This is a genomic window from Stappia sediminis (genome assembly GCF_009826895.1).
GTDB classification, from domain to species: Bacteria; Pseudomonadota; Alphaproteobacteria; order Rhizobiales; family Stappiaceae; genus Hongsoonwoonella; species Hongsoonwoonella sediminis.
The window spans coordinates 568,866-626,536 of record NZ_WUMV01000002.1; the positions used below are offsets into that span (position 1 = coordinate 568,866).

The following is a 57,671-nucleotide window of genomic DNA, read 5'->3' on the forward strand; positions in this document are numbered from 1 at the left end:
TTTCGGCCTCAGTGATGAGGCGGGTGCGTTCCTCATCAGCGGCGAGCACGGTATCGATCAGGCTCACTTCCGTGCCCGGCGCTTCCTGCGCCACCTGACCGATGCGCAGGCCCTTCGGCATCAGGATATCGCCGGATTCGGCATGTGCCTCGCCGGTGATCAGCCGAAAGAGCGTGGATTTGCCGGCCCCATTGCGGCCGACAAGCCCGGCTTTGGAGCTTGCGGGCAAGGTGACGCTTGCCTTGTCGATGAGCGTTCGTCCGGCGATCCGGTATGTGAGTTCGTTGATCTGCAGCATGGCGCGGATCAATGGCAGGAGCGCGAGCTCAGTTCAAGGGGCATTGGCGCTCGGACGCCGGGTGTCGGTGCCTTATCCCTTTTGCGGCCGCTTTCCATCGAAGACGCGCCATGCGCGCTTGATGTTTTCCGCCCGGAAGCCGTGGCCGCTCGGATAAAGACAGACCTCCAGCCGCTTGCCGGTATCGTTCTTCTTGCGCGCGCATTCCATGTCGGAAAGTTCTTCGTGACCCGAGGGCTTGTAGTCGCCGATACGCGTCATCATGCCCAGCGCGTCGAAGACATTGCCCTGCTTGGCCTCGCGGATGCGCCGCCCGTCAAGCGGCACCACCTTGTCCTTCGTGCCATGATAGTGGATGAGGTTCACAGGTCCCGTGGGGCATTCCCGTGGCACCGGTTCCCAGAAGGTGCCGGACATCGGCGCGAAGCCCATGAATTCGTCGCCCCGGTAGCAGGCGAGGTACCACGTCACCATGCCGCCGGCGGAAAATCCGGTCATCATGATGTGGTCCTGCGCGATCCCGAAACGGTTATGCAGATCGGCTTTCAGGGCGTCGAAATAGGCAAGTTCGTCCTGCCTCAGAAACTGGCTTGAGCCGGGGCGATGCGGCAGATTCCAGTGCCCGTTGACGCCGTTCGCCGCCACGAATGCGACGCCAAGTTCCTCGGCAAGTGCCGTCAGCGCCTTGTTGTGGATCGTCTTGCCGGCGGATCCCTTGTGGCCGTGGGCATAGACGATGGCGCCGAGGTCTTCCATCTTTTCGTACCCTTCCGGCAGCACGACCCTGTAGCTGCGCTCGCCGACCATGCAGTCGCTGTCCCGGCCGCAGGCGTTTGCCGGGGAAGCAGCTGCATACACAAGCATCGCCACAGCGAAAAATGCCGCTGCGCAAACTCCTTTGCCGATAGGCTTCATGGGCAAACGCTCCGTCGGTTAAATCCGAAGCTTAAGTATAGTCCCTTATCCAGCATTTGACCGCCCCCTAACGTCAATTTGAGCGCGGGGCCCGTCGCCGCCGGCGGTGTCATACATCGGGCGTATTAGCGCACCATTTTAGAAAATAAAGGAGAGTGCGATGCCCTACTATCATGCGGTGACCACCACGACGGAATTCGAACAGGCTGTTGAGGCTGTAAAGGCGGCGCTTTCCCGACACGGCTTCGGCGTGCTGAGCGAGATAGATGTAGCCGATACGCTTCACAAGAAGATCGGCGAGACGATCCCGCCCTACAGGATCCTGGGAGCCTGCAATCCGAAGATGGCGCATAAGGCGCTGACGTCGGAGCCGCACATCGGCGTCATGCTTCCCTGCAATGTGATTGTCCGGCGCACGGATAACGGCGAGACCGAAATTGCCGCCGTCGATCCGGTCGCGTCCATGCGTGCGGTCCAGAACCCGGCTCTCGCATCCGTTGCAGAGGAAGTGCGGGCGTCACTCAATCAGGCTATCGACGAATTGGTGAAATAAACCTTTTCAAAAATTGCCGGCCCGGCCGGGCTTGCCCGGCCGGAGCCCGGAAGTGCTTTCCACTCAGGTGATGACCACCTGAGCGAAAAGAATTCGCTCCGGACCCTATCCGGCTTGCGCCTGAATGGCCTTCACGTCCTCGGCTGTAAGAGCCTTGCCGCCGATGCCCCATTCGCCGCTTGCAACTTCCTGGACGCGTACCCAGGTGACGCCGCGCATGGCCTCTCCTTCGATGCCGACCATCGCGTCGGTAACCTTTTCGATCATTTCGCGTTTCTGTTCGGCGTTGAAGACGCCTTCGATCAGTTGAATGTCTACGAGCGGCATGGCCGTTCTCCTCTTGTGTCTTGTGGTTTCCATTCAGCTTGCCGGTGTTCGCCGGAGCCAGGTGGAAGGTGCCACGAGGTGAGGCGGCCTACGTAGTTCAGGAAATGAATCTGCCCCGGTACAGAAACTGAACTGGCCGGTTTTCTGCCGTTGAGTTAGCCTTTACCCGCCTCACTGGAGACGGTGCGAGAGGAGGGCTCGATGACGGAAGGAAGCTACAAGCAGTTCTGCCCGGTCGCGATGGCGGCCGAAACGCTGTGCACCCGCTGGACGGTGGTGCTCCTGCGCGAACTCGTTGCCGGGTCCACGCGTTTCAACGAGCTGCGGCGCGGCGTGCCGCGCATGTCGCCGGCGCTTCTTTCCAAGCGGCTGAAGGATCTGGAGGCAGCCGGCATCCTCGAGCGCACGCCGGTTTCCGGGGAGCCGGATACCTATGAATACAAGCTTACCGAAGCTGGCCGTGACCTGAGGCCGGTGATCGAGGCGATCGGCCACTGGGGCCAGCGCTGGGTGGAGACCGAGCCTTCGCTCGACAATCTCGATGTCGAACTTCTCATGTGGGACATGCACCGCAACCTCGATACGACGCCCATGCCGCAAAAGCGCTCGACCATCCAGTTCATCTATACCGACCTGCCGTCGGCGCGGAAGAACTGGTGGCTTTTGGTCATGCCCGAAAAGCCTGTCGATCTTTGTTCCGTCGATCCGGGGTTCGATGTGGACCTTTTCGTCACCGTGGATCTTCGCACGATGACGGAGATCTGGATGGGCCTGCGGACCGTGGATGCCGCGCGCCGCGACGAGCGGCTGATTGCGACCGGAGACCGGTCGCTGGAAACGGCCATGCAAATGTGGCTCGGCCTCAGCCCCTTTGCCGGCGTGAAAAAGGTCGCCGCCTGACCTGACAGCGGCGATTGGCTATAGTTCTGCCGCCCTATACACCGGGAGCGAGAGGCCGGCATGGCGCTTATCGACGATGGCAATCGCCGCTGGTGGGTTCTGCTCTCATCCGCCTTTACCTTCGGTCTGATGGTGCTCGACGAGACGATCGTCGGTGTCGCGCTCGTCACGATCCGCTCCGAGCTCGGCCTCTCCGTCGTTGTTTCGCACTGGGTGGTGAACGTTTATCTGCTGACCTTCACAAGCTTCGTCGCCGTTGGTGGAAAGCTTGTCGACGAGCTTGGTCAGACGCGAATGCTGACGGTTGGCCTTGCCATTTTCGGCCTGTCGTCGCTTGCGGCGGGGTTCTCGGAAAGCGGCGGCATACTGATCGCAGCGCGAGGGTTGCAGGGCGTAGGCGCAGGGATAATCGTGCCGGCGTCGATGGCGATTGGAACCGCGCTCTTTTCCTCCGGGGATCGAGGGCTTGCGCTCGGCGTTCAGGTGACGATCGCCGCGGTCTTCATGTCGTCGGGGCCGCTGCTCGGCGGGTATTTCTCGGAAGTGGTCTCCTGGAGGTGGATTTTCTGGGTCAACCTGCCGGTGATCGCCGTTATTATCGCCGTCATCCATTCGGCCTGGGTGCCGCCCAAGCCCGCTCACGGCGGCGATGAGGCCGAAGCGCGGTTTATTCTCGACATGCGCGGCTTTGTTCTTCTGGTCGCCGGGTTGGGCGCCTTCGTCGGCGGTGTCATGCAAGGTGCCGACTGGGGCTGGTCGTCGCCGGCGACCCTTGGCCTGGTCCTCTCAGGGCTCGTCCTGCTTTCGGCGTTCACCTTCGCGGAACTGAAGACCAACGCACCGCTTGTCGATCTTGAGCTTCTGCGTATCACAGCGTTCTCGGCAAGTTGTTCCGCTTTTTTCATGTTTCAGTTCGGCAAGATGGTCGTTTTCGTCTTCCTGGCGCTCTACCTGCAGCAAGTCCTTGGGCTTTCCCCGCTCAATGCGGGCCTTGTCATCGTGCTTGCCGTTTTGCCTTCGCTGGGCGTTTCCTATATTGCCGGCAAATGCGCTGACAGGTTCGGTTCGCGTCCACCGCTCCTGATCGCCATGCTGGCAAGCGGCTTTGCGCTCGCCGGTATCGGCATTTCTACCTGGATGGATCGGCTGGCGCCAATCGTCGTGTTTCTTCTTATCTGGGGGGCTTCGATGCCGTTTTACGCTATCGCAGGGCGCAGGACGGTGCTGAATGCCGTGCCGCTAGAGGGCAGGGGCAAGGCAACGGGCGTAAATTTCACCATTCAGTTGCTAGGCGGCACGATCGGCGTCGCCATCGCCAGCGCAATCCACAGCGAGACGGGCGGCTTCACCATGATGTTCCTGGTAACCTCGGGCCTGACGCTTGCCGCCCTTTTCCCGGTCGCGGCCTGTGTGAAGGCGGAAAAACACGCGCCGCAGGCTGCCGCGTAGGCCTGATGACCGGTCTGTCGACTTTTGCTTTGCAATAATATTCCGTAACGTCATACGCTTTCCCGGCAATAAAACATTCAACACAGGGGGGAACGCTTCATGTGCGTACCAGGGTGCCAGGAAACGGTCATGCGCCGCCTGAGCCGGCGCGGGTTTTTCAAGGGGCTGGGAGCTGCGGGCGCGGGGGCCGCGGTTTTCACGGCTTTTCCGCCGCCGCGCCCCGCAATCGCGCAAGGCGCATCCTTTTCCAGGGTGGTGGATCTCACGCATGCGCTAGGGCCGGATTTCCCGACGTTCTTCGGCAAACCTCAGCTTTCGATGGAGCGCAATGCCGCCTTCGACAAGGACGGCTACAACATGTTCACCTGGACGATCGTGGAGCACACGGGCACCCATCTCGACGCACCGATACATTTTTCCGCGGATGGGGTCGATGCATCGTCGATAGGCGCCGATCAGCTTGTCGTTCCGCTTGCCGTCGTCGACATCAAGGAAAAGGCGGCGTCCGATACCGATTACCAGCTTACCCCCGACGATCTGAAAACCTGGGAAGCGGCAAACGGCGACCTGCCCAACGGCGGATGCGTGGCCATGAATTCGGGCTGGGCGCGATATGTCACGGGCGAAAAGTTCCGCAATACCGACCCGGAGGGCCGGATGCATTTTCCGGGCTTTCACGTCGAAGCGGCGATGTACATGATGGAAAAAGGCGTGGTCGGGATGGCGGTCGACACGCTTTCGCTCGACTTCGGAGCGTCAGAGGATTTCGCGACGCATTATGCCTGGCTGCCGTCGGGGCGCTGGGGCGTGGAATGCGTGGCGAACCTCGACGATGTGCCGGCAACGGGCGCGACCTTCGTCCTTGGCGGACCGAAGATCAAGGGTGCTTCCGGCGGACCGAGCAGGGTTTTCGCTCTGGTTTGAGCGCTGTCTGGAGCCGAGCATCGAGCGTAGTTACCGAACGATCGGATGACGTGAACCTGGCTTCACCCTCACCCGGCGCTGTCGCGCCGACCTCTCCCTTCAAGGGAGAGGTAAGGGAGAATGCGGCCGGCATTTATGCTCCTGATTTATGCGGTGTCCCAATTTTCTGCACTTGATATCGGGTAGAGGAGGAGCCGCTTGCGCCCACTCTCCAGGCGAAGTCGGATGTTTCCGGCTTCGCATTTTTTCATCCAAACTGGGGAACACCCGAGTTTGGCGGGAGAGGGGCCGGGTGAGGGTGTCTTTCAGGTGCCTTCACCGCCCGCCTGTCCGCTCACTCCAGCGTTTCGTAAAGCCGCTTTATGAGCGTCATGCGCGGGACGAGCGACGAGACGAATATATGCTCATTGAGCGTGTGAACGCCGTCGCCGTCGGCACCCATGCCGTCGATCGTCGCCACCTTGTCGGCGATGAAGTTGCCGTCAGATCCGCCGCCCGTATGCTCGCCGATCAGCTCGAAGCCGATTTCCTCCGCCAGTCCCGCGGCATGGGCGAACAGGCGTCTGGAGGCTTCGCTCTGCTCGAAAGGCGGGCGGTTCATGCCTCCGGTCACGGTCACCGTGCATCCGTCCGTCTGGGGCTTCAGTCCCGTGATCTTGGCCACCATCTCCTCGCCGGCCTGCGCCGTGGGCACGCGCAGGTCGATGTCGGCGCGCGCATGCTGCGCGATCACGTTTGAGCCCGTGCCGCCCTGGATTACGCCGACATTGACGGTTATGCCACGCTCGTAGTCCGTCATGGCTTCGAGTGTCAGGATCTGGTGTGCCAGTTCCTTGATGGCGCTTCGCCCGTCGTGATGGCGCGCACCGGCGTGCGAGGGGCGGCCTTCGACGATCAGCTCGAAACGCGCGACGCCCTTGCGTGCCGTCACGATGTGCCCGCCGTTGCGCGCCGGTTCCGTCACGATGCAGTATTTCGCGCGTTCCCCGAGCTCTTCGATCAGCGCTTGCGATGTCGGGCTGCCGATCTCCTCATCGGACGTGAAAAGATGCCAGACGGGAAGGGGCGCGGATTTGCGCCCCTCGGCGATGCGGCGCATCGCATCGAGCGCGATATAGGCGCCCGCCTTCATGTCGCAGACACCGGGACCGTAAAGCTTGTCGCCGTCGCGGCGGATGGGAAGCGTGGTGGAGAGCGTTCCCTTCGGGTGCACGGTGTCCAGATGGCTGAGGGTGAGGATATAGGGCTCGTCCAGGCCGCCCCAGGGCGAGCGCACGAGGAGGTGCCCGCCGCGTCCGCTCCGCCCCGGAAAGCGCTTGATACCGGCGCCGAACCCCGAGGCTTCGCCCGCCACAATGCCCATCAGCCGATCGAGGTCGGCGGCATCGGGCGTGTTCGTTTCAACCTCGACCCAACGATTGATGCCTTCCACCAGCGCTTCGACATCCGGCTCCGCCATGTCATATCCCTTCTTCGAAATCTGTTTGGAATGCAGGGGCGCGCGGCATTTCGGGCGCAAGCGTTCCCTGCTCGTGAATCGGAAAGCGAAGAAGACTATCGCAGACGTGCAGGCGCGCAGGCAAACACGCACGATAAACAATTCGCACCTGTTCGTTACATGGTCGAAGGCACTGTGCAGGCAACGGGCGGGGCAATCGATGTCTTCAAGTTGAATGAGGATTTAGGCGAATTTTCTTCCACCGCGATTATCTTTGTTTCCGTGCCCGTCCGGGCCGGCTTAGGCCAGTCCGGTGCCGGTAGCCGGCAGGAGGTACCATTTCAGATGCTGGATCGACCGGAGTCTTGCCTTGAGCGGAAATGACCCACTGATTGACATACTCGGGAACTGCGAGGGTTTCTTTTCGATGCAGAAATCCAGGCTTACGGATCTCGGCATTTCCATCGAAGGGTGCGAGATCAGCCATCTCGCGTTTCGCACGCTGACCTACCCTGAATACCTTGAGGCGCGCGCACGCCTCGAAGAACATGCGCAAGCAAATCTCGAGAACGTATGGAACGGCCGGCCGATCTCGAAGATCCTGTTGCGGTCGCCGCTCGATCTGGGAGATGGCTTCAGCGTGCGGATGATCGAGCTCATCCCGCCGATGCACCAGTGCGTCTATCGCATGGGTCTTGAGCATGTGGGCGTGGTGATCGGCGAAGGCGTGGACGAGTTCGGCAAGACGCACCGGTCCGTGCTGACCGGCCAGCAGTATCAGGGGCCGGTCAACGAGCCTTATTTCATTCGCTTCGAGGATTACACGAACGTCAAATTCTACCGCCGTTCCCTGAAGGACGTGTGCGAGATGGAGGGGCGTCCTTTCGCCGGCTTCGTCCATGTCGAACGCTGGCAGGGTTAAGGCCGATCCTCAGGCGGCATTTGCGTTTTTCGCCATGCCGATCCCGGTTTCGCGCTGGAAGTAGATCATGTCGAGCGCTTCCGGCTTGCGGCCCAGCATCGTCAGGAAGGTGTGGGCTTGCCCGCGGTGGTGCGTCTGGTGGTTGAAGACGTGGAACATCGCCGAGCCGAGCGGCTGTTCCATCACCAGAGGCTTGCGAATGGTGCGATAGAGGATCGTGCGCATGATATCCGCTTCGTTCAATTGCTGAACGAATGCGAGGATGCGCTCGTCCACATGGCTGCGGCGTTCCTTCAGAGCTGGAAAATCCTCCGTCAGTACTTCGTCCAGGCTGTCGAAAGAATCTCCCAGTCCCGTGAAGCGGTGCATCCAGATAAGGTCGGCCACGAGGAGATGGTCGAGCGTGCCGTGGATGGAGCGGAAATAGGCGCCGAGGTCGCGGTGATATTCTTCGGGCGACAAGTCTTCGCAGCCCTTCAGAATACGTGCGTTGGCCCAGCGGTTGTATTCGGCGAACATGAGCAATGCGGCCTTCATCTTGCCCTCGCTTTCACAAGACGCTGAATTCTACATATTAACATATCCAGGCACGGAAGAGTTGACTGCGCATTGCGCAGGGTCAAATTGATGGCGATTGCGGGCCGAATTGCCATTACGTGCGCTCGATGTTGCAATTCGAACTGTCGATCACGCAGCCGTGCTTCGACGTAGCGTCGATTGCGGTTAGTTTCGCGCGCGAAAGATGACCCAATACTGGAGGACACCCTTGAAACCGATCCTGTACGATCTGTGCGGCGCCAACCCCGAGCAGCGCTTCAGCCCTTACTGCTGGCGCACCGTCTATGCGTTGGCGCACAAGGGGATCGAGGTTGAAGTTCGCCCGACACCCTTCACCAAGATCAAGGATATCGCGCCGGAGGCCGGCAAGACGGTGCCGATCCTCGTCGACGGCGACAAGACGATCTGCGACAGCACTGCGATCGCGGCCTATCTGGAAGACGCATATCCCGACAGGCCGAGCCTATTCGGCGGCGAAGGCGGGCGTGCGGCAAGCCATTTCTTCGAAAGCTACGTGATTTCGATGATGCCGATCTTCGCCTCGCTCGTCGTCAAGGACGTGCACGACGTTCTGGCGCCGGACGATCAGGCCTATTTCCGCACGACGCGCGAGCAGCGCTTCGGCAAGTCTTTGGAAGAAGTGCAGGCGGGCCGGGAAAACCGCCTCGGCGACCTTGCGAAGGCGCTGAAGCCGCTTGAACTGATGCTGGCAAGCCAGCCGTTCGTCGGCGGCGAATCCCCGCTTTACGGCGACTATGTTATCTTCGCCGCTCTCCAGTGGGGTAGAGTGGTGAGCGACATCGACCTTCTTGAGGCAGGTACTCCGGTACATGCCTGGTTCGAGCGCCTTCTGGATATGTACGACGGTCTCGGCCGCAAGGTGGCGACGGGTCAGGCGGCAGCCGCGGCTTGAGGCGACGAACTTTATCCTGCGCCAAGGCTGTTAAGCCCCGTTATCCGGTCTTGCGGGGATAAAGGCACGAGGCTATACCCGTGCCCGCAACAGGAGCGAGCCGGCGACCGCTATTTCCATCGCGGTGCCGGCTTGTCTTTATGGGTTTCAAAACGATCGCAAGTGCGGCGGACCGAACGCCGCCTGCGAAAAGACAAGACGGGACTGTTTTCATGGCGATCGAACGCACTTTCTCGATGATCAAGCCGGATGCGACGAAGCGCAACCTGACCGGCGCCATCACGGCCATGCTGGAAGAGGCGGGCCTGCGCGTCGTTGCTTCCAAGCGCGTGTGGATGTCGCGCCGCGAAGCGGAAGGCTTCTATGCGGTCCACAAGGAGCGCCCGTTCTTTGATGAACTCGTGGAGTTCATGTCTTCCGGCCCGACGGTCGTTCAGGTCCTGGAAGGCGAGAATGCGATCGCGAAGAACCGCGACGTGATGGGCGCGACCAATCCGGCGGACGCAGCGGAAGGAACGATCCGCAAGAAATTCGCCGAATCCATCGGCGAAAACTCCGTCCACGGTTCCGATGCGGCCGAGACAGCGGCGGAGGAGATCGCCTACTGGTTCTCGCAGACCGAAATCGTCGGCTGAGATCTCCGGCGGATTTCTGAATAACCTTTTTGTGCGGGGCTGGCGACGTGCCAGCCCCGTTTTTCTTTTTCCTCGACGCACCTGCGGGGACTGGCCGAATGGAGGAGGATCGCCGCCGCGGCGCAGCTTGACAGCGGTGGTCATGAGGTCGACAACCGCTATCTTTCATATTCTTGTCCTCGCCATGGAACGCTCATGAACGCGCCGGTTATTCGCTCTTCCGCCTGTCCGCACGATTGTCCGTCAACCTGCGCACTCGATGTGGAAGTGCTGCCGGACGGCAGGATCGGGCGTATTCGCGGGGCGAAGGACAATCGCTACACCGCGGGCGTCATCTGCGCGAAAGTCGCTCGCTATACCGAACGGCTTTATCATCCCGACCGGCTGACGCATCCGCTCGTGCGCGTCGGCGCGAAAGGGGACGGGCGTTTCGAGCGCGTGAGCTGGGACAAGGCGCTCGATATCGTTGCCGAAAAGTTCCTGGAAGCGGAAGAACGTTTCGGGGCGCAGGCCGTCTGGCCGTATCACTTCGCGGGCACCATGGGCCTCGTTCAGCGCGACGGCCTCCATCGGTTGCGACACGCGAAAAGCTATTCCCACCAATATGATACGATTTGCACGAACATGGCCTGGAACGGTTATATCGCCGGTACGGGACGGCTTGCCGGGCCCGATCCGCGCGAAATGGCGGTTTCCGATTTCGTCGTGATCTGGGGCACGAACCCGGTCAGCACGCAGGTCAACGTCATGACCCATGCGATATCGGCCAGGAAGACGCGCGGGGCGAAGATCGCCGTCATCGACGTCTATCCGACGGAAACGCTGAAGCAGGCCGATATCGGTCTTGTGCTGAAGCCGGGAACTGATGCGGCACTTGCCTGCGCGGTCATGCATGTGCTCTTCCGCGACGGATTTGCCGACCGCGACTACCTTGAAAAATACACCGATGCGCCGCGCGAACTCGAAGCGCATGTGAAGACGCGCACGCCCGAATGGGCGGCATCTATCACCGGTCTGACGATCGGGGAAATCGAGACTTTTGCCCGCATGGTGGGTGAAACGAAACGGACGTTCTTCCGCCTCGGCTACGGTTTCACCCGCTCTCGCAACGGTACGGTTTCCATGCATGCCGCTTCCTGCATCGCCTCGGTCACGGGGGCCTGGAAATATGAAGGCGGCGGCGCGTTCCACAACAACGGGCGCATCTACGAACTCAACAAGACCATGGTCGAAGGTATTGATATCGTTGACGAAACGACGCGTCGCCTCGATCAGTGCCTGATCGGGCGCATCCTGACCGGCGACGGCGAGGCCCTTCAGGACGGACCGCCCGTTGCGGCGATGTTGATCCAGAACACCAATCCGGTCTCGGTCGCGCCCGAGCAAGCCCTTGTAAAAGAAGGTTTTTCCCGCGATGACCTGTTCGTCTGCGTGCACGAACAGTTCATGACGGAAACGGCGCAAATGGCCGATGTCGTCCTGCCGGCAACGCAGTTTCTGGAGCATGACGACATCTACAAGGGGGGCGGGCACCAGTATCTCATTTTCGGGCCGAAACTGACCGACGGGCCGGGCGAGGCGCGGGAAAACCTGTACGTTCAAAACGAGATAGCGCAGCGGACAGGCGCGAAGGAACATCCCGGCTTCAGGATGACGGCGCGCGAACATGTAGACTGGATGCTGCAGAAGTCCGGCTACGGAACTCTTGAGGAACTGGAGGAAAAGCGTTGGCTCGATTGTCAGCCAGATTTCGAAAGCGCTCATTATATCAACGGTTTCGCTTATCCGGATGGCAAGTTTCGGTTCAAGCCGGACTGGCCCCGTATCCCGGCGGCCAACAATGGGCCGATGGGACCCTGGGCGGAGATGCCGACTTTGCCCGATTACTGGCCGGTGGTCGAGGAAGCTGATGAAACCCACCCATTCCGCCTTGCGACGTCGCCGGCGCGCTCCTTCCTGAATTCCACCTTCAACGAGACGCCCGGTTCCCGAAAGAAGGAGGGCCGGCCGGAAGTCATGATCCTGCCTGAGGACGCGAGCGCGCTCGGTATTGCGGATGGCGACGTGGTCGTGCTGGGAAACAAGCGGGGCCGGGTGACGCTGCATGCGCGCTATACGGAAGGGCTGAAACAGGGTGTGGTGATTGCGGAAGGCATCTGGCCGAACGATGCCTATCCGGACGGAAACGGCATCAACACACTGACGGGCGCCGATCCTGTCGCGCCCTATGGCGGTGCCGCGTTTCATGACACCGCCATATGGATCAGGAAGGCCTGATCGACCTATTAAGCTGCTGCCGGAACGATTGCCTTGTCGCCGAAAACCGCTTCTTCGAAGCGGATCACATAATCGCGGAAGGCCGGAATCGTCTCGGCATATGACCTGAGTGGCGACGCAAAAGCGGGGTTCAGAACATTCGACAAGAGGCCCACGAGCGTTGCATCGACAGTTGTCGGTTCGTCGCCCAGAAAATACGCCTTATCGTCGAGATATCCCGCAATCGCGTCGAGATCCCTTTGTCCCGAAGCATAGATTTCCGTAGGCTCATGCAAACCGATGCCATGGGCGGCGAGCTTCTCCTTCACCGATGCCCTGATTTCCCTGAACGCCGGCTGTCGCTGTTCTTCGGGCAGTGCGCTCAAGACGCCGTTTATCATTGTCGTTTCATTTCGCGGGTCGATCCAACGGCTGTAGAGGATCACCCAATAGAGATGATCCTCGCCAAGGCGGCGGAATGCTTCCGCGACTGACAATTCCATTGTCGTCAGGGACCTGTCGGCATTTAGCCCGTGGTAACGCTCCAGATGCGCCTGAATGAGCGCGCTGTCGGGTATGACGAGTTCGCCATCTCTCAGCACCGGCACCTTGCCGCGCGGTGTCACGGAAAGATCGACGATGTATTCGCAGATATACGGCTTGCCGGCCATGGCAAGCAGGGCTTCGGCCTTATAGCAAAAGGCGCTGAGGCTGCGGGTCCCCGGCATCGAAGGGAAAGCTATGAGTGTAAGCATGGCGTGATCTCCCGGTTTTTGGATAGCCGCTTGATACGCCAGTAGTACTGACAGCATAATGTCAGCATCCTCCCGTTCGGTTCCAGGGACGTTGACGATGCGCCGCGCCGACAGACTGCTGCAGATCATCCAGGTGTTGAGGCGTGAGCGAAGACCGGTAAGCGGGCGCTACATCGCGGAGGAGCTTGAGGTTTCGCTAAGGACTATCTATCGCGACATGGTGGCACTGGAGGCAAGCGGCGTGCCGATACGCGGTGAGGCCGGGGTCGGCTATATCCTCGAAGCAGGCTACGACCTCCCGCCAATGATGTTCGACACCGACGAGATGGAGGCCGTCATGCTGGGCCTGCGCATGGCAGAAAGCAGAGGCGATGCGGCGTTGGCCAAGGCGGCGCGAAATGCGGTGGCGAAAATCGCGGCGGTGCTGCCCGCTACGATGCGCGATGAATTTATCGAGATCCCCCTGTATGCGCCCGTTTTCGAGCCGTTTCCGCAAGAGCGGATCGAACTTCCTGAATTGCGCGCGGCGCTTAGGAGCGGGCAGATCGTGGAAATTCTCTATCAAGTGCCGGATCGTATGCCTGAAAGGCGCAGGATCTGGCCGATCGTGCTCGGTTTTTTCCAGCAATCGCGCGTGCTCGGCGCCTGGTGCGAGTTGCGTCAGGATTTTCGCAATTTCAGAACGGACCGGATTATCGAAATGACGGTTACAAACCGGCGCACACCGGTGAACCGACAGAAACTCTTCTCCGACTGGAATGAGCAGCAACTCCAGGAACTGGAACGCTACAAGCAGGAGCGGAAGGTCGCAGCGAGCTAATTTTCCGGTACAATTAAGGACCTGAAGTCGTTCGAGCCTTCAACGCCTGTTCGTACGCGCATTCCCTCAACACTTGTTCGTTCTGACGCTACGAGCGCAAGAGCTTGCGGGTAAATCTTGTGTTCCACGGTGAGGACGCGTGCCGCGAGCGTCACGGCATCGTCGCCGTCCATCACCGGTACCGCTCCCTGCACGATAATCGGGCCGGCATCCATCTCGCTGCGGACGAAATGGACTGTGGCGCCATGAATGAGACACCCTTCCGCAAGCGCGCGGGCATGCGTATCGAGCCCCTTGAAGGATGGTAGCAGGGCAGGGTGGATATTGAGAATGCGGTCGTGCCAGCGTTCGATGAACCATGGCGTCAGGATGCGCATGAAACCCGCAAGGCAGATGAGATCGATATCCTTTGCGCGGATCGTGCGGTCGAGTTCTTCCTCGAATGCCTGTCGCGATCCGCGTCCGCGATGATCGACCGTCGTGGTCTCGATACCCTCCGACGCCGCCTTTTCGAGTCCGCCAGCGCCCGGCACATTGGATACGACCAGCGCGATTTCAGCCGGATAGCCGTCGGCGCGCGCGGCTTCGATCAGAGCGGTCATATTGCTGCCGCGTCCTGAAATCAGCACCGCTACACGCTTTCGCGACGTCATTTCAAAGCTCCAGCGCGCCGTTGAAGACCACCGGTGCGTCGCTCCGCGCAATCATTCGACCTATTTCGAAAACCTGCTCGCCTTCCTGCGTCAGAATTTCCCTGATTGTGGAAGCGTCCTGCTTTGCGACGACGATGACCATGCCAATGCCGCAGTTGAAGGTCCTGAGCATTTCGGCCTGCGATACCACGCCTTCGCGCGCGAGCCACGCGAATACGGGTGGTACGGAAACCGCCGACAAATCGATTTCAGCCGAAAGCGCGGAAGGCAGAACGCGCGGCAGATTTTCCGGCAATCCGCCTCCGGTGATATGGGCAAGCGCCTTGACCCCCGAAGTGCGCCTGATTGCGGCAAGGAGAGGCTTCACGTAGATCCTGGTCGGCGTCATCAGGGCTTGCGCCAGTGTCGAGCCATCGGCGAAGGGCGCTGCGTCGGCAAAGGAAATGCCTGAACGCTCGACAATTCTGCGGACCAGCGAGAATCCATTTGAATGAACGCCCGACGAGGCGAGGCCCAAGAGAACGTCGCCTTCGCTAACGTCGCCGCGCGGCAGCAATCCATCACGGTTGACGGCACCAACCGCAAAACCGGCGAGATCGTAGTCCTTTGCCGCGTACATGCCCGGCATTTCCGCCGTCTCGCCACCGATGAGCGCGCAGCCGGCCATGCGACAACCATCGGCAATGCCCTTGACGACGCTTGCCGCGGCCTCCACATCAAGCGCGCCGCAGGCGTAATAATCGAGGAAAAACAAGGGTTCCGCGCCTTGGACCACGAGATCGTTCACACACATGGCGACAAGGTCGATGCCGACCGTGTCATGAATGCCGGTGTCGATCGCGATCTTGAGCTTCGTGCCGACGCCGTCGTTTGCGGCAACGAGAACCGGATCCGTAAAGCCTGCGGCTTTCAGATCGAACAGTCCGCCGAAACCGCCGATTGCGCTGTCCGCGCCGGGCCGGGCAGTCGCCTTGACGAAAGGTTTGATACGCTCGACCAGGGCATTTCCCGCGTCGATGTCCACGCCGGCATCGGCATAGGTGAGACCATTCGCCTTTCGGCCGGAAGTATCGCTCATCGGGGTTCTCCGGAAATCTTTCCGCCGCGTCTACAATGCGGGCGAAGCAAGGGCAAGGCGGGAACGTAAGAATTCGCAATTCCGCGCCGCCGCAAAAGACGGTAAAGGGAACGCCAACGGTTTACATTGAATGCTAATTTCATGGAGATGCTGCGGGTGACGCTGCCCAATTTCATCACCATCGCAAGGCTCATCGCCGTGCCGATATTCGTCTGGCTCGTGGTCGACGAGCGGGAAGCGACGGCATTCTGGGTGTTTCTGGCGGCAGGTGTTTCGGATGCCGCAGACGGTTTTATCGCGCGGCGCTTCGACCTGCGCAGCCAGCTTGGTTCGTATCTCGACCCGGTGGCGGACAAGGCGCTTCTCATCGCGGCCTTCGTTTCGCTCGGGCTTGCCGGCCTTATCCCCAGTTGGCTGGTGATCGCAGCCGTCGCTCGCGACTTCCTGATCATCGGTGCCGTCGTCATATCCTGGGTCATGGACCATCCGGTAACGGTCAGGCCGCTCTTCGTCAGCAAGGCGAATACGCTTGCCCAGATTACCCTGATCACGCTCGTTCTGGGGCAGGCAGCCTTCAACGTCAGCGTGGATAGGGTGGAAGGCGGTCTCGTTTGGATCACCGGCGGCTTGACGCTCATATCTGCCGCTGCGTATCTCGTTACCTGGCTGCACCACATGGCGGGTGAAGAAACATCGCTTCAGGATAATTCCGCCGCCAGCGACCACCGGAACGGAGACAAGCGACCGTGACCCTGCAACGCCAAATTTCTTTCTGGCTGCTGGCGCTGGTCGCCGCGATCGCCTTTCTTTATGTCTTCAGCCCGATCCTGTTGCCGTTTGTCGCCGGCATGGCACTCGCCTATCTTCTGGACCCGATCGCCGACCGGCTCGAGGCAATGGGCCTCAACAGGCTTGCGGCGACGGTCACCATCCTCATTTTGTTCGTGATTTTATTCATCCTTGCGCTGATCGTCATTCTGCCGATCCTGGGTAGCCAGCTTGCCGGCTTCATCGAAAACCTGCCGAAACTGATCGGCCAGCTTCAAAGCATCATTACGGAGCAGTTCGGCACCCGTCTGCAATCCGTAACCGGTATCGGCGTCAAGGATATCCAGTCGAACCTGGGTGATATCCTGAGCAAGAGCGCGAGTTGGTTCGGTGGCCTGCTTCAATCCGTCTGGAGCGGCGGGCAGGCTGTTCTCTCCATCATCTCGTTGTTCGTCATCACGCCTGTCGTCGCATTCTACCTTCTCCTCGACTGGGACAGGATGGTGGCGAAGATCGACGACTGGCTGCCGCGCGACCACAGGGATGTCATTCACAGGTTGGCCCGGGAAATGGACGGCGCCGTGGCCGGCTTCGTCCGAGGCCAGTTCAGCGTGTGCCTGCTGCTCGGCATCTTCTACGCCGTCGGACTTGCAGCGGTCGGGCTCAATTTCGGACTTCTGATCGGACTTGGCGCGGGCATGGTAAGTTTCATTCCCTATGTCGGTGCGACGTTGGGCTTCGTCGTGTCTCTTGGCGTCGCGCTTGTGCAATTCTGGCCGGACTGGCACTGGATCGTGGCCGTGTTCGCTGTGTTCGCCATCGGTCAGTTCCTGGAAGGCAATATCCTCCAGCCAAGGCTCGTAGGGCGCAGTGTCGGGCTGCATCCCGTCTGGCTCATGTTCGCGCTCTTCGCTTTCGGGTATCTTTTCGGCTTCGTCGGGCTGCTTGTCGCAGTTCCGGTCTCGGCCATGATTGCCGTTCTGGTGCGCTTCGCCCTTGAGCAATACAGGTCCAGCCCGCTCTACAGGGGTACCGGAAGCCCACCGAATAAATGGGAGGAGGACGATGGCTGATCCGATCGGCGCCGGCCAGATCCCCTTGGACCTGCCATACGAAGAAGCGCTAGGCCGCGACGATTTCCTGATCGGCGCCTCCAATCGCGCCGCTTTCGAACTGATCGACCGCTGGCCGGACTGGCCGTCCGACGTCGTGTTGCTTGCCGGGCCGATCGGCGCGGGCAAGACCCATCTCGTCGAAATCTGGCGTGAACTTTCCGGCGCCCGCAAGGTGGCGGCCGCCGATCTCCACCTGACGGAGCCATCCGCGCTTGCCGCGCAAGGTGCGGTCGCGGTGGAGGATGCCCACGCGGGGTTCGACGAAAAGGCGATGTTCCACCTTTTGAACACCTGTCGTCAGTCGGGAGCGCATGTACTCATCACCAGCCGTACATGGCCGCAAAGCTGGAAGTTGACCGTGCCGGACCTTGCCTCCCGCTTGCGCGCGGCAACGCCCGTGGAGATCGAGGAACCGGATGATGACCTCCTGCGCCGACTTCTGGTGAAACTCTTCGCGGACCGTCAGATCATGGTCGACCCGGCCGTGATCGAGTTCCTTGTGGTGCGCATGGAACGCTCGCTCGCGGTTGCCGGTCGGCTGGTCAACCTGCTTGATCGCATGTCTCTTGCCGACCGGAAGAAAATCACGCGTCCGCTTGCCGGAAAGTGCCTGGAAATGCTGTCATCATCATCTGAATGACGGGGCAGGCGGCATAAACGGGCGGGCTAAGGGTTTTGCCACAGCTTCGCTGGTAATGAAAATCCGTCATAGTCGCAGGATAGGGTCGGGCTTATACCGATCCCGGAGTTCGTGAAATGACCGAAACGACAGAAGCGCCCGCAAAACCTAAGCGCATGGAGGCAACGGAAAACCAGCCGGTCGCCGTGCTGCCCAAACGCCTCGACGCCGCGGAAGCGCTTGCCGGGCAGCCCGAGCGTTTCATGAACCGCGAGCTTTCCTGGCTGCAGTTCAACCACCGGGTCCTGGAAGAATCGGAAAACGGATCCCATCCGATGCTCGAGCGGCTGCGCTTCCTGTCGATCTCGGCGAACAACCTTGATGAATTTTTCATGGTTCGCGTGGCGGGCCTGCGGGGCCAGCAGCGTGCGGATGTCGCGACACGCTCCGAAGACGGGCTGACGCCGACCGGGCAGCTTGAAAAGATCGGCCAGGCCGCACAGCGCCTGCAGAGCGAGCAGCAGCGGTGCTGGCGTTCCCTCAAGGAGAAGCTTTCGGAGACAGGCATCGTCATCGTCGACGGACCCGATCTCAGGAAGGCGGAAATGGCCTGGCTGGAGGACCATTTCCTGTCGCATATCTTTCCGGTGCTGACGCCCCTTGCCATCGACCCGGCCCATCCTTTCCCGTTCATCCCGAACCTGGGATTTTCGCTCGTCCTGGAACTTGCGGCAGCTAAGGGCGGACGCGGAATGACGGCGCTGTTGCGCATGCCGGTGCAGCTCGACCGGTTCGTGCAACTCCCGTCCCAGAAAAACAAGGAAGAGGTTCAGCGCTTCATCACGATCGAAAATGCCATCGGGCTTTTCATCTCGAGACTGTTTCCCGGCTACGAGGTGCGCGGCAAGGGCGTCTTCCGCGTGATCCGCGATTCCGATATCGAGATCGAGGAAGAGGCCGAAGATCTGGTTCGGCTTTTTGAATCCGCGCTAAAGCGGCGGCGCCGCGGCTCGGTCATCCGCCTGGAGATCGAAAAATCGACGCCCAAGGCGCTCAGGGAATTCGTTGCGGAGGCGCTGAACGTTCAAGATGACGAGATCTTCCTGGTTGACGGGCTTCTGGCGCTCAACAACCTTTCCCAGCTTGTCAGCATCGACCGGGACGATCTCAAGTTCCATCCTTTCTCGGCGCGTTTTCCGGAGCGTATCCGCGAACATGGCGGAGACTGCTTCTCGGCGATCCAGCAAAAGGACATCGTCGTCCACCACCCGTATGAGTCCTTTGACGTGGTGGTCCAGTTCCTGCGGCAGGCAGCACAGGACCCGGACGTCGTGGCGATCAAGCAGACGCTCTACCGCACCTCGAACGATTCCCCCATCGTGAAGGCGCTCGCCGAAGCCGCGGAGGCCGGGAAATCCGTAACCGCGCTTGTGGAGCTTAAGGCCCGCTTCGACGAGGAGGCGAATATCCGCTGGGCGCGGGACCTCGAACGTGCGGGCGTACAGGTCGTCTTCGGGTTCCTGGAGCTCAAGACGCATGCGAAGCTTTCCATGGTCGTTCGCCGCGAACACGGGGAGCTCAAGACCTACTGCCATATCGGTACGGGCAACTATCACCCGATCACGGCGCGGATCTACACGGACCTTTCGTTCTTTACCGCGGACGAGGTGATCGCGCGGGACGTGGCAAAGATTTTCAACTTCATCACCGGTTACGCCGAGCCGGCCGGCCTTGAGCGGCTCATGGTTTCTCCGATTACGTTGCGGAGCGATATCCTCAGGCTCATTCGTGAAGAAGCTAAACACGCGAAAGCCAAACGCCCGGCGCAAATCTGGATGAAGATGAATTCGCTGGTCGATCCGGAGATCATCGACGCCCTTTACGAGGCAAGCCAGGCGGGTGTGGAAATCGACCTTGTCGTGCGAGGCATATGCTGCCTGAGGCCCGGAATTCCGGGGCTTTCGGAAAACATCCGGGCCAAGTCCATCGTTGGGCGTTTTCTGGAGCACAGCCGTATTTTCTGTTTCGGCAACGGCTATGGGCTTCCCTCTGCGAAAGCTCTCGTCTATATCGGCTCCGCCGACCTGATGCCGCGCAACATCGACAGGCGTGTGGAAACATTGGCGCCGCTGCTAACCCCTACCGTTCACGAGCAGGTTCTGGAGCAGATCATGGTGGCCAACCTGAAGGACAACCAGCAAAGCTGGCGTTTGCTGCCGGATGGCGGACATGTAAGGATCACGCCCGCCAAAGGCGAAGAACCGTTTAACGCGCATGAGTATTTCATGACGAACCCTTCGCTCTCGGGACGCGGCAAGTCGCTGAAGAGCCATTCTCCGAAGTCGATCCTGGAGCCGCAGAAGCGTGGCTGATGAAGCCGAAAGGGAAACGCCCGTGCGCGGCCGCCTGAACGGGACCGGTCCCGTCGCTGTCATCGACATCGGCTCGAACTCGGTACGCCTTGTCGTCTACGAGCGGCTGTCCAGGGCGCCGACCACGTTGTTCAACGAAAAGGTGCTGGCGGGACTTGGGCGCGGTGTCGGCAAGACAGGCAGGCTTGCGAACGAGTCCGTGGCGCTGGCGCTTTCCACGCTGGTCCGCTTTCGACGCATATGCGACCAGTCGGACGTGAAGGACCTGCACGTTCTTGCGACAGCGGCTGCGCGCGACGCGGAAAACGGCGCGGAGTTCATTGCCGATGCGGAACGCATCTGCGGAGTGAAGGTCAAGGTTCTTTCGGGAAAGGACGAAGCGCGGCTTTCCGCCTGTGGCATCATGTCCGGCATCTGGCATCCCTCCGGTATCGTTGGAGATCTGGGTGGCGGCAGCCTTGAACTCGTCGAGGTGGACGGGGAAACGGTAGGACGCGGAAAGACGCTGCCGCTCGGAGGTATACGCCTTCAGGAAACGGCAGACGGCAAACCCGCCAAGGCGCAGAAGATTGCGGACGAATACCTCCAGAAGATCGACTGGCTGTCAGGAGGCGAGGGGAAGGATTTTTACGCGGTCGGCGGCACATGGCGCTCGCTCGGGCGGCTGCACCTTTTTCAGGAAGGCTATCCGCTTCACGTGATGCACGACTATTCGATCGCGCTCGAGGAGGCTATCGACTTTTGCCAGATGGTGGTGCGCCGCGACATCGATTCGATCGATTGCATCGAGGTGGTCTCGAAAGCGCGGCGGCCCCTGCTTGCTTTCGGCGCGGCGGTGATGGAGCGCACGCTGAAGCGGATGAAACCGCGCAGGGTCGTGTTTTCGGCGCTTGGCGTGCGCGAAGGCCTGCTATTCGACCTGATGACGCCTGAGGCGCGGGCCATGGATCCGCTGGTGGAAGCCGCACGCGAACTTTCCCTGCTCAGATCGCGTTCTCCAGCTTATGCCGAAGAGCTTATCGACTGGACGGGCAGGCTCTTTTCCGCAACCGGTATCGATGAAACGGATGAGGAAAAGCGCCTCCGCGAGGCAAGCTGCCTGCTATCGGATATCGGCTGGCGAGCGCATCCGGATTACCGGGGCGAACAAAGCCTCAATATCATCTCGAATGCCGGTTTCGTCGGGGTCGACCATGCCGGGCGAGCCTATCTGGCGCTTGCGGTCTACTATCGCCACCAGGGCCTCATCGACGATGCGTTGAGCCCCCGCATTCGCGAACTCGCCAATTCGCGCATCAAGGAAAGGGCGAGGATCCTCGGCGCCGCGTTGCGTGTTGCATCGGTCATCACCGCGTCGGTTGAAGGTATCCTTCCCAGGACCGAAGTCGTGATAGACGGGGATTCCGCCATGCTGCGGCTTTCCGGCGAACTCGCCGATCTCGACGGCGAGCGGTTGCGCAAGCGCATGGGGCAGTTTGCCAAGCTCGTTGGCATGAAAGGGATTGTCCTGCCGCTGCCGTAAAGGGCGATTCGGGCAGGGGCATCGAAACTATTCCGCCGCCAATTGCGACTTGCCCCGGCCCTGACGCCGTTTGCGTTTTGGCGAAGGCTTTTCGGCGATATCGGCGGTTTGAGGCACGGCGACGACACGCCGCCCGTTGAAGGCAAGCGCGATTTCGCCCGTCTTGAGCTTCAGCGCCGTTTCGCCGAAAAGCTCACGCCGCCAGCCTTTGAGTGCCGCAACGTCGGCTTCATCGTCGGCGGCGATGCGCTCAAGATCTTCAACCGTTGCAATGACCTTTGCCGCAACGCCATGCTCTTCGCTAACGAGCTTCAGGAGGACCTTCAGCAAGTCCACCGCCGCAGCCGAACCGTCAGGCGCCGGACGCCCCTTCGGCAAGGTGGGAAGCTGGTCCTTGGGAATCGCCAGCGCGCGTCTGACCGCCGACAGGATATCATCCGCCGAGCGCGAACGCTCGAACCCTCGAGGGATTGTGCGCAGTACACCAAGGGCATTGGCGTTTTTCGGTTGCTGGGTGGCGATCTCATAGATCGCGTCGTCCTTGAGCACACGGTTGCGCGGAACGTCGCGCGTCTGCGCTTCGCGCTCGCGCCACGCGGCAAGCTCCTGAAGTACCGCCAGTTCGATAGGCTTTCGCACACGAAGTTTCAGGCGCTGCCAGGCCTTTTCCGGATCGGTGCGATAAGTCGCCTCCGATGTCAGGACCTCCATTTCGTCGCCTACCCAGTGGCTGCGATCCTGCTCGGCGAGATTGACCTGCAGAAAACGGTAGACCTCGCGCAGGTGTGTGACATCCGCAAGCGCGTATTCAAGCTGCTTTTCGCTCAAAGGTCTGCGCGACCAGTCCGTAAAACGCGAGGACTTGTCGATCCGAGCGCCCGTAATCTTCTGAACCAGCTGGTCATAGGAGATAGAATCGCCAAAGCCGCAGACCATTGCCGCGACCTGCGTGTCGAAAACGGGGTGCGGGATAAATCCGCCGCGATGATAGACGATCTCGATATCCTGCCGCGCGGCATGGAAAACCTTCGTCACCGCCTCGTTTTTCATCAATTCGAAGAATGGCTTGAGGTCCAGGTCGCCAGACAGCGCGTCCACGATGACGGCTTCTTCCGGCGAAGCCATCTGAATGACGCAAAGCTTCGGCCAGAAAGTGGTTTCGCGAAGGAATTCCGTATCGACCGTGATGAAGGCGTGCTCTGACAGACGTTCGCAGACAGCAGCCAGTTCTGAGGTTCTTGTGATTACTTTCATGGTGATCGCGAGATATACCTCAGCTTCGCCCATTTGTCGCCACGAAACCGCCGGAGTGCAACCATCTTCCTTTCAACTCTTCGTCGAAGGTCGCGTTTCGGTCCGGACGGAGTGCAAAAAGTGCGCTTGATCGCATGGTGGATACAGCGACGATTCCTGCGCGAGGGGTTGCCAATGACCCGTTCACCCGAAATCGAAGCCGGCAATGGCCGTCGGAAAACGGCCGACGACGACTTTCGCCGTCCGAAGGGCACTTGCTTGTGAACAGGATGCAAGACTGATAAATCGCTGTCCCGAATCCCCGCGCCTTCCGCCTCCACCCGGGGGCTTGGGCAGGGCCGAATCTTGACTTTGCCGGCGTGACATGGCTTGTCCACCCGGCGCGCATGGCGCGCGGAAAGAACGAATTCAATTTCTGACACTCTGTCGAGGACACTTATGCATCGCTATCGCAGCCACACGTGCGGAGATCTGCGCGAAACCCATGTGGGTGAAACCGCTCGCCTTTCCGGCTGGGTTCATCGGGTGCGCGATCATGGCGGCCTGTTGTTCATCGACCTGCGCGACGACTACGGGATTACGCAGTGCGTGGTCGACCCGGATTCGGCCGCCTTCGCTCTCGCCGAGACGGTGCGAGCGGAATGGTGCCTGCGCATCGACGGCGATGTGAAGAAACGCTCCGATGAGACGATCAATACAAACCTGCCGACGGGACACATCGAGATCTTCATTCGCGATCTCGAGGTCCTTGGCGCGGCAAAGGAACTGCCGCTGCCCGTCTTCGGCGAGCCTGAGTACCCGGAAGATGTGCGTCTAACGTATCGTTTTCTGGACCTTCGCAGGGAAACGCTGCACAAGAACATCAAGATTCGCTCGCAGGTCATCGCCTCCATCCGCAAGCGGATGTCCGATGTCGGCTTTACCGAATACCAGACCCCGATCCTCACGGCTTCATCACCTGAGGGCGCGCGCGACTTCCTGGTGCCTTCGCGGCTGCATCCGGGCAAGTTCTACGCGTTGCCGCAGGCGCCGCAGCAGTTCAAGCAGCTGCTGATGATGTCGGGCTTCGACCGCTATTTCCAGATAGCGCCCTGCTTCCGCGACGAGGACCCTCGCGCCGACCGCTTGCCGGGTGAGTTCTACCAGCTCGACCTTGAAATGAGCTTCGTCGAGCAGGAAGACGTCTTCCAGGCGATGGAGCCGGTTCTACGCGACCTCTTCATGGAATTTTCGGGCGGCAAGCCCGTTACCGAAACATTCCCGCGCATTCCCTATGCGGAGGCGCTTCGCAAATACGGCACCGACAAGCCGGATCTGCGCAACCCGATCGAAATGCAAGGCGTCAGCAAGCATTTCGCCGGTTCCGGCTTCAAGATCTTCGCGCGCATGCTGGAAGGCGATTCGCATAACGAAATCTGGGCATTGCCGGCACGTGGCGGCGGCAGTCGCGCCTTTTGCGACCGCATGAACTCCTGGGCGCAGGGCGAAGGCCAGCCGGGCCTTGGCTACATATTCTGGCGCAAGGAAGGAGAGCATCTGGAAGGGGCGGGCCCGATCGCCAAGAACATCGGACCCGAACGTACGGAGGAGATTCGCCTCCAGCTCGGCCTTGGCGATGGCGATGCCGCTTTCTTCATCGCAGGCGAGCCGAAGAAATTCGTAGACTTCGCCGGCAAGGCACGCATCAAGGTCGGTGAGGACCTGAACCTGATCGACCGCGACCGCTACGAGCTTGCATGGATCATCGATTTTCCGATGTACGAGTGGGACGAGGACGAAAAGAAAGTCGAGTTCTCCCACAATCCCTTCTCCATGCCGCAGGGCGGCTATGACGGACTGACTTCCACCGATCCGCTGGAACTCAAGGCCTATCAATACGATATGGTCTGCAATGGTTATGAGATCGCCTCGGGTGCGATCAGAAACCACAGCCCCGAAACGATGAAGAAAGCCTTCGCCATCGCCGGCTACGATGAGAAGACGCTTGAGGACAAGTTCGGCGGAATGTACCGGGCTTTCCAGTACGGCGCTCCGCCGCATGGCGGTATGGCGGCGGGTATCGACCGGATCGTCATGCTGATTGTCGGCGCGATAAACCTGCGCGAGGTGACGTTGTTCCCGATGAACCAGCAGGCGCATGACCTGCTGATGGGAGCACCGTCGGAGGCGACGCCGAAGCAGTTGCGCGAGTTGCATATCCGTCTCAATCTTCCGGAAAACGGCTGAATACCGGGGCCGGTGGATTGCCAGTACGGATGAAAACAGGCTATGGGCGTTTGACCTGCCGGTCGGACGCCCGCTTGCGTAACGGCCATGGAAGATGATGTTGCGTCGAGACGAATTATCGTCAATGGACGTTGCCGGAGCGCTTTCGTGATAGGAAACCGCTCCCAGATCAATGCCTTGAGCGTATCCATGCTGCCAAAACAGGTTCGGATTTTGCGGGATACGTTCAAGGGCCGGTTGTCGCCAGGGGTGAATTCGTGCTGAAACGTTTCCTGGCCCGCTTGGTTGAAGATCCGGATGGCGCTCCGGCCCTGATCGGCCGCCTCGTTTCCGAAAACGCTCGGGCTTATGTTCCCCAATACATGCTGGCATTCGTCTTCATGGGTCTCGTCGCCGCGACGACGGCGGCTACGGCCTGGATCATGAAGGATGTGGTGAACGAGGTCTTCATCAATCGTGAAATCACGATGGTTTATGCCATCGCAGCGGCGGTCGTCGTCATATTCGTCGTCAAGGGGGCTGCCACCTACGGTCAGACGCTGCTGCTCCAGCGCATCGGCAACAACATGATCGCCAATCTGCAGCGGCGGATCTACCAACATGTCGTTCAGCAGGGGCTGACGTATTTCGACGAAACCTCTTTCGGCGATATCGGCACGCGCCTTTCCCATAACTCGCGCGCTGCGCGCGCCGCGCTGGAAATGGTCATCACGAGCCTTGGGCGCGATGTCTTCACCCTCATCGGCCTGCTTTTCGTGATGATCGCCCAGGACCCTGTCATGAGCGTTATCGCGCTTGTGATCATGCCGCCGGTGATCATCCTGGTGACGAAGCTGGTGCGCAGGGTCCGAAAGGTCGCCAAATCGCAATTCGTTTCGATGACCGACATTTTGTCCCTGGTGAAAGAGACCGCAAGCGGCATACGGATCGTGAAGGCCTTCGGGGTGGAAGGGTTCCTCAAGGAGCGGATGGACAAGGCGATCGGCGACGTCGAAGTTCAATCGAACAAGATTGCCAGGCTGACCGCGCGGACTTCACCGATCATGGAAACGCTGGGCGGACTGGCTGTCGCCGGGATCATCCTCTACGGCGGATATAGCGTAATCGAACTCGACAAGGACCCCGGCGGCTTTTTCGCGTTCATTACGGCGCTGCTTCTTTCCTACGAGCCGGCCAAACGGCTTGCGAGGTTGAACGTCGCACTGAGCAACCAGCTAGTCGGGGTGCGGCTGATGTATGAGCTGCTCGATCGTCCTGTCGTCCTTCGCGACAAGCCGGATGCGCGTAATTTCACGGTCGAAAGGGGCGAAGTGGCTTTTGAAAATATCGTTTTCCGCTACAAGGACGCGCCGGCGCTGACCGGATTTTCGATGGTTGCCCCACCCGGAAAGGTAACGGCGCTCGTCGGTGCGTCGGGGGCCGGCAAGTCGACGGCTTTTTCCCTGCTCGAGCGCTTTTACGATGTTGAAAGCGGGTCGATTTCCATCGATGGGATCGATATTCGGGATGTGACACTGGCATCCCTGCGCGACAACATCGCGCTTGTGAACCAGGATACATTCCTTTTCGACCTCAGTATCCGCGACAACATCGCGCTTGGCCGAACTGATGCAAGCGAAGCTGAAATCATGGAGGCTGCAAAAGCGGCCAATGCCCATGGTTTCATCATGGAACTGCCCGGCGGTTACGGTGCGTCGGCCGGTGAGGGCGGCTTGCAACTGTCCGGCGGTCAGAGGCAACGCATCGCCATCGCGAGGGCCATGCTTCGCGATGCGCCGATACTGCTGCTGGACGAAGCGACGTCGGCACTGGATGCGGAAGCGGAAGCGAAAATCCAGTCGGCGCTGTCACGCCTGATGGCGGGCCGCACGACGCTGGTTATCGCTCACCGGCTTGCGACGGTTCGCGACGCCGACAAGATCGTTGTCCTCGACCGGGGAAAGGTGGTGGAGGAGGGAACCCACGACGAACTCTTCGCCGCAGACGGGATTTACCGCAGGCTTTGCGATCTGCAGTTCCGCACGCCCGACGCGGCGGCGTAAGTAAAGCCTGTCGGGCGTTTTCGATAGCTTCTACTTCGCGGCAGTGATTGTCGCGCCCAGTGTCTGGGGCAATTGGCCGGGCGCGGTTGCCAGCATCCCGATGACCTGGGCAAGGGGAACCGGTGCGTCCGGCCTGATGGAAAGCTCGATCCTCTTCTGATTTGTCAGGAACGTCTTCACCGCTTCGCGAAGGTCGCGCCCGAAGCTGGTATCGGCCGCAGGCCCGAGTGCATTTTGCGCCTGGTCCGCAAGGCCGAGCGCGAGGGTATCGGCGGACTGATTCGCCTTTTCAGCTTCCTTCGTTATCATTGCCGCAACCACGGTCGCGTCGGAAATTTCAATTGTCCCGCTCTTGATCGTCGCCGTGGCAAGAGCGACTTGCGCCTGATCCGGCCTTTCGAAAACAAGACGCGGTATCCCGCCGATCACGAGGTCTGCGCGAGCCTTTATTCCATCCTTCATAACGAACGAGAGGCGTTCGAGCGACAAATCCTGCGTTTCTTCATTCCAGTTGATGTGCAGTTCGTCATCATAGATAACCTGCTCAATCCCCATCCCTTCCAGCAGGGCGCGCGCGTCTTGATCCTCGAGAAGGGATACCGGGAAGGAAAGCTTGTCCGTTCTGCTCGACACATCTGTCGGGATAGGATCGATAAATCCGGATGCCGAAAGGCGATAATTCTCGAGCGAGATGTGTTCCGCAATTTCGGGTGCCGATATGTCAAGGCCCTCGATTTCAAGTCCCCCAAGCCGCGGGATGATCGGAAGAATATCGTAAAGCTCTGGCTCTTGCCCTCCAGCACTTGCGACCGCGAGGTCGACATATCTGGGAAGCTCCGCAAGACGCAAGTCCGACAGTTCAAAGCGGTTCAGGCCAAAGGAAACCATATCCGGACCCTTGAAGGAGACGCCGCGTATGAACGCGCGCTCAACCCCTTCGTAGGATAGTCCCAGTCCGCCCATGCTTTCTATGACGCCATTGATATTCATCGCTTCCACGGCAACGGCGTTGATATCGAGACGGGCAAGGGTCATGCCGCCAAGGATCGCCAGACCGTCGCGGGCCTTGGCGATCAGTTCCTCTTCGCTCGCGTTCTCCAGTTCACCGAGCGCGAGCGAATCGAGAAACCCACCGAGATCGAATGCGCCTGCGTCCGGATCGAGTGAGAAACCATCCATCTCGATCTTCTGGATCGCGGCTTTTCCTTCATGGAAAGAGACGGAGATCTCGTTGATTTCCGACGCCTCGAGCATTGTTCCCCCGAAATCGGCGCCAGCAGCGGGCAGAATGGAGAACGCGCGCAAAATCGGCTTGATGTCCAATCCACGACTGATGGAATTCTTCGCTTCCTGGCGGATCGTCATATCGATGGCTTCCGCACCATCGCCGACGGAAAACGTTTGCTCGGAAATGAAACTCCCGATGCTATAGGACTCAACGTGCCCATTCGATATGCCGACACTGCGAATGTCTTCGTATCGATCGTAGCCTTGAGAGCCGTCGGGCATTTCCCTGCTGAGGATCTCCACGCTGGCGGAGCTTGCCTCCGCACCGCGGATGGCGACCGCCCAGCGAAGCCATTCGAAATACTTCGAAATAGGTTTGCTTGGATCGTCCTGAATTTGCGGAAATGCGGGCAGAAAATAATCCGTGGAAACGGTATCGGTCTGTTTGATCACAATGTTGAAGGGGTAGGATTTGTCGACCGTTTCACCACCTCCCGTTTCGACTATGGTGCCCTTGGCCTCGACCTCCGCCGTTCCCGGCGCTTCCCACCGCCCTATCGTCACGCCCTCGGAGGCCGCTTCGAGACCGCTCAGGATTGTTTCGGGAAGTCTGATCGTTATCGCTGCATCGAAGCTTCCGCCTTCCGGCAATTCGAAGCCGAGGGGAAAAACGATTTCCGCCCCGATCAATGCGGCTCCGTCGGGGCCGCGTTCCTCAAGACGTTCGTATGTTGCCGTCTTTGCCCCGAGGCCGCGTAACGTTTCGAACCATTGACCGATCGTATCGGTCGCCGGATTGGCGAGTGAGGCGGCGCTCTCGACCGTCAGGAACAGGAGCGATAGCGCGACCGTGGTCTTGGCATTCCCGTAAGGTATCGTCATGGCGCCGGGCTTTCGGTGTATTGCATATCTGAACGAAAAAAGGGGGCCGCATCGTGCCCCCTTGGAAATCGCTGCTACTGGCTCTGGTTTGCCTGGATATCCACACTGAGGATATCGGGCAGGGTTTGCGGTGCGATCATCGCCGCGCCGATAATCTGCGCGACAGGCACCGGATTTGCCGGTGCCGCGACCGCTCTGAGCGAATTCGGCTCATTCAGGAATGTGGTAAGAGCGGTTGCGACCTTATCTTGAAACTGCGGATTGTTGAGGATCGAGAGCAACAGCGGCAGAGCGCCCGTCAACTGTCCCACGAATGCAGCGCGATCCGTACCCGCTTCGGCAGCTTGCATGTCGAGCACACGTTCGATTACGGATTTGTTCTGCAGGTCGATCGAAAGGTGCTCGATTGAAAGTCCCTGGAGCAGCCCCATTGCTTCCTGAGCGTTGCCCTGCGCCTTGTCGAGCTTTTCCACCAGGTCGCGAGTGACGCCGTTGATCCTGGCGGAAAGGGAAAGATCGGCAACATTTTCTCCGGATATGGAAATCCTCTCCATGTTGAGCCTGCCATCGTCAGGCGTCCATTTGCCGACACCGTGAACCGCGAGGCTCACTTCCTCATAGCCGAGGTCGGTGAGCATCTTCTTTCCGTCATCGTCCAGTTCGTCGCGCGAAAGTTTGAGGCCGCGCATGGAGATTGTTCCCGCGGTCGGCAAATCCCCGTCCATCGCATCCACGGTCACTTTGATCTGTTCGATCGGAACGACACCTTGGTCATCCGTCTGGATTTCGATGCCGTTGACTTCGGCCGAGCGATAAAGCGGAGCGACGGCGTTGCTCGTGCCTGCCTTGGATACCTCCTCGGGTGAGGGCAATACCGTGTCCGTCGTTTTGAGGCCCTGAACGGTCAGGCCGCCATCATCGGCTTCGATAGTGATTGTGGTCATTTCAAGCAAACCGACGGACAGCCGATCATTGTCGAGTACGCTCGCATTCCGCAACATGGTTTGCCCGACAACCAGTTTTGCGGCCTTTTCATTTTCCCTGATGTCGACCGACAGATCGTTGATTTGAATACCGTCTCCATCTTGCGAAACGGATCCGATGCCGCTTACGGTGGCTCCACCTGCTTCAACCGTTTTCAGGAAGTGATCGGCAGTCGCATTTCCGGTAGGGTCAAAGGCCAGCGCCGGCCAGCTGAAGGCAACGCCGCAGGCCAGTGTAACAGCGAGGGCGCGATTTCTCAGTCTGAATTGCATCATTGCAGCTCCATGAATATGGCCTCGATTGTTGACCGCTCCCTGCCTGCGGCCACTTACGATGCGACAGGAATGCGACCGCGACAAGCCGTCGGCCGCCATTTGATTGGCCGACTTCCGGTCGGCGCATGGGATCTTCTTGCGGCGCACCCGGCTAGTCGGCCTCACGCCATGATTTAGCGGCGGCTTCCACATCGGCCAGCGTCGGAAGGCTTGCCTCATTGCCCAAATACCGGATCGAGTGCGTAGAGGCGGCCCGCGCGAATCGGAAATGCTCCGCCCAGCTGCGGTCGGGCGCTGCAAGGTAGGAGTACACATATGCTCCATGAAAAATGTCGCCGGCGCCATTCGTATCGACGATTTGGTCCGCGGGCACGAAGAGCGAGGGGAGGAACTGGATGGCGCCGCTTCCTTCGAACCAATGGATTCCACGCTCGCCGAGCGTGACCCCTCCGACCTTGCAGCCTTTCGAACGTAGAAATTCAAGCGTATGGGTTGGAGTTTCGCCCAGCTTCTCGCAGAACAGCTCCGAGACGACAGCTATATCTATAAATTCCAGGATTTCCATGGTGTTATCGCGGATAGTTCCACCATCCAGTGAAGTCAAGATCCCCGCATTCCGACATTTTTTTGCATAGTGAAGCGCAGCGTCCGGCATGTGCCCGTCGAGATGAAGCGCCCTGCATCCTGTAAGGTTCAATTCCTGAAAGGGGTGCAGGAAATTATTGTCCCGGCAACGTACGATGGCGCGCTTTCCTTCTTTCGGCATGATGAAGGAAAGCGATGATTCGTGGACCTTGCGGCCGTGAATCGAGATGCCGTATTTCGCGGCCATGTCGAGAAACATGCGTGACAGCCAGTCGTCGGCCTGCGAGCACATCAAATCCGGATGGATTCCGAGTTTTGCACAGGCGAAGGCTGCCGTAACGGCGTTGCCGCCGAAGCTGATTGCGTAATCCTCGGCGATCGCTTTTTCATCGCCTACCGGTAACTGATCCGTCAAAAATGTGACGTCTATATACGCTTGGCCTATGAACAGGGCTTGCATCGGATGGCGACTCCGGCAGATTCGTTGGGTGAATTCGCTTGTCCGTCATACGAGTATCCGTTTGAGGGGGAAGAGGCAAAAACCTTTCGGGACCACGCGGCGTTCAGTCCGCATTTACTATCTTTAGGGATACTTTGCGCGATCTAAATCCTTGGAACCTACCAGTGTCGCGAAGATACGCACTTTTCCTGCGCTCTCTTGCTATCGCGCTCGTACTCGCGATCGCGCCGCTGGTTGCTGCGAATTTCGTACTCAACAGGTTTGCCGAAAATCAGGCGCGCGCCGAGATGGCGGCAATCGCCAAGCGCTATATCGCGCGCTCCGAAAAGGCGATCGACGAAGCTGTCAAAAACCTGCAGATGCTTCATCGTGATGGCGCGACAACTTGTTCCAATGCCGACCGGGCGCGGTTTCGCAATGCGCTTTCGGACGCGCCATTCCTGCAAAAGATCGGCCTTGTCGATTTCGACGGCATCCGCATGTGCATCGTGCCCGATCAGCCGTTGAACGGCGAGGCGGTGTTGCCCGTTCTCAGACCGGAAGCGCCGCTTGTCGGTATTGGCATGCTGACGAGCGGTTTCGAGGGCGCCCGGGTCGCGCTTGTAAGCTGGCGGCTTGAAAACGGCATCCGGCTTTTCGCGGAGATCGCACCTGCCTCCATTGCTATTGATCCGGGGGCCGATTTTCTCCGATCATTCCGGCACGTAGAGCTGACACTGGGGGGCGACGTTCTCTGGCTTAGGTCGGGAGAGGGGGGACTTGAAGGCTACGATGCCGATCTTCCAATGACCGAGACAGTGATTTCCGAGAAATATCCGCTGAGCGCAGTCGTTACGGCGCCGTCATCGGCGGCCAGCCATCTTGTGCGCGATCTCAAGGTCATTTCGGCGATCGCGAGTGCGGGCTTCGCGATCCTCTTCGTCATGGGTGGCGTTTGGATATCCTGGAAGCCGGGCAGTGAAGCCGAGGACGAATTCGTCCAGGCAATTCGCAACAGCGAATTCATCCCCTACTATCAACCGGTCATGGACATAGAAACCGGCAGATTGAGGGGGTGTGAAGTGCTTATCCGCTGGCTGCGGCCTGACGGATCGATCATATCGCCGGGACAGTTCATGACGTTCGCCGAAACCTCCGGTCATATATTCGAAATGACACGCCAGATCATGCGTAAAACCAGGGCGGAGATGGAGGACCTTTATCACGACAATCCGGACTACAAACTATCGGTGAACCTGTTCGCCGGGCATTTCGACGACCGCCAGATTATTGACGACATCGTGGAAATCTACGGTGGCTCGAAAATCGCCTATCAGCAGATCGTTGTTGAGGTGACTGAGCGTCAGCCTTTGGGCAACATGGACGTCGCGCGCAAGATCATTGCCGAATTGCAGGCGCTAGGCGTACGCGTCGCACTTGACGACGTTGGGACCGGTCACGGCGGACTTGCCTATCTGCAAAGGCTCGGCATCGATATCATCAAGATAGACAAGATGTTTATCGACTATCTCGGCACCGACGACAATTCGACGACGATCGTCGATACTCTGGTCGAGCTTGCCGACAATCTCGGGATGGGCATCATCGCCGAAGGCGTTGAGAACGTGGAGCAAATCGAGCGACTGCGTGCGCTCGGCGTTTCGGCGGCGCAAGGGTTTGTCTTCGCGCCCGCGCTTCCGGCGAAACTTTTCCTTGAACTTGCTCAAGCCCTTTCCACCAAGCCTCAGGAAATCGGCGCGGGACAACAGGGTAAACTCGCAAGCTGACGGTCAGTTATTGAAGGAGCGCTGGCCCAACGAAGCGCGCTCAACCGTCTACGACTTCATCCCGGCTGCGGCATGTGCTGATTTGAGAGGTTGCCACCATTGTGGCGATTGTGCATTTTCTCAAGCACGGCACACCACGGATTTTAGCGGTTTTTTCGTCGCCAATCCCAAGGCGCCTCGAATGTACCTTGCCAAATACCTCGTTTTTCTGCTTGCGCGGCCCTTTGTTCGGTCGAGTATTTCCCGCCGCTATAACGCGGCCAGTCAATTGCATGCCCGTTTCGGACTAGCCAGGAAGCGATGCTTCGGCCGTCTGCCCGAAAGCAATCGCCGACAATGCGTCCATATCGATCACGGGTTAAGAACTGACAGCGCGTCGGGCTTGACCGCGCAAGAAATTGGGACAGTTCGCGCGCCGCAACAGCTCCGCACCTATAATTGTATCCGGCACTGTCCGCACAATTCTGGAAAGATTCCGGAGCATCCACTCCGTTGAACCGAATACGCTCGCCCTGGATTTCGATCGTGTCCCCATCGATGACGGAAGCGCGCCCGATGAGCTCACCTTTTACAGCCCGGGATACGATCTGTGATCCTGGTTCGGAAACCGTCTTGTGGGTCCGTTCGCGATGCGAGGTGAATAAATCCCTTTCTGCCAGTTCATAGCCGCCGACCATAATGCCGGCGACGCACACCAGGCCGACCAAAGGGGTCCATTCCGGCCACTTGGCAAGGTATCGGCTCCGTTCTCCCTCCTTGCCGGGATTGAATAACGATCTTATTCGTTTTTTGGACCGTGATTGATTGAAACGTAATATCTCGCCCATTGAAGCACCCCCGGGTTTCAAAGCTTCAAGCAGGCGTTTCCTCGTTGCATAATCTATTTGCGGGAATAATTCGAAATTACATAGAAATCAAAATTAGAGAAGCTGTTTGGTTATGAGACAAGCGCTGCATAAGCTTTGTGTGCACAATATTAACGATGCAGAAATCCAATATGACGATCAATAACTCTACGTAAGTATAGTTAATATCAACCAGTAATCGACGCTATGGAGGCCGAGTGTCCGACTCTCAGGCGCTACGCCTCGTTGTTTGGGCTCCCAACCGAGAGCATATCCCGCGAAACCTGAATCAGGTTTCGCGGGATATGCTCAAAGCATTGATTTTATAGAGAGTTCTTGTCTCGAAAGCGGTCCCGCTTTCGTGGAAAGCGCTCTAGGCCCGATCAAGAAGGCCCCTGCCTGGATAGGGACTTTCTGTTGTGAAGGCAATTTTCGCAATGAGTTCAGGCTGCTTCAGAAGTCTGGAGATTTTTCACCAACCTGTTCACGCCTGCGAAGTCGAGCTTTCCAGATCCGAGGATCGGCACTTTTTCAACAATCCGCACTTCGGCGGGCACCATCAGGTCCTGGGCACCATTCGCTTTGGCATGGTTCAGGAAATCCGCTCTGGACGCGGACGCACAATCAGTGATGAGGATCAGCTTTTCGCCTTTGCGCTCATCCTTGACGGCAGCGACGGCCGAGAGGTGACCAGGCCAGATGAGTCCGGCAATCTCCTCGACGGCCGACAGCGAAACCATTTCACCGCCGATCTTGGCAAAGCGTTTGGCGCGGCCCTTGATGGAAACGAAGCCGTCCTCATCGATGCCGACAATGTCGCCTGTATCGTGCCAGCCATCGGCCAAGGGAACGATGACGCCAGGATTGTTCGGCAAAATATAGCCGACCATGATGTTTGGACCGGCAATGTAAAGACGGCCGCCATCATCCACGCCTGGTACATCCTCAAGGCGAGCCTCGATCCCTGGCATCAGTTTCCCTACCGTGCCGACCTTGTTGTACATGGGCGTGTTTATCGCAACCACGGGCGCTGCTTCCGTTACGCCGTAACCTTCAAGGATACGGATCCCGAAACGTTCCATGTATGTCTGGCGCGTCGTGGGTTTCACAGGTTCGGCGCCTGCGAAGCAATAGCGCAGGGAGCGGAAATCGTAGGCATGCGCCACACGAGCGTATCCGTTCAGGAAAGTATCCGTACCGAAAAGGATCGTGGCATTCGATGCATAGATCAGCTCAGGAACGATGCGGTAATGCAGCGGCGAGGGATAAAGGAAGATCGGCACGCCCGATACCAATGGCAGGATCGTTCCGGCGGTCAGTCCGAAGGAATGGAACATCGGCAGGACATTGAAGACCTTGTCGCTCGGTGTGAAATCGATGCGTGCCGCCGCCTGGGTGGCGTTCGCCAGTACGTTCGCGTGGCTGAGCACCACGCCCTTCGGCTGACCTTCGGAGCCGGAGGTGAACATGATGACGGCCACGTCGCCGATCGAGCGCTTCTCAAGGGGGCGCGTACGGTTCAACCTTCCCATGATCTTGTCGGACAGGCTGATTTCCGAGCGGATATCATCCAGCCATATGAATTCGACTTCCCGGCCGACCTCATCGACGAGCGCATCGAGCTTGGCCTGGGTGACGAAGGCGCGTGATGACAGAACCTTGGTTACCTTTGCAGTGTGGCAGGCGGAAATGACGTTTCGCGTACCGGAGGTGAAATTGATCATCGCCGGGATCTTGCCCGCTGACATCAGCGCAAGTGTCGTCACAACGGCTCCATTGGCGTTCGGCAACATCACGCCCACGGTTTCCTCGTCACCCAATATCCGGGAAAGCTTGCGTGCCAAAACAGACGTCCCGGTCAGGAGGTTGCCGTAGGAGAGGCGGCCTGACACGGGATCCTCGACCGCTGTCTCGGACATGCCACGCTCCCGGGCGGTCTCGACGACCCGCTCCACGATCGTCTTGTCCGTCGGCAAGCTCGTTTCGAAGATCAGGTTGGACATGATCTCATAAAGCTTCGTACCGGCGGCGGCGCGTCGCTTGCGGCCCCTCAAGTCGGCCGCGACCGTCAGTTCCTGCGGCTCCATGATGGTGACCTTGACCTTTGGGAAGAGTTTCTTCCGGATCTGGCTCGGGCTCAGGTATGAAAACGGCGTTTTTTCCAGACCGTCGATGCGGATCGGCAGGATTTTCGCGCCGGTCTTGTCGGCCACCATGGCCGCGCCGTCGTAAACCTTCATCAGACTTCCGGTAACCGTGATCCGCCCTTCGGGGAAAATCACCATTGGTTCTCCCGATCCGACCACCTTGATGAGGGATCGCGTTGCCATGGGTTTCGCCGGGTTGATCGGCAAGGCATTCGCCAGCTTCAGGAACGGGCGGATCCAGGGTCGTTGTGCAACGTGATAGTCGACGGCAAAAGTGGGTGCCTTGTCGGTCAGGGTAAGTGCGACTGCAGCATCGAGATAACTTACATGGTTCAAAGCCAGGATTGGCGCCTCACCGGCTTTTTCCAGGTTTTCAAGGCCTTTTACCTCCAGGCGGAAGAAGGCGCGGTAGATGATGGAGACCAGGTCGCGAAAGGGGTCCGTCGGCAGTTTCTTGAACATGACGATTGCCGCAAGCGCGCTGAACCCGGCCAGAATGAGCATGACATTGGATGTGCCCAGCCCGAGGTTCTGCGCGAAGGCGAGTGCAGCCCCACCGGCCGCCATTACAGCCGCACCGAGAGCATTGGCACCGGCAATGGTGCGCGCACGGTGTTGCGGGGCAGCCCAAGCCTGCAGGGCCGTAAAGGTCGGAACTGCCAGCAAGGCGCCCGAGATTGCGAGCCCCGTCATGTCTACCGCGACCCGCAACACACCGGGCTGGGATATGAAGTCGCTAAAGGTGACCGCGCTCGACACAGTCGCGAAGCCGTTTAGGGCGAAATGGACATCAAGGCAGAAGACAGCCATCAAGGCCGTGCCCAGCACTGCGGGAAGCAATACGACGCGTCCCGCGCAAAACCACGCGGCAATCGCCGAACCGATGCCAATGGACAGCGCGAAGACGGTCAGGAAGAACGTGACCATCGTCTCTCCACCGCCGAGGGTATCCCTCACGATTACGGGGAGAACGGACAGGACGACTGCGCCAACCAGCCAGAACCAGGAACTCATGACCGCGACGCGGAAGAGGCGCCGGTCACGGAAAAGATCCGCGAGGATATTCCTGGTGGATTTCAGGACGTTCCAGTCGGGGCGAAGATCGGGCGCTGCAGCCTGGGTGGAAGGGATTTTCCGGCTGACGAGGTAACATCCGACGGCAAGCGTCAACATGAGCGGCGCGAAGGCGAGCGTGGCATTGTTGCGGGCAAACAGGAGGCCTGCGGATATTGTACCGCCTAAAATGGCGAGGAATGTACCAGCCTCGACCCAGGCGTTTGCCCTTGGCAGTTCTTCCGGATCCAGATGATCCGGAAGGATACCGTATTTAACCGGACTGAACAGCGCGGAGACGGACCCAAAAACAAATAGCGCGACAAACAGGACTGGAACGGATTGGAAGGCCATGCCCGCCACCGCGAGGGCCGCCCCTCCGATCTCGGCAAGTTTCAGATTCCGAGCCACCGATGCCTTGTCGCAGCGGTCCGCGATCTGCCCGCCGAGTGCGGAAAGGAACAGGAATGGCGCGATGAAGACGGCGCCTGCAAGCGAAACCAGAGCGGCAGAGCCGTTGGCGACCTGGAACAGGATCATGAATACGAGCGCATTCTTCAGAAAATTATCGTTGAACGCAGAAAGGAACTGGGTCCAGAACAGCGGCGCAAAGCGCCGGGATTTCATTAATGAATTGGTCATGGCTTCCTCCTTGCCAAAGCCCGGCGCAACTGCGGGCCGCTAGCTCGCATTCCCTTAGGCATCGTCAGTACTGCCGACGTCCCTCAAAAGCTTTTCGGTCTTGGCATCCTCGAGTCGGTTGTGGAATTTCTGGGCTTCGTCCCTGTCGCGGAGGGTCTTGGTGAGAGTGATGGCCGTGTGAACCAGCATGATCGACGCCATGGTGTAAAAGCCCTTCGCGGCGAAGCTGGCTTCCAGGTTGTAAATGCCGATTGCCATCATGACCGCGGCGACGATGAAGCTCGTGGTCGTGAAGATGACCCAGTTCTGCGAATGTTTGATCGTGTTGTCCTGCATCGGTTTTCTCCTTCCTATGGTTCAGTTTTTCGAGACAAGAAGAGGGGTTGATTTCAGCCGCTGCAAAACGTCGTCCGTTGAAGGTCCAAGCGGTGCGCCGCAGCCTGCATCTGCCAGCCGGGCAACGAGTTCCTTCGGCCTGTCGAGGATGGAAAGCGAGGCAAGCGCCTGATCCGCGAGGGTTCCACGCTCCTGGCGTTCCTTGATGCGCGAGAGAGTGTCTTCCGCTTCGCCAAGGCTCGAATACTCGACTGATGGTCCTGGTCCGCCGGCTGCGCGGACCTGCTCCCTGACGCTTGCCACGCGATGACCGCGTTTGAGCTCGCGAAGCCGCGCTTCGGCGCAGCGAACGTTTTCCGTCAAGAGGCCGATGTCGGCGCTGAAGGCTTCGACGGCATCCGACAATGCGGCACGCTCGGCCTCCATGACCGCAAGCGCTTCCGCAGCTTCGCGGGCAAGCGCGTCTTCGCCCTTGGCCAATGCCGACCTTGCGCGAGTTTCAAGGTCCTCGATCGCATTGCTCAGTTTCGCGATGCGCCTGTGATCCTGCTCGTTTTGAGCCTTTGCCAGGGCAACGGCCTTTTGCGCGGCGCGAACATTCGATCCCGCGTCGCGGATCTGCTGGGTAAGCAGGGCGAGGTCATGGCGTCCCCCGGCTTCCTCAATGGCTCCGTTCACGAGAGCCCTTAGTGTCGAAATCAATCTCCGGAACATGCTTCCTCCAAAAATGAACAATGTTCACTATTTGACAAAGCCATAGATATGAGCCAAGGTCAAGTAGAAAATGAACAATGTTCAATTTTGATCGGGGATTGGTTGGTGGCTGGCCTTCAAAAAGTGAAAAGCGAGGAGACGCGGAAGCGCGTCCTTGGCGCCGCGGTCGACCTGATGGAAGAAGGCGGTCTCGACGCCGTGCAAATTCGCAGCGTTGCCGAAAGAGCCGGATATTCCGTCGGCTCCGTCTACAAACACTACGCCGACATCGATGCACTTATCATTGCTGTGAATTCGATCACCCTGGAACGCATCCACCAGGTAATGAGGAATGCGACAGAAGGACTTGAAACACCGATTGACCGTCTGAAGGCATTGGCTCACGCCTACTCCGAATTTTCGCGCGAGAATCCAAAATTGTGGAAAGGCCTGTTCGATCATCATCTGCCAGAGAGCAGATCGATCCCGGAAGAGCACAAACTGGCGAATGTCGCCCTGTTGTCCTTGATCGGCGGAGAGCTTAAGGCACTGGACCCAAGCATGGGCGAAGACGAACTGGCAGCTCGCACCAGAACCTGCTTCGGCGCCGTGCATGGACTCGTGACGATCAGCCTGGAGGAGCGCTTCGCCGGACTATCTGGCGATACGCTTTCCTCGGAACTGGACTTTCTCGTTCAACGTTTGGCCGAAGCCTAGGTCCATGACCTTGGGTATATTGCGCTCAAGAAGATTTCTGCGGGATATGCGTTAGCCGAACCAACGCTTTAACCAGCGCCGTAAGCCGCTGGCTGCCGAAGATGCACGCTTCCGCGCGTGAGTTCTGGCCTCACTGGTATTTTCGTCGAGGTCATCGATAAGGTTGTCAATACCTTCAACGATAGGGTCGAGCCTGTTTCGCTTGAAAGCACGGGCCAAATGGAAAACCAGGATGGCAATGATTGCAAGCGTCGACAGGAAGGCGATATTGAACCAGGGGATCACGATAGCGTCGGGTCCGGACACTTCCCTGATGCTTATGATGTTCGGGAATATCGTGAAAAACTTGATGCGCCACCCGTAATGGGTAACTGCCACCCATGCGCTATCGTGCTGAGCAAGTGCCTGAGCCTGCGCCGTTACGCTGCTGCTGTCGAATTTAAGGTAGGGCGGCCAGCCCCAATCGGTATCCTCGTTGCGATAGACGCGTGGTTTGCCATCCGGCCATACGGCATTGATGAAACGCACATCCCTTGTGCCTTCAGTGTTGGTTCCGGCATCCGGTGCGGCCCAAAATAACGACGAAGCGCCGATATCCATGCGCTTCACGTCGGTGCCGACGATGCGAACCACATCGTGACCGGGCAACGTATAGTGCGCGAAAAAGATGAAGATCAACGCTAGCGGAGCGCCCAAAACCCATTTGTATTGCCCAGTCAATCATCCGCCCCTTCGTCTACCGGTATGGCGCCCCAGGGACCCATGTTCTTGCCCAAACCGTAATCTTGACCATCTTCATCCATGCCCGGTTCGGGGCCGAACAGTTCTTCCCGCGTCCCGACCTTGTCGACCATGTATTCGTCGGCGAGGAATTTCGAAGCGTACGCCTTCTTTTCGTCGCTCCAGGTGCGGTACTGGTCGTAGAAAGCTTCCTTGTGGCAAATGAAAAGCTGCCGGAAATCGTGCGGTGTCATCTGGGACAGAAGCATGTTGACCAAATGTTTGTCGGCGTGATTGCGAGATCGCAAAAGATAGAAATAGGCAGCGTCGTCCGGCGTGAGTCTGGGCAAGTCGGTGCCGATAGCTATCCGGCGAACAATGTCTTCAAGCGCGTGGTATACTTCCGGTAAGGCCTTGTGATATTTGCGCTTCAATGCGCGCAGATCGCGGCGGGAAACAGAAGAGAGATCTTCTCCATTGCTCGCGGCGGCATCGATGACGATGAAATCCAGCTTCTGTTTCAAGATGCCCTGCGCGTCTGTGTCCCTGGCGTCGAAGATCGGTTCCACAAGCTCGTTTACATTCAGGAAAGACGCTACTGCCTGGCGATCATCCAGCGACAGAACGCTTTGCACCGGCAGATCATCCTTGCTATTCAGCCTTTCGATCGTGATGCAGGCCGTTTCCTTGGCATCGCGGAAAACGTAGATTCCGCCAAAAAGCGATGTGTAGAAATTGCGCTGTTCAAAGCTTTGCGAGCGAAGATTGAGCGGAGTACGAATGATGTCTCCGGTGTGTTTCGACAATTCGACCATTTCGGCGATGAGAACATCATCCCACCAGCCGTCAGGCTCGGTCATGAACCGCTCGATTTTCGCTGAAAGTTCATCTCCGGCTTCCACATGTCCGCCAACAGTGTCCGCATCGACTTCAATGGTGCTGAAATTGAAGAGATCACGCGGATTTTTCACGGAATAGACGGAGTTGACCAATTCACCGACCACGGGGTCGCGGACGGAAAGTGCGAAGAGTTGCTCTTCATTCTCGTCGATGAAGCGCCTGAGGATCGCTCGCGACGTTGAAAAACGGGCGTTGAGGAGGGGGGCTGTCTTCTGTTCGACGGAAAGCAGGATGAACTGGCGATTGCAGCCGTTCGGGTTAAGATATAGAGGGTCATCCAATTCGTCGCCGATTTCCGGAGAAAACCCGGAAATATCGATGTGAAACTCCTCAAGGGCGGTGCGCTTTCCCGTAACATGCTCCAGCGCCCGGTTGTACCGGCTGACCATGGACGTGGAAGTGACCTCATAGAGGTTTCCGAACATCAGGCCATGTTTGACGAGACGCATCATGCGCGCGAAGCTTCCATGAAACGCCTTTTTGCCTCCTCCATGCGCTGCATCTCGCGAACGGCATTCTCGATCGCGGCTTCGTCGGACTTGTCGGCATAGCGGAATTCGCTGTCCGCGTAGCGGTTGATCTCCTGAATGACCATATCGACCGTGATCGGTCGGGCCAGTTCGGCGATCATGTTTTTCTTCGTATCGTAATCCTTGAAAAGAAAGACATCCGGATTCTCCATCCATTCATCGGGTAACTCGAAATCCATGGACCTGACCTTGATGGCATCGGTGATATTCTTGATGGCGCGGCCCGTGAACCTTTCATCCGCTTCCTGAATGGCCTTGAGGTACGTGCCGAGTTTAGCAATCGAATCGAGTTCGCCAATTTGCAAGCGCACACGATCGAAGACTTGCGACAGGGCGAGTTCCTGGGGCTGCGAATGGCGCTCGAACGAGGCTTCAACCGCTTTCGTTATGGCTTGTGCCTCGAATAGCCGATGATCGCCGACAGGAATGGAGTGGTTCTTTCCGATCAGCAGATGCAGAAGATCGATGTAATCTTCGCGGGTCTGGGGGCCGTCGACCAGAAAGCGCGCCCCGGCGCGCTGCCTGAGCGCATCGTCCACATTCTCGGGGTAATTCGAGAACATCCCGAAGGTGCAATTTCCGCGCACAACGGTATTGGCGCCCGCGAAACTCTCCATCAAAACGGCGGTAATTTCCAGTTGGCCGGCTGATGATTGCCGGTCGCCGCGCTTGCCCGCAAGCTGGTCGATATCGTCGATCGTTCCGAAGCCGATGGCATTTGGATCGGTGATATTCTTTATGAATGACTTGGCGTTTTGAGCCGACTTGCCCTGGTAGCTGTCGATGCTTTCGGTTGACAGGTTCTGGTAGCGAAAGGCGTAGCCGGCGTTGGCGCAATATTCGTTGATCATGCCCGCCATCATCTGAATGAGCGTGGTCTTGCCCGTTCCCGGTTTGCCGTCACCCATGAAAGTGAATATGAACCCGCCCAACTCCGCGAACGGGTTGATCTTCCGGTCAAAATCATAGGCCATAAGCATCTTTGACAGCTTCATTGCCTGATACTTGGCGATATGGTTTCCCACCACCTCTTCAGGCTTCTTGAATGCCATCGTCAGGACTGAGGAGCGAGCGCGCGCTGCCGGCGTAAAACCGGTGATCTCGAAATTGTCGGCTTCGACGCGATATCTTGCCTCCGAAAACGACCTTGCTTGCAGGGAGCCTTCAGCGCGGAGCGTCACCTTCTCCATCAGCTTTTCGCAAAATGAGGTGATAACGCCGACCAGTTGCGCGTCCGAATTCGCGGCGGCCGCTATTTCCTGGTCCATTTCCCAAAGGGCGCCGTGCAGGGCAAGCTGATCGTTGTCGAGAAGGACCTCTTCCACTTCTCCGCTCTGGATTTCGGTCTCGCCAGCCTCAGGAGTGATGCCCGACAGCAGAAAGTCCGTCATGTTCGCAAATACATGGAGCGAAATGAGCGCGGATGCGGTTAGCAGTTCCTGAAACAGGTTCTTGCGCGAAGCGTCCAGCGTTCCAGCGAGATTGCTGCGCTTCAGGTCGCTGAGCCCGGATTGTTCCGCGAACTGGTCCGACGCCACTTGCGCAACCGAAAGTGCCCGTCGCAGCGAGCGCAGCACACTCGCCTGCAATGGGGTGATCATTGCATCATCATCTGTGTCGAAAATGCGGGCGCTCAACTGCACGCCTTGCGGCCGCGCGGTCGACCGTGTCACGAGACCGGGTGTTGTGGAGCGAAACCGGCGTCTCGTTCCCAATCCGCTGGAGCGCTCCCGAACATCCTTTGTCTGCCTTTTTGCGGCAATGCGAGGCGTATGGTCGAACCCCTCCAGCATCGCCTCCGCCAAAGGGTATTTTTCCCGGATCTTTTCTTCTTTCAATTCCATGAGGTCGTTAGAAACAGTCACGGGCGGAACCTACTTGTAGCTGAGAATTTTGCCCTTCGGGCCAACGACGAATTTACGGACATTCGCAAAGCCTGGTGGATTGCGTTCCTTCAGTATCTGAAAAGGGTGCAGGGGGAGAATGAGCGATCGCTGCTGATTGGTGTGGCCGTTGATGTCTTGCAAGGGGTCGCCGGGTCCGGCGAACGGATCAAGCCGATAGACCTGGCGTTCAACCAGGGAAAAGAAGCCAGAGGCTTTCAATTCGGTACTTGAGGCCACGATTGTCTCGGTTGTCCATGCGAGTGCCCAATCCTCGCCGGGGTGGCCGCTGGCTTCGCTCAGAACATCGCGCAAGGGACCGGACTGCTGGGTATAGGCGCGGCTGTACATCGGGCCGATATAGAAACGTCGCAATCTTTTCGGGTGCAGATCATCGAAATCCTGATCGAAGCCCCGGGCGATCGTGACAAGCTTCAATGACGAAGATGATTGCGCCACGAGATGGCTTTGAATGCGGGGCCACCTTTTTTCGTCCTTCGCCAACGGTTTTCTGCCGCTGTCCTCCAGATCCATGATGTATATGAGCGGAATATTCTGCTGGCTGTCATAAACGGCCCAGTGCAGTCGGTATTGGCGGCGTGTCGGGTTGACGTTCCCGGTCCAGATCAAGCGTGGGTCATTTCGCGCCCAGAATATCCATCCGTTTGCCAGTCGCTCGTAATAGTGGCGCTGCGATGCGGCGAATTGCAGGTTCAACGGGGAGGAGTGTTCTCGCAGGATGTGATTCACCATCCCCACTTTCAGCTCTTTCAAGCCAGGGAGCGAGCGCAGGTGGTTTTCCGCCTGCATCGCATCGTTCGCCATCTGCAGCAGTTCCTGGTAAACGGGAAAGCCGCTGTCCTGGCGATCTATGCTCAGTAGGCTCGGCAGCAAATTCGATACGCGCCCGGCCAGAAGGTACTTGTAGGAGAGCGCCGTGAAGGTGCCCGACAGCGCTTCGAGATATCCTTGAAGAATCGGAATTTCGGACTGAAGCGCGATGTCTTCGGATACAACGCCCTTCGCGACGCTTTTCAGGTGGGCAATAATCCGTTCGAACTTTGCGAAATAGCGCCGCGTTTCATGCGCCTCCTCCAAAGTTCTGTGATCCAGTGTTAGATCCAACGTTCAGCCCTCAGGCGCCGTAGGCATTCTTGTCGTGCTTTTCGACAATTTTCTCAAACCGGCGGGCAAAGCGTTCGTCCGATTTTGCCTTTTCCTCCAGAACCTTGCGGGCAAACAAGATGTGCTCGTCGTGCTGCTCCAGCATATCGGCCATGCGGTGGTTGGTGGCAGAGCCGATGGCCGCCATGGCGGACTGCGCTTCCTTGTCCGTGGCCACTCCGATTTCGTTGATCTTGTGCGCGATATCCTGTTGCTGCGCGGTTTTCAGCGATTTGACGAGCGCATCGTACAGGACGACTCGCTGCCTCGTGTCCGTCTGGAGCTTGTTAATCAACACCATCTGGGTGGCCGCCTGATTCTGAAGGCTATCGACCCAGGTCTTGCCTTTCTCGATATAGCGTTCGAGCGTTTGGCTTTCGGCAAGCTTTACCTGTTCTTCTTGCACCAGCCTGTTGTAGTCGGCGTTCACTCGCGCAAGCTCACCTTCCAGTCTTGTGCGGGCCGATGCATCGGTCTCAACGGCGATCTTGTTCTCCAGAGAGATAATCTCCGGGTCCATTGCAAGGAGTTGCTTCTTGATCTCTTCCAGGGCACCGACAGTCTGTTCGCGCTTTGTGAGCGTTTCGCCAAGATTGGATTCAACGCGTTTGCTGTGTTCTTTAAGCGTGTTCAACTGGTCCTGAAGCAACTGCCCGATGACGTTGGACTTTGAGATCAGATCCTGCAGCTTGTCATCGATACTTGCGCTTCGCATGCGCTCTTGCCGGATACTGTCGGCTCTCGCCTTCGAGAAGATTCCGATAAAGGTCTCCCAGCCGGTCTTGGAGCGCATGGCATCGAAGTCTTTTGTGAAATTAGCCGTGACGTCATCAAGACCCATGATGAGTTCTGCGATATTGGCGCCCATCATTTCCGTATGGGCATGGACGTCATCAAGGGTCGCGTTCTCAATGTCGACTGAAATGTCTTGACCGGTGTCGAGCTTTTCCCGGGCAGTTTCTATTTTCGACGTGAGTTCGTCGATCTTTGCCCTTGCGGCGGCTACATCCTGTTTCGATTTTTCAATTTGAGCGCCAAAGTCTGCCATGAGCCTCTTCCTGAAAATTTCAGAACGAAATGCTGATCGACTACCATTAATTTGTAGACCGACGATTAACAACCGCTCCAAAGCCTAAGCGTTGCGCTTATTATCGAGCAAAGTCTGCATATGCCGGAAATCACTTTCCCAAAAGTTATTGGAAGTGTGAAATTTTCCGTAATTTCCGATTTTGCAGGGCGCGCCATTGCGTGAAATCTGCACAAATTTCCTTCAATGCTGCACGGAAGTGGCGGTGAAAATGCAATTTTGCCGATTAGAAGCATTCAATGCGCGGCGGATGGGCAATCATCAATCCAGGAAAATCCATCAAGGATTTCGGCCTGTTGGCAGCACGAACATAAATTCATTCGATCATAGGTGGCCCGAAAGATGCGAGCATCATTATATTCACGAGCCGGCTTCGCGAAATTCAAATTCCCAAGAAAGATAATAATCAGAATTTCCGTTGCTCTTGCCTTGATAATTCTAGCCGATTTCCTTTTTTATCAACGGCTCATAGGCATATCATTCGTATTGTTCATGTTGGTACTGGCTGCTGGCGTTCTGTTGGCTAATCGTTTGCGGGCAACCTGGCGCGAACGAATTCTGGCGGCATCGGTACTCGTCCTTTCACTATGTCCGGCAGCGGAGGCGATAACTCCGCTTTCCGTCATTATCGGTGCCGGCGGCGTCGCCTTGTTCGTGCTCAAAATGACCGGCAACGGTCGGGTTGCTCCTCCGGTTCTGGCGAGCCGGATGACCATTTTGTTGACGGCGGGTCTTTCCAGAATAGGGCGCCACCGCAAAAGGTGGCGCAGGCCTCATCATTTAAACACATTAAAAAATCTGGGTGCCGCCTCTGCATCCTGGCTCGCTCCAATGGGTCTCGGATTGGTGTTCGTCGTAATATTCTCCGAGGCCAATCCGATATTTTGGTCCTGGGTAAGCGTGCTTGATCCGCGGAGCCTGCTCGCCTCTCTGGAACCACGGCGGCTCCTGTTCTGGGTGTTGTTGGGCATATTCCTGTCGCCATTCGTTCGCGTGCCGGCCTTCGTCCGAGCGCGGATAGAAAGCGAGGACATTCACATCCTGCCGGAAAGCTGGTTCGTGGAGACAGCTTTTATTGTTCGCTCGCTCGTTGTTTTAAACGCGGTCTTCGCTCTGCAGACGGTTTTGGATATGATTTATTTATGGGGTGGTGCTCAATTGCCTGAAGGCGTGAGCCCTGCGGCCGATGCCCAGAAAGCGGCCTATCTTCTGGTAGTCTCAGCATTGCTTGCGGCCGGCTTCGTCCTGCTTGCCACGCGCAATGCAGCCGAAGGGGCGATGTCGCGTCTGGTACGCAAACTTATCTACCTCTGGATTGCGCAGAACGTAGTGTTGATCTTCTCGGCTATTCTTCGCCTGGATCTCTACGTTGAAACGTTCTCCCTGACGCGCCTTAGACTGGCGGCATTCATATGGATGGGCCTTGTGGTCGCTGGCCTTGTTCTCATCGTGTTGCGCCTGGTCCTGTCGAGGTCGAACCGCTGGCTGGTCAATGCGAACCTGATAGCGCTTGCCATTGCCCTATACGGTTGCAGCATTGTGGATCTGAACCGGATAATCGCGGACTACAATGTCGTGCATAGCCGTGAGGTCTCGGGGCGTGGGGGCGCCCTCGATCGGAACTACCTGTGCGGGCTTGGCGCTTCGGCACTTCCCGCCATCGACACGTTTCTTGCCGGGCGTAAGAAGGAACGGCGTGGCGGATGGGTAATGCTCGATCTCGCGAATTGTGCGGAAACGTTACGTCGGGAGCTTCACCGCGGGTCCGGTGACTGGAGGTCTTGGACATTTCGCAAACACCGATTGCGCGATGATTTGGCGATGCTGATGTAAGGGCGCAAGTACGGGAAGGGGAATGTTGCTGCTCGACGTTGCAGCAGTTGCTTGAGAGAAAATCGCGGCGGATACCGCGGCAGATGCATTCGGTTCTTTTATCGTGCGGGAACTTCAAGCCGAGGGTTTCGGCATCCCGGCGCCAGGCACCAGCTTTCCTCGATAACGCACAACCAAACCGCCGCCCAGCGGGGCGAACAACGCAACATCGAAGTGGAATATTCCCTCTCGCGCATATTCGCGGCTTTCGCTCAAGGGCAACAGGAAGCGTGGAAGCGGAATACCCAGGAACCAGCCGCGACGTACCGGAAGATGCATGGCCTCGTTTTTCACAAGCAATTCCTGCTCGTATATGAAAGGCCCGAAACGCTCTCGATAACGGCAGGGCAGGGTGGCCGGTGTGCAGTATGAGCGGAAAATCCGGTTGTCAAAATCTCTTTCCCAGATCTCGCCCGTGGCGATGCGTGTTTTTGTAACCGTGACGGGTACGTTTTCTCCAGCCGATGGAAACCCGAAAAACCAGGTTGCCAGCCGAGCGATGAATGACGAGCCACGCGTGATCCGTGCCGTGCCTGAAAAACGTTCAGTGTCTTGAACGCTGTGCAGCGCCTGGAGTTGCGGAGGCAGCAGTTCCCATCGCTCGGCGAGCGCGGATTGAAACAGCGTGGGCTGGTTCGATCCGTTCGTATTCTTTGTGCCACAAACGTCGGACATGACCCTATCTATTTCATTTGCAGGTATTTTCGGCAGTAAGGCCTAAAGGTTTACGAAATGCAGTTGGTTGAATTCCTTGCGCCAATTCGCGACATCTGCAGCCATGGCTTCTGGCGCACCGGACCGTAGAGCTTCGGCAATGAGGCGGGCAAGGCGAGCCATGTCAGCCTCTTTCATGCCCCAGCGAACCAATTCGGGCGTCCCCAACCGTAACCCGTTCATGTCTCCTTCGACCGGTTCGCGCGGCAACCCGATGCCGCAGGAAAGAAAGCCGGCGCGGCGCAGTTTTTTCGCTGCCGCCTGCCCCCCTCCAAATGGAGCTGCTTCCAGCGCGAACTGATGTGAGGCTGTAAAACCACGCGGCGTACCGAAGACCGGCATTGCTTCCCCCGACAGAGCTTCGGCGAGAGTGCTGGCCGTCGCGGCCATGGCCCTGGCGTATTCCCGACCGTGCTCCCGCCAGTCCAAAAGTCCGACTGCAAGCGCCGCGGATTTTGCAACATCGAAATTCGCGGTCAGTCCCGGAAAGGCGATTTCCTCGATCCGCTCTGCCAGCGCGTCGTCATTTGTGACGATCAACCCGCCCGCCGGACCGCCGAGGCTTTTGTAGGTGCTCATTGTCATCAGATGTGCCCCTTCGGCGAGGGGATCGGCAAAAACACCGCCGGCGATCATCCCGCATTGGTGGGCTGCGTCGAACAGGACAAAGGCTTCCACCTCGTCGGCGATCGCACGTATTTCGCGAACGGGATGAGGGAAGAGGTTGAGGCTCATCCCGATGGTGATGAGCTTGGGCCGGACTTCGAGTGCCAGTTTGCGGAGGCCATCCAGATCGACGGTATATCCGTCCGGGTCGACTGGCGCTGAATGGGTTTTCAGCCCGTAAAGGCCGGCACAACCGGGGAGGTGATGCGTCACGTGACCGCCGACCGAGGCGGGAGGCGCTATGATGGCATCCCCAGGCCTTGTGGTGGCGATGAAGGCATAAAGGTTGGCAAGTGCCCCGGACGCCACACGGATTTCTGCGTGCTTTGCGTGGAAGATTTCGCAGACCAACTCGGATGCGATAACCTCTATCTCCTCGATGGCTTCGAGACCCATTTCGTATTTGTCGCCGGGGTAGCCAAGTGAAGGGCGTGATCCAAGGCCGCTTGCAAGAAGCGCTTCCGCACGCGGATTCATCACGTTGGTGGCCGGGTTCAGGTTGAAGCACTGACGCTCATGGATGGCTCTGTTTTCTTCCGCGAGCGCTCCAATACGGGTGAAAATCTCCACTGAAGACGAATTGGCTGCACGCTTGGCGAATTCATCAATTCGGGCGGCCACCGCTGCGGGCAACCAGGGCCGGGTTTCATGTGCCGTCATCTCCACCTCCTCTGGGATGCAGAAATAATCCGCCGCAAACCCGCTTTTGGGCAAATGGGAATTCAGAAAAATTCAAGCTGGCAAATCGTATCTTGCCGTTTCGCACTCATCGAAAGAGCAGTCGCCTCGACATGTTTGTTTTCGCAGTGTGGCACTGCCCGAAGGCGAAACGTTCGAAAAGAGGTAGCTTCATCTTGGGGCCTTATCGACTTCAATCGATTACCCACAGGGATATCCACAGAGCATATATAGGCTGCCTGCAATCAATGGTGATTTGAAAATATTATTCAATCAAAAAATAAAAGAGCCAGGCAGATTTCGTCTGGCTCTTCAATTTTGCAATAAAATATGAATTTGATACAGCTGCATGGAGTTATTTATGATGTTATCGGTGTATTTATAGACATTTCTTTGAGGTGGTGTATTGCTGATCGATGTCATTTCGATTGTTTAATCCTCTTTGCAGAATAATAATCTTCCGTTCTTTATCAGTTGCATGGATGGACGAACATTGGTCCCGATGCCGCGTTGCAATTCATTGGCCCGGACAGGAATTAATTCAACGTTCACGCCGGTATGCCGGAGCGGGCGTCTTACGTACTCGCAATCGCTGCCCTTTTCACCGTCTTCGGGTCTCGTCACAACGACGAACTGGAATGGGGAGCCCGGATAGTGGTTTCCGTCTGCGCGACCTCCGACGAGGTAGATCCGAGACGGACGAATCGCGCTTTTGAGCCGTCGGACGACCGCTTTAAGTGCGGCTTCTTCCGACGCATAAACACCGGTGTTCGAACTCGTCGCCAACATGTCCATGATTGAGCGCCACTTTCCCTGTTACCACAGCGGATATTGGCATCTAGGCCAATAATATGTCAGTAATGTGACTATCTTTTTAATAAAATAGAGACGGCAATTACGGAAGAAATCGTACTCGAAATTTCTTGACAAGAAGTCATACGATTCAGTCGCGCGCATAAGCGGATGTCGGGCCTTTAAAAGAGAGTTCTTTCCCTTTCAAAACTCATATGTACTGTGGAAGCCAACCGTGTGACGTAATGGTGATCCGTTGTACGGGAGGTTGAGTTCGGTATCGTGCGCTAGAGGGGTTGACGCGTTTTCTTTGCTCGTGATTCGGAGAATTGGCTAAACGGCAGCGTGATCGATGTGCCGACTGTTTTGCCGCAACTTGAATGTTGCTCGGTTTCGATGTTTGAAACAGGAAATTGGGAACGGAGTTCGCTGTATCGATGTAATTCGCCGTTCGTCAGCGGGAACGTTTGATGCGGAGTTGTTCGAGTCCGGACTGCACCCCACAGAAAGCGCATTATTTCAAGGGATTGAACCTGATCGCGGTTCGGCGTTTGTGTTTGGCGCTGGTTGCGATTTGCTTTTATTTCAATGCCGTTGGAGTATGTTGAAACTGAAGAAATTTTTACTCGCGGAAGCGCTTTAGACGCCGCTCAAATGCCTGAAGATCGTCTTGAAGTATTGCGAACTGCTTTGAGGGTGTGGACGCTGCGGCAGGCCAGAGGACGGTGCGCTTTAGACAGCATCGGGTGTGCACGGCGCTCGGTTTCGTTTCGAAATACCGCGCGAAAATCGCCCCACCCGGCGGGTGAGGCGATGTGCTGCATCCGGTGCGAAGGCACTATTTAGCAATTGCAGCATAGTCCTTCGGCTGCCGGTGGAGCGAGAAATTGAAGACGTTCGCCCTGATCTCCGTGCAACGGTCAAGATCGACGAGCGCTGTTACGACCTCATCCTCGACCGTTGCGGCTTTGGCCACGATCTCGCCCGTGGGGGCCACGATAACGCTGCCACCAATGAGGTCGCAGTCTTCTTCGCGCCCTGCCTTAGCCACCGCTGCGGCCCATAGCCCATTCTGATAAGCGCCGGCCTGCACGCTAAGTTCGTTGTGGAAGTATTGCAGGTGGTCGTGTTCCGGTGCCGGCGGGTAGTGAAGCGGTGTGTTGTAGCCGAGAACGACAAGCTCTGCGCCGCCAAGCCCCAACATTCGCCAGGTCTCCGGCCAGCGCCGATCATTGCAGATGCACATGCCGATACGGCCGTCGAAGGCATCGAAGACCGGGAAACCGAGATCGCCCTTCTCGAAGTAGCGCTTCTCGAGATGCTGAAAAGGCCGCCAGGGCTCATGCTCTGAATGACCGGGCAAGTGGATCTTGCGGTATTTCCCCGCGATACGCCCGGTTTCGTCCACCAGGATCGCCGTGTTGAAATGGCGCCCCTCTGGCGTGAGCTCCGCATAACCGAGGTGGAAGCCCAAGCCAAGCTCCGCCGCCATCTCGAAGAGGGGGCGTGTTTCCGGGGAAGGCATCTCCGTTTCGAACCAGCGGTCACGCCACTCAGGCTCCTCGCGGTACCAGCGCGGGAAGAACGTGGTGAGCGCAAGCTCGGGAAAGACGACAAGGCGTGCGCCCCGGCTTTTCGCCTCACGCATCATCTCGATCATTCGCGTGACGGCGGAGTTTCGCGGCTCGTCGGCGGCGATAGGGCCCATCTGGGCGGCGGCGAGGACGAACTTGCGGCTCATTGTGCTTCTCCAAGCAAGTCGAGGGCAACGTCGAGCAGGATTTCGGCCCCTGCAATCAGTTCCGCGGGCTCCGTGTGTTCGGCGATGTTGTGGCTAAGGCCGTCCTTGGATGGCACGAAGATCATCGCGGTCGGGCAGTTCGGCGCGAACATCTGCGCGTCATGTCCCGCGCCTGAGGGCATGCGGCGGACGGTAAGCTGGCGCGCCATGGCAGCCCCCTCGATCCGGGCGACGACCGTTTCGTCGAAGGCAACGGGAGCGAAACGGGCCAGCGATCGGGCCGTGATTTCGCAGCCTTCCTCTTCGGCGAAAGAATGTGCCGCAGCGTGCAGGCGCGCCTCGGCCTCCTTAAGCCGTTCATCATCGGTGTTGCGCAAGTCGACGGTGATGACCGCGCGCTCCGGTACGACATTCACGAGGCCGGGCTCAAAATTGACAGAGCCTACTGTCGCCACCTGAGGCGGGCCGAAGTCGCTTGCGATGGCGCGGGCCTCGACGGCGATGCGCGCGGCGGCGAGCCCTGCATCCCGCCGCAGGTCCATCGGTGTCGTTCCGGCATGGTTCGATTGGCCCGAGATCGTGAATTCCGTCCAGGAAATTCCTTGCACGCCGGTAACCGCGCCAATTCGGACCCCGTCACGTTCAAGAACCGGCCCCTGTTCGATATGAAGCTCGAGGAAGGCAGCGGGCGTCAGCGATTTCGGAGGGATATCGCCGGCATATCCGATCCGCGCAAGTTCCTCGCCGAGAGTGGCGCCGTCAATTCCTTGAACGGCCAGCATCCGTGAAAGATCGAGTGCTCCCTGGTGGACGCCGGAGCCCATCATGTCAGGAGCGAAGCGCGCGCCTTCCTCGTTCGTGAAGGCGGCGACGGCAAGAGGGTGTGCTGTGCGCGCGCCGGCGTCATTGAGGGCGGCCACAACTTCGAGCCCGGCCATGACACCCAGAGCGCCATCATAAAGTCCACCCGTTGCAACCGTGTCGATATGCGAACCGATCATCACCGGCGGCCCGTCCCCGGTACCCGGGCGGATGCCCCAGATATTGCCAATTGCGTCTATGGAGACGGCCAGACCCAGCTCTTCCATCCATCGTACCAGCTGGTCGCGTCCTGCTCGGTCTTCTTCCGAAAGAGCCAGACGGCAAACGCCGCCACCCGGCAAGGCGCCAATTTCGCCAAGGTCACGCAATCGCTTGAGTAGGCGCTCTGCGTTGATTTGAGGTCTCATGCGGTTCGCTTCCGTATCGTCTCGGCATCGGCACCGACCAGTTCGGCATAGAGTTCCGGGTCTGTGTCGCCTTCGGTCCCGAAGACGAGGACATTGGACTTGGGCCCGAGGGAAAGTGCTGCGCGAGCCTCATCATCCGCCATGGCTGCGAAGAGCCCGGCAAGACCGGCAACGGCGCTTTCGCCCGCGACAACGGGCGGGTCGCCCTCTGCCGGTTCGGCGAGGCGCCGCATTATCGCGACCGCCGCGTCGTCCGGCAGGGCCATCGCCGCATCGCCATGGTCTTGCAAAATCTCCCAGGCGAGAGCGGAGACTTCGCCGCAGGCAAGGCCCGCCATCAAAGTGTCGAGGTCTCCTTCGACGGGCGTCGGTTTGCCGGCACGAAAACTGTCGACCCAACAGGCCGAGAGGTCAGGATCGGCCAGCACGATCAAGGGGCGCTCGGTGCCCCAGCGCCGCTTGGCCTGAGCAGAGACCGCCGCCGCCATGCCGCCGACGCCCGTTTGAAGGAAGATGTGCGTTGGCTTTTCGTCGAGTGCTTCAAATGCCTCAGCCGCCATCAGCTCATAGCCCTGCATGACGTCCTTCGGGATTTCCATATAGCCTGGATAAGAGGTGTCGGACACGACGAACCAGCCTTCGCGCGTCGCCGTTTCCTGCGCCTCGCGCACGCTGTCGTCGTAATTGCCCTTGCAACGCCGAACTTCGGCGCCGTAGCTTTCGATTGCCAGCTTGCGGGCCTCGGACACTGTGGCGTGGATGAAAATCACACAACGGCATCCGAACGTCTGCGCACCCCAGGCAACCGAGCGCCCGTGGTTACCGTCCGTCGCGCAGCAGACCGTAATTGCGGCGACCTTGTCGCGATGCTGGCCGGAGAGGATTTGCTCGATCCCTACCTCGCTGCCGGTCTGCGCCGAGATTTCACGACAAAGCAGACGCGCCACCGCATATGCGCCGCCGAGCGCCTTGAAACTTCCAAGGCCGAAGCGGCCGGCCTCGTCCTTGTAATGAATCGCTGCAACCCCCGCCTCTGCTGCGAGCCCGGGCAGCGCGACAAGCGGCGTCGGCTCATAGCCCGGCCACGCCGAAATTGTCTCGCGCGCCAGTTCAAAAGCGCTGTCGTTCAGGATTTCATTCTGCCGCTCGCTCCAGGGCGCGTCTTTGCGCGCCGCGGCATTCATCACAAGGTCGAAGGGCCGTTCGGCTTCGCCTTCACGTTTTACAATCTCGCGGGTCATTCGGTATTTCCGTTGGGTGCCGGCGCTTTCTAGGGTCTGGCCCCATAAAATTGATGCAAATGGCACCTGAAACGGCAAAGAAGTGCAAGGAGAAGGGCGCGGAGCGGGTCGGGCACCCGGTCAAGCCCTTCGACGCGGCAGATCGAAGCCGTTTCGGTGTCTCGAAGATATGGCCGATTTGGCCGGCTACTTTGTCGCAAGATCTTGAAAACCGGCCTGGTTTCCTGCGCTCTTGCTCCTCGTATCCAACCAAATCGGCTCATACCATTTCCGTCAACTTTATGGGTCCAGACCCTAAGGCAACGGTCGTTTTTCCACTCTTTTAATTCGGCCCGGGGAAGTTCCCCGGGCCGGGCATTGCTTAGAAGTTGTTTTCTTCCTTGATAGAGTTCAGGAGCGAATCCAGCATTTCCGTGCCCGGAGCGCCGTATTGTTCTTCGATAAGCTTGCGCACGGCAGGCTGTGCAGCCTCGGCGAACTTCGCCTGTTCCGCTGGCGGGATCACGTTTACTTCCATCTTCTGGGCAAGCGCGGGCAGGCCCTTGTCCGAAGCTTCGATCACCCGGCTCATCGAGCGTCCGGCTTCCGTAGCGACTTCCGAAGCCCAGTTGATGAGCGTCTTATGCTCGTCGGAGAGCCCGTTGTAGAACTCGGCGTTCATCGTCCAGATGTATGGGGTGATGATGTGGTTGGTGACCGAGAGATATTTCTGCACTTCATCGAACTTGGCGAAGGCGATGATCGGCACCGGGTTCATCTGGCCGTCGGCAACGCCCGTCTGGAGTGCGGTATAAACCTCGGCCCAGGGAAGCGGCGTCGGCTGGCCGCCGAGAGAGGAAACGATCGTTTCATGCGTCGGCAGCGTCATTGTACGAATGCGGAGCCCCGCCATGTCCTCGACCGAGGTGATCGGCTTTTTCGAGTTCGTGAAGGCAAAGAACCCGCCCGAGTCGATCAGGCCCAGCACCTTGAGATCCGTCGTTCCTTCGAGATCGGCGATGAATTTCTTGCCGAACTCGCTATCCTTCGAGATTACGCGGCTCGCCACGCCGATGTTCGGGAAGGCGAAGGGGATGTCGAATACGCCAACCAGCGGATAATGCTGCGCCATGCCGCCCGAAGAAGAAATCGTGCTCTCCACGATACCGGAGCGAACCTGCTCGATCACCTCGTTGTCCTTGCCGAGCTGGCCGTTGGGGAATAGCTGAACCTCGATTTCACCGTTGGAGCTCGATTCGACGAGGCTCTTGAAAACGGCGGCCATAGCACCTGAATGGCTTGCGAAGGGATCCTCCGGATTAAGATGCGCGAGCCGGATCGTCACGTCGGCAGCGAAGGCTTGTGCCGACAGGCAGGCCGCGGCCAGTCCGATCCCAAGGGTCTTGATCATTTTCATGGCTTTTTCCCTTCTGGTTGATTGAGGCCGCTCACAAGCCGAGCAACCTTGGTATGAAGAGGGTAAGGTCCGCCCAGAACGCGATAATCAGAAGAATTGCGACCTCGGCCAGGATGAAGGGCCAGAGTTCGCGTGTTATCTGCTCGACCTTTTCTCCGGTGACTGAGGCAAGGACGAAAAGACACGCGCCTACGGGTGGCGTCATCAGCGAGATGTTGAGCGCGAGGATGATCATGATACCGGCATGAACGGGGTCCATTCCGAGTTTCAGCGTTAGCGGCGCCAACACCGGTGCCAGGATGATCAGAGTCGCATTGATATCCATGACGAGACCGATCATCAGCAGCAGCAGGACGATCAGTCCGATCACCACCTGCGGGTTCTGCGAGATCGCCAGCATCGCTTCGGCGATGGCTTGGGGCACACGGTTGAAGGTCATCCACCAGCCGAGAATTGTAGCAGATGCGATGATGAGGAAGATCACCCCGGTAATCCGGGTGGTTCTGACCCCGATTTCGTACAGGTCGCGCCAGGATAGCGCCCGGTAGATGACACCCCCGACAAAGAGGGCATAGGCAACCGCGATCGCCGCCGCCTCCGTCGGTGTCGCGAAGCCGCCGAGGATCGAGCCCAGAATGAAGATTGGCAGGAGCGCGGCAAGGAAACCTTCGCGAAGAGCGGAGATAACGGCCTTGAAGCTGGGCCTGCCTTCGCCCTTTGGCAGGTTTTTCCGCCGCGCGGTCAGCGCGATCACAATCATGCATATCCCGCAGATCATGAGGCCCGGCAGGATTCCCGCGGCGAAGAGGCCGGCGATCGACACACCCATGATCGAGCCGTAGATAATCATCAGCGTCGAAGGCGGGATCGTCGGCCCGATGATCGAGCCGGCTGCGGTAACCGCACAGGCATAGCGCCTTGTGTAGCCGGCCTTTTCCATCGCCGGGACAAGGGTGTTGCCGAAGGCTGCGGCGTCGGCTGTCGCGGAGCCTGTAATGCCGGCGAACATGACGGAAGCGACCATGTTCGAATGTGCCATACCGCCCCGCATCCATCCGACCAGTGCGTCGGCAAGCTTCACGAGACCTTCGGTGATCCCCGACCGGTTCATGATTTCGCCCGCCAAAATGAAGA

Annotated in this window: 49 protein-coding genes (2 of these 49 cut by a window edge); 20 read left to right on the forward strand and 29 right to left on the reverse strand. The window is 58.5% G+C overall.

Translation table 11 applies throughout. The features are described from left to right. Both abc-f and GR183_RS06130 read right to left on the reverse strand, forming a co-directional pair. A protein-coding gene (gene abc-f, locus GR183_RS06125) for a ribosomal protection-like ABC-F family protein (protein WP_160774691.1) crosses the window boundary here: on the reverse strand, window positions 1-298 show its 5' portion. Its footprint begins 1,589 nt before the window's first position; only the first 298 of its 1,887 coding nucleotides appear in the window; it begins with the start codon at window positions 296-298; the stop codon falls past the left edge of the window. A gap of 72 nt (window positions 299-370) precedes the next feature. Beyond that, a complete protein-coding gene (locus tag GR183_RS06130) occupies window positions 371-1,213 on the reverse strand; it encodes a CE1 family esterase (RefSeq protein ID WP_160774692.1) in 843 nt (280 codons plus the stop codon). A gap of 160 nt (window positions 1,214-1,373) precedes the next feature. Here GR183_RS06130 and GR183_RS06135 point away from each other — a divergent pair, with 160 nt between their 5' ends. Continuing rightward, window positions 1,374-1,766, forward strand: coding sequence for a DUF302 domain-containing protein (locus GR183_RS06135; RefSeq protein WP_160774693.1), 393 nt, complete (start codon window positions 1,374-1,376; stop codon window positions 1,764-1,766). Window positions 1,767-1,871: 105 nt separating this feature from the next. On the opposite strand, the gene GR183_RS06140 is transcribed toward GR183_RS06135, so the two are convergent. Next, entirely contained in the window at window positions 1,872-2,093 is a 222-nt protein-coding gene (locus tag GR183_RS06140) for a tautomerase family protein (protein ID WP_160774694.1), read from the reverse strand. Between the two features lie 201 nt (window positions 2,094-2,294). Here GR183_RS06140 and GR183_RS06145 point away from each other — a divergent pair, with 201 nt between their 5' ends. The 3 genes from GR183_RS06145 (at window position 2,295) to GR183_RS06155 (ending at window position 5,366) form a co-directional block, all read left to right on the forward strand. Beyond that, window positions 2,295-2,993: a winged helix-turn-helix transcriptional regulator gene (locus GR183_RS06145; protein WP_160774695.1), complete on the forward strand. Its 699-nt coding sequence runs from the start codon at window positions 2,295-2,297 to the stop codon at window positions 2,991-2,993. 60 nt (window positions 2,994-3,053) lie between these two features. Beyond that, a complete protein-coding gene (locus GR183_RS06150; RefSeq protein ID WP_160774696.1) occupies window positions 3,054-4,442 on the forward strand; it encodes an MFS transporter in 1,389 nt (462 codons plus the stop codon). 99 nt (window positions 4,443-4,541) lie between these two features. Beyond that, window positions 4,542-5,366, forward strand: a complete 825-nt coding sequence (locus tag GR183_RS06155; protein ID WP_160774697.1) for a cyclase family protein — start codon at window positions 4,542-4,544, stop codon at window positions 5,364-5,366. A gap of 334 nt (window positions 5,367-5,700) precedes the next feature. Here GR183_RS06155 and GR183_RS06160 read toward each other — a convergent pair whose 3' ends face one another. Then, window positions 5,701-6,825: a M20 family metallopeptidase gene (locus GR183_RS06160; RefSeq protein WP_160774698.1), complete on the reverse strand. Its 1,125-nt coding sequence runs from the start codon at window positions 6,823-6,825 to the stop codon at window positions 5,701-5,703. A 30-nt stretch (window positions 6,826-6,855) separates the two neighbouring features. Here GR183_RS06160 and GR183_RS06165 point away from each other — a divergent pair, with 30 nt between their 5' ends. Then, window positions 6,856-7,188, forward strand: coding sequence for a hypothetical protein (locus tag GR183_RS06165; protein WP_160774699.1), 333 nt, complete (start codon window positions 6,856-6,858; stop codon window positions 7,186-7,188). Continuing rightward, window positions 7,118-7,726: a VOC family protein gene (locus GR183_RS06170; protein ID WP_312846783.1), complete on the forward strand. Its 609-nt coding sequence runs from the start codon at window positions 7,118-7,120 to the stop codon at window positions 7,724-7,726. Before GR183_RS06165 ends, GR183_RS06170 begins: the two co-directional genes overlap by 71 nt. 9 nt (window positions 7,727-7,735) lie before the next feature. On the opposite strand, the gene GR183_RS06175 is transcribed toward GR183_RS06170, so the two are convergent. Next, window positions 7,736-8,263 (reverse strand): DinB family protein, encoded by a 528-nt coding sequence (locus tag GR183_RS06175; protein WP_160774701.1) that lies wholly within the window; start codon window positions 8,261-8,263, stop codon window positions 7,736-7,738. 229 nt (window positions 8,264-8,492) lie between these two features. On the opposite strand from GR183_RS06175, the gene GR183_RS06180 reads away from it, so the two are divergent. From GR183_RS06180 to GR183_RS06190, 3 genes are all read left to right on the forward strand, one after another. Further along, entirely contained in the window at window positions 8,493-9,197 is a 705-nt protein-coding gene (locus tag GR183_RS06180; RefSeq protein WP_160774702.1) for a glutathione S-transferase N-terminal domain-containing protein, read from the forward strand. A gap of 212 nt (window positions 9,198-9,409) precedes the next feature. Further along, complete coding sequence (gene ndk, locus GR183_RS06185; RefSeq protein WP_160774703.1) at window positions 9,410-9,832, forward strand: nucleoside-diphosphate kinase; 423 nt, start codon at window positions 9,410-9,412, stop codon at window positions 9,830-9,832. A gap of 195 nt (window positions 9,833-10,027) precedes the next feature. Then, the gene (locus tag GR183_RS06190; RefSeq protein ID WP_160774704.1) at window positions 10,028-12,109 is read left to right on the forward strand and encodes a molybdopterin-containing oxidoreductase family protein; all 2,082 of its coding nucleotides are present in this window, start codon (window positions 10,028-10,030) and stop codon (window positions 12,107-12,109) included. A gap of 8 nt (window positions 12,110-12,117) precedes the next feature. On the opposite strand, the gene GR183_RS06195 is transcribed toward GR183_RS06190, so the two are convergent. Continuing rightward, window positions 12,118-12,843, reverse strand: a complete 726-nt coding sequence (locus tag GR183_RS06195; RefSeq protein WP_160774705.1) for a glutathione S-transferase family protein — start codon at window positions 12,841-12,843, stop codon at window positions 12,118-12,120. A gap of 97 nt (window positions 12,844-12,940) precedes the next feature. On the opposite strand from GR183_RS06195, the gene GR183_RS06200 reads away from it, so the two are divergent. After that, window positions 12,941-13,663 (forward strand): helix-turn-helix transcriptional regulator, encoded by a 723-nt coding sequence (locus GR183_RS06200; RefSeq protein WP_160774706.1) that lies wholly within the window; start codon window positions 12,941-12,943, stop codon window positions 13,661-13,663. Here the strand turns inward: GR183_RS06200 and purN are convergent. Further along, window positions 13,660-14,316: a phosphoribosylglycinamide formyltransferase gene (gene purN, locus GR183_RS06205; RefSeq protein ID WP_160774707.1), complete on the reverse strand. Its 657-nt coding sequence runs from the start codon at window positions 14,314-14,316 to the stop codon at window positions 13,660-13,662. The genes GR183_RS06200 and purN overlap by 4 nt on opposite strands. 1 nt (window position 14,317) lies before the next feature. Next, on the reverse strand, window positions 14,318-15,394 hold the full coding sequence (purM, locus tag GR183_RS06210; protein ID WP_160774708.1) for a phosphoribosylformylglycinamidine cyclo-ligase: 1,077 nt from the start codon (window positions 15,392-15,394) through the stop codon (window positions 14,318-14,320). A gap of 141 nt (window positions 15,395-15,535) precedes the next feature. Between purM and GR183_RS06215 the strand changes: the two genes are divergently transcribed. The 5 genes from GR183_RS06215 (at window position 15,536) to GR183_RS06235 (ending at window position 21,790) form a co-directional block, all read left to right on the forward strand. Further along, on the forward strand, window positions 15,536-16,144 hold the full coding sequence (locus tag GR183_RS06215; RefSeq protein ID WP_202395855.1) for a CDP-alcohol phosphatidyltransferase family protein: 609 nt from the start codon (window positions 15,536-15,538) through the stop codon (window positions 16,142-16,144). Further along, the gene (locus tag GR183_RS06220) at window positions 16,141-17,235 is read left to right on the forward strand and encodes an AI-2E family transporter (protein ID WP_160774709.1); all 1,095 of its coding nucleotides are present in this window, start codon (window positions 16,141-16,143) and stop codon (window positions 17,233-17,235) included. Before GR183_RS06215 ends, GR183_RS06220 begins: the two co-directional genes overlap by 4 nt. Beyond that, complete coding sequence (locus tag GR183_RS06225) at window positions 17,228-17,917, forward strand: HdaA/DnaA family protein (protein ID WP_160774710.1); 690 nt, start codon at window positions 17,228-17,230, stop codon at window positions 17,915-17,917. The genes GR183_RS06220 and GR183_RS06225 overlap by 8 nt, the downstream gene beginning before the upstream one ends. A 116-nt stretch (window positions 17,918-18,033) precedes the next feature. Next, on the forward strand, window positions 18,034-20,268 hold the full coding sequence (locus tag GR183_RS06230; RefSeq protein WP_160774711.1) for an RNA degradosome polyphosphate kinase: 2,235 nt from the start codon (window positions 18,034-18,036) through the stop codon (window positions 20,266-20,268). Continuing rightward, window positions 20,261-21,790, forward strand: a complete 1,530-nt coding sequence (locus GR183_RS06235) for a Ppx/GppA family phosphatase (protein ID WP_160774712.1) — start codon at window positions 20,261-20,263, stop codon at window positions 21,788-21,790. The genes GR183_RS06230 and GR183_RS06235 overlap by 8 nt, the downstream gene beginning before the upstream one ends. Before the next feature lie 27 nt (window positions 21,791-21,817). On the opposite strand, the gene rnd is transcribed toward GR183_RS06235, so the two are convergent. Next, entirely contained in the window at window positions 21,818-23,044 is a 1,227-nt protein-coding gene (rnd, locus tag GR183_RS06240; RefSeq protein WP_160774713.1) for a ribonuclease D, read from the reverse strand. Window positions 23,045-23,482: 438 nt separating this feature from the next. Here rnd and aspS point away from each other — a divergent pair, with 438 nt between their 5' ends. Both aspS and GR183_RS06250 read left to right on the forward strand, forming a co-directional pair. Beyond that, entirely contained in the window at window positions 23,483-25,270 is a 1,788-nt protein-coding gene (aspS, locus tag GR183_RS06245; protein ID WP_160774714.1) for an aspartate--tRNA ligase, read from the forward strand. Between the two features lie 257 nt (window positions 25,271-25,527). Next, window positions 25,528-27,312: an ABC transporter ATP-binding protein gene (locus GR183_RS06250; RefSeq protein WP_312846784.1), complete on the forward strand. Its 1,785-nt coding sequence runs from the start codon at window positions 25,528-25,530 to the stop codon at window positions 27,310-27,312. Window positions 27,313-27,342: 30 nt separating this feature from the next. Here GR183_RS06250 and GR183_RS06255 read toward each other — a convergent pair whose 3' ends face one another. The 3 genes from GR183_RS06255 to GR183_RS06265 form a co-directional block, all read right to left on the reverse strand. After that, window positions 27,343-29,421, reverse strand: coding sequence for an aq_1923 C-terminal domain (locus GR183_RS06255; RefSeq protein ID WP_160774715.1), 2,079 nt, complete (start codon window positions 29,419-29,421; stop codon window positions 27,343-27,345). Window positions 29,422-29,495: 74 nt separating this feature from the next. Further along, window positions 29,496-30,899: an aq_1923 C-terminal domain gene (locus GR183_RS22390; RefSeq protein ID WP_512700719.1), complete on the reverse strand. Its 1,404-nt coding sequence runs from the start codon at window positions 30,897-30,899 to the stop codon at window positions 29,496-29,498. Beyond that, window positions 30,832-31,725, reverse strand: a complete 894-nt coding sequence (locus GR183_RS06265) for a sugar kinase (protein ID WP_160774717.1) — start codon at window positions 31,723-31,725, stop codon at window positions 30,832-30,834. Before GR183_RS06265 ends, GR183_RS22390 begins: the two co-directional genes overlap by 68 nt. A 164-nt stretch (window positions 31,726-31,889) precedes the next feature. Between GR183_RS06265 and GR183_RS06270 the strand changes: the two genes are divergently transcribed. Then, window positions 31,890-33,491, forward strand: a complete 1,602-nt coding sequence (locus GR183_RS06270; RefSeq protein ID WP_160774718.1) for an EAL domain-containing protein — start codon at window positions 31,890-31,892, stop codon at window positions 33,489-33,491. Between the two features lie 143 nt (window positions 33,492-33,634). On the opposite strand, the gene GR183_RS06275 is transcribed toward GR183_RS06270, so the two are convergent. The 4 genes from GR183_RS06275 to GR183_RS06290 form a co-directional block, all read right to left on the reverse strand. After that, the gene (locus GR183_RS06275; RefSeq protein WP_202395856.1) at window positions 33,635-34,318 is read right to left on the reverse strand and encodes a thermonuclease family protein; all 684 of its coding nucleotides are present in this window, start codon (window positions 34,316-34,318) and stop codon (window positions 33,635-33,637) included. Between the two features lie 461 nt (window positions 34,319-34,779). Further along, window positions 34,780-38,178: an acyl-[ACP]--phospholipid O-acyltransferase gene (locus GR183_RS06280; RefSeq protein ID WP_160774719.1), complete on the reverse strand. Its 3,399-nt coding sequence runs from the start codon at window positions 38,176-38,178 to the stop codon at window positions 34,780-34,782. Window positions 38,179-38,232: 54 nt separating this feature from the next. Beyond that, window positions 38,233-38,514: a YiaA/YiaB family inner membrane protein gene (locus GR183_RS06285; protein ID WP_160774720.1), complete on the reverse strand. Its 282-nt coding sequence runs from the start codon at window positions 38,512-38,514 to the stop codon at window positions 38,233-38,235. Window positions 38,515-38,535: 21 nt separating this feature from the next. Then, the gene (locus GR183_RS06290) at window positions 38,536-39,228 is read right to left on the reverse strand and encodes a PspA/IM30 family protein (RefSeq protein WP_160774721.1); all 693 of its coding nucleotides are present in this window, start codon (window positions 39,226-39,228) and stop codon (window positions 38,536-38,538) included. A gap of 48 nt (window positions 39,229-39,276) precedes the next feature. Here GR183_RS06290 and GR183_RS06295 point away from each other — a divergent pair, with 48 nt between their 5' ends. Further along, window positions 39,277-39,924, forward strand: a complete 648-nt coding sequence (locus GR183_RS06295) for a TetR/AcrR family transcriptional regulator (RefSeq protein WP_202395857.1) — start codon at window positions 39,277-39,279, stop codon at window positions 39,922-39,924. Between the two features lie 51 nt (window positions 39,925-39,975). Here GR183_RS06295 and GR183_RS06300 read toward each other — a convergent pair whose 3' ends face one another. The 5 genes from GR183_RS06300 to GR183_RS06320 are packed head-to-tail and all read right to left on the reverse strand — an operon-like array spanning window position 39,976 to window position 46,169. After that, complete coding sequence (locus tag GR183_RS06300) at window positions 39,976-40,644, reverse strand: DUF1523 family protein (RefSeq protein ID WP_160774722.1); 669 nt, start codon at window positions 40,642-40,644, stop codon at window positions 39,976-39,978. Then, a complete protein-coding gene (locus GR183_RS06305) occupies window positions 40,641-41,996 on the reverse strand; it encodes a DUF6638 family protein (RefSeq protein WP_160774723.1) in 1,356 nt (451 codons plus the stop codon). Before GR183_RS06305 ends, GR183_RS06300 begins: the two co-directional genes overlap by 4 nt. Continuing rightward, a complete protein-coding gene (locus GR183_RS06310) occupies window positions 41,993-43,939 on the reverse strand; it encodes an AAA family ATPase (RefSeq protein ID WP_160774724.1) in 1,947 nt (648 codons plus the stop codon). The genes GR183_RS06305 and GR183_RS06310 overlap by 4 nt, the downstream gene beginning before the upstream one ends. Window positions 43,940-43,948: 9 nt before the next feature. Beyond that, window positions 43,949-45,082, reverse strand: coding sequence for a hypothetical protein (locus GR183_RS06315; RefSeq protein ID WP_160774725.1), 1,134 nt, complete (start codon window positions 45,080-45,082; stop codon window positions 43,949-43,951). A 10-nt stretch (window positions 45,083-45,092) separates the two neighbouring features. Beyond that, window positions 45,093-46,169 carry a hypothetical protein gene (locus tag GR183_RS06320; RefSeq protein WP_160774726.1) on the reverse strand — a complete coding sequence of 359 codons (1,077 nt, stop codon included), beginning with the start codon at window positions 46,167-46,169 and terminating at the stop codon, window positions 45,093-45,095. A gap of 531 nt (window positions 46,170-46,700) precedes the next feature. Here GR183_RS06320 and GR183_RS06325 point away from each other — a divergent pair. After that, window positions 46,701-48,041, forward strand: a complete 1,341-nt coding sequence (locus GR183_RS06325) for a DUF4153 domain-containing protein (protein WP_160774727.1) — start codon at window positions 46,701-46,703, stop codon at window positions 48,039-48,041. A gap of 114 nt (window positions 48,042-48,155) precedes the next feature. Here the strand turns inward: GR183_RS06325 and GR183_RS06330 are convergent, their stop codons facing one another. The 8 genes from GR183_RS06330 to GR183_RS06365 all read right to left on the reverse strand — a co-directional run. Next, entirely contained in the window at window positions 48,156-48,755 is a 600-nt protein-coding gene (locus GR183_RS06330) for a DUF4166 domain-containing protein (protein WP_160774728.1), read from the reverse strand. Window positions 48,756-48,797: 42 nt separating this feature from the next. After that, a complete protein-coding gene (gene glyA / locus GR183_RS06335; protein ID WP_160774729.1) occupies window positions 48,798-50,120 on the reverse strand; it encodes a serine hydroxymethyltransferase in 1,323 nt (440 codons plus the stop codon). 450 nt (window positions 50,121-50,570) lie between these two features. Continuing rightward, window positions 50,571-50,933, reverse strand: coding sequence for a hypothetical protein (locus GR183_RS06340; RefSeq protein ID WP_160774730.1), 363 nt, complete (start codon window positions 50,931-50,933; stop codon window positions 50,571-50,573). 835 nt (window positions 50,934-51,768) lie between these two features. Then, a complete protein-coding gene (locus GR183_RS06345) occupies window positions 51,769-52,671 on the reverse strand; it encodes an N-carbamoyl-D-amino-acid hydrolase (RefSeq protein ID WP_160774731.1) in 903 nt (300 codons plus the stop codon). Beyond that, entirely contained in the window at window positions 52,668-53,900 is a 1,233-nt protein-coding gene (locus GR183_RS06350; protein ID WP_160774732.1) for a Zn-dependent hydrolase, read from the reverse strand. Before GR183_RS06350 ends, GR183_RS06345 begins: the two co-directional genes overlap by 4 nt. Further along, window positions 53,897-55,141: a diaminopropionate ammonia-lyase gene (locus tag GR183_RS06355; protein WP_160774733.1), complete on the reverse strand. Its 1,245-nt coding sequence runs from the start codon at window positions 55,139-55,141 to the stop codon at window positions 53,897-53,899. The genes GR183_RS06350 and GR183_RS06355 overlap by 4 nt, the downstream gene beginning before the upstream one ends. Window positions 55,142-55,502: 361 nt before the next feature. Then, a complete protein-coding gene (locus tag GR183_RS06360) occupies window positions 55,503-56,537 on the reverse strand; it encodes a TRAP transporter substrate-binding protein (protein ID WP_160774734.1) in 1,035 nt (344 codons plus the stop codon). Window positions 56,538-56,568: 31 nt separating this feature from the next. Continuing rightward, window positions 56,569-57,671, reverse strand: partial view of a TRAP transporter large permease gene (locus GR183_RS06365; RefSeq protein ID WP_160774735.1) — the 3' portion only. 181 nt of this gene lie beyond the right edge of the window; 1,103 of the gene's 1,284 nt are visible here — the last part of the coding sequence; the start codon falls outside the window, past its right edge — the gene reads right to left on this strand; it ends in the stop codon at window positions 56,569-56,571.

Excerpts from the sequence above, each read along its gene's own strand:
- GR183_RS06195 (WP_160774705.1), bottom strand. The coding sequence starts at position 12,843 with ATGCTTACACTCATAGCTTTCCCTTCGATGCCGGGGACCCGCAGCCTC.
- glyA (WP_160774729.1), bottom strand. The coding sequence starts at position 50,120 with ATGACGGCACATGAAACCCGGCCCTGGTTGCCCGCAGCGGTGGCCGCC.
- GR183_RS06155 (WP_160774697.1), top strand. The coding sequence starts at position 4,542 with ATGTGCGTACCAGGGTGCCAGGAAACGGTCATGCGCCGCCTGAGCCGG.
- GR183_RS06150 (WP_160774696.1), top strand. The coding sequence starts at position 3,054 with ATGGCGCTTATCGACGATGGCAATCGCCGCTGGTGGGTTCTGCTCTCA.
- GR183_RS06230 (WP_160774711.1), top strand. The coding sequence starts at position 18,034 with ATGACCGAAACGACAGAAGCGCCCGCAAAACCTAAGCGCATGGAGGCA.
- purM (WP_160774708.1), bottom strand. The coding sequence starts at position 15,394 with ATGAGCGATACTTCCGGCCGAAAGGCGAATGGTCTCACCTATGCCGAT.
- GR183_RS06295 (WP_202395857.1), top strand. The coding sequence starts at position 39,277 with ATGAGCCAAGGTCAAGTAGAAAATGAACAATGTTCAATTTTGATCGGG.
- rnd (WP_160774713.1), bottom strand. The coding sequence starts at position 23,044 with ATGAAAGTAATCACAAGAACCTCAGAACTGGCTGCTGTCTGCGAACGT.
- GR183_RS06290 (WP_160774721.1), bottom strand. The coding sequence starts at position 39,228 with ATGTTCCGGAGATTGATTTCGACACTAAGGGCTCTCGTGAACGGAGCC.
- GR183_RS06350 (WP_160774732.1), bottom strand. The coding sequence starts at position 53,900 with ATGAGACCTCAAATCAACGCAGAGCGCCTACTCAAGCGATTGCGTGAC.
- GR183_RS06355 (WP_160774733.1), bottom strand. The coding sequence starts at position 55,141 with ATGACCCGCGAGATTGTAAAACGTGAAGGCGAAGCCGAACGGCCCTTC.
- GR183_RS06190 (WP_160774704.1), top strand. The coding sequence starts at position 10,028 with ATGAACGCGCCGGTTATTCGCTCTTCCGCCTGTCCGCACGATTGTCCG.
- GR183_RS06345 (WP_160774731.1), bottom strand. The coding sequence starts at position 52,671 with ATGAGCCGCAAGTTCGTCCTCGCCGCCGCCCAGATGGGCCCTATCGCC.
- GR183_RS06140 (WP_160774694.1), bottom strand. The coding sequence starts at position 2,093 with ATGCCGCTCGTAGACATTCAACTGATCGAAGGCGTCTTCAACGCCGAA.
- GR183_RS06160 (WP_160774698.1), bottom strand. The coding sequence starts at position 6,825 with ATGGCGGAGCCGGATGTCGAAGCGCTGGTGGAAGGCATCAATCGTTGG.
- GR183_RS06225 (WP_160774710.1), top strand. The coding sequence starts at position 17,228 with ATGGCTGATCCGATCGGCGCCGGCCAGATCCCCTTGGACCTGCCATAC.
- GR183_RS06175 (WP_160774701.1), bottom strand. The coding sequence starts at position 8,263 with ATGAAGGCCGCATTGCTCATGTTCGCCGAATACAACCGCTGGGCCAAC.
- GR183_RS06285 (WP_160774720.1), bottom strand. The coding sequence starts at position 38,514 with ATGCAGGACAACACGATCAAACATTCGCAGAACTGGGTCATCTTCACG.
- GR183_RS06135 (WP_160774693.1), top strand. The coding sequence starts at position 1,374 with ATGCCCTACTATCATGCGGTGACCACCACGACGGAATTCGAACAGGCT.
- ndk (WP_160774703.1), top strand. The coding sequence starts at position 9,410 with ATGGCGATCGAACGCACTTTCTCGATGATCAAGCCGGATGCGACGAAG.
- GR183_RS06165 (WP_160774699.1), top strand. The coding sequence starts at position 6,856 with ATGCAGGGGCGCGCGGCATTTCGGGCGCAAGCGTTCCCTGCTCGTGAA.
- GR183_RS06280 (WP_160774719.1), bottom strand. The coding sequence starts at position 38,178 with ATGACCAATTCATTAATGAAATCCCGGCGCTTTGCGCCGCTGTTCTGG.
- GR183_RS06325 (WP_160774727.1), top strand. The coding sequence starts at position 46,701 with ATGTTGGTACTGGCTGCTGGCGTTCTGTTGGCTAATCGTTTGCGGGCA.
- GR183_RS06215 (WP_202395855.1), top strand. The coding sequence starts at position 15,536 with ATGGAGATGCTGCGGGTGACGCTGCCCAATTTCATCACCATCGCAAGG.
- GR183_RS06305 (WP_160774723.1), bottom strand. The coding sequence starts at position 41,996 with ATGATGCGTCTCGTCAAACATGGCCTGATGTTCGGAAACCTCTATGAG.
- GR183_RS06340 (WP_160774730.1), bottom strand. The coding sequence starts at position 50,933 with ATGGACATGTTGGCGACGAGTTCGAACACCGGTGTTTATGCGTCGGAA.
- GR183_RS06320 (WP_160774726.1), bottom strand. The coding sequence starts at position 46,169 with ATGGCAGACTTTGGCGCTCAAATTGAAAAATCGAAACAGGATGTAGCC.
- GR183_RS06265 (WP_160774717.1), bottom strand. The coding sequence starts at position 31,725 with ATGCAAGCCCTGTTCATAGGCCAAGCGTATATAGACGTCACATTTTTG.
- purN (WP_160774707.1), bottom strand. The coding sequence starts at position 14,316 with ATGACGTCGCGAAAGCGTGTAGCGGTGCTGATTTCAGGACGCGGCAGC.
- GR183_RS06255 (WP_160774715.1), bottom strand. The coding sequence starts at position 29,421 with ATGACGATACCTTACGGGAATGCCAAGACCACGGTCGCGCTATCGCTC.
- GR183_RS22390 (WP_512700719.1), bottom strand. The coding sequence starts at position 30,899 with ATGAGGCAAGCCTTCCGACGCTGGCCGATGTGGAAGCCGCCGCTAAAT.
- GR183_RS06275 (WP_202395856.1), bottom strand. The coding sequence starts at position 34,318 with ATGGGCGAGATATTACGTTTCAATCAATCACGGTCCAAAAAACGAATA.
- GR183_RS06130 (WP_160774692.1), bottom strand. The coding sequence starts at position 1,213 with ATGAAGCCTATCGGCAAAGGAGTTTGCGCAGCGGCATTTTTCGCTGTG.
- GR183_RS06360 (WP_160774734.1), bottom strand. The coding sequence starts at position 56,537 with ATGAAAATGATCAAGACCCTTGGGATCGGACTGGCCGCGGCCTGCCTG.
- GR183_RS06200 (WP_160774706.1), top strand. The coding sequence starts at position 12,941 with ATGCGCCGCGCCGACAGACTGCTGCAGATCATCCAGGTGTTGAGGCGT.
- GR183_RS06145 (WP_160774695.1), top strand. The coding sequence starts at position 2,295 with ATGACGGAAGGAAGCTACAAGCAGTTCTGCCCGGTCGCGATGGCGGCC.
- aspS (WP_160774714.1), top strand. The coding sequence starts at position 23,483 with ATGCATCGCTATCGCAGCCACACGTGCGGAGATCTGCGCGAAACCCAT.
- GR183_RS06330 (WP_160774728.1), bottom strand. The coding sequence starts at position 48,755 with ATGTCCGACGTTTGTGGCACAAAGAATACGAACGGATCGAACCAGCCC.